Origin of the sequence: Acinetobacter sp. ANC 4805, from assembly GCF_022549495.1 — a bacterium.
Taxonomy (GTDB): domain Bacteria; phylum Pseudomonadota; class Gammaproteobacteria; order Pseudomonadales; family Moraxellaceae; genus Acinetobacter.
In genome coordinates, this window is the sequence record NZ_JAKZGD010000007.1 from 115344 (window position 1) to 173014 (window position 57671).

Annotated in this window: 55 protein-coding genes, 1 pseudogene and 1 riboswitch (2 of these 57 cut by a window edge); of the genes and pseudogenes, 38 read left to right on the top strand and 18 right to left on the bottom strand. The window is 38.1% G+C overall.

The window, feature by feature from the left end:
• Positions 1-626 carry the 5' portion of an iron-containing alcohol dehydrogenase gene (locus MMP60_RS11015; protein WP_241336302.1) on the bottom strand. The gene continues 535 nt to the left of window position 1, outside the view, so only the first 626 of its 1161 coding nucleotides appear in the window; the start codon lies at positions 624-626; its stop codon lies off the left edge, out of view.
• 117 nt (positions 627-743) lie between these two features.
• On the opposite strand from MMP60_RS11015, the gene MMP60_RS11020 reads away from it, so the two are divergent.
• The 9 genes and pseudogenes from MMP60_RS11020 to MMP60_RS11060 all read left to right on the top strand — a co-directional run bounded on the left by MMP60_RS11020 (position 744) and on the right by MMP60_RS11060 (position 9149).
• Positions 744-1256 (top strand): low molecular weight phosphotyrosine protein phosphatase, encoded by a 513-nt coding sequence (locus tag MMP60_RS11020; RefSeq protein WP_241336303.1) that lies wholly within the window; start codon positions 744-746, stop codon positions 1254-1256.
• A 16-nt stretch (positions 1257-1272) separates the two neighbouring features.
• Positions 1273-2307 carry a UDP-N-acetylmuramate dehydrogenase gene (gene murB / locus MMP60_RS11025; protein WP_241336304.1) on the top strand — a complete coding sequence of 345 codons (1035 nt, stop codon included), beginning with the start codon at positions 1273-1275 and terminating at the stop codon, positions 2305-2307.
• A gap of 8 nt (positions 2308-2315) precedes the next feature.
• Positions 2316-3449 carry a YdcF family protein gene (locus MMP60_RS11030; protein ID WP_241336305.1) on the top strand — a complete coding sequence of 378 codons (1134 nt, stop codon included), beginning with the start codon at positions 2316-2318 and terminating at the stop codon, positions 3447-3449.
• A gap of 1 nt (position 3450) precedes the next feature.
• On the top strand, positions 3451-4479 hold the full coding sequence (locus MMP60_RS11035; RefSeq protein ID WP_241336306.1) for an alpha/beta hydrolase: 1029 nt from the start codon (positions 3451-3453) through the stop codon (positions 4477-4479).
• A gap of 79 nt (positions 4480-4558) precedes the next feature.
• Positions 4559-5077, top strand: a complete 519-nt coding sequence (locus tag MMP60_RS11040) for a DUF4124 domain-containing protein (protein ID WP_241336307.1) — start codon at positions 4559-4561, stop codon at positions 5075-5077.
• A 114-nt stretch (positions 5078-5191) separates the two neighbouring features.
• Positions 5192-5473, top strand: a pseudogene (locus MMP60_RS11045) (hypothetical protein); the annotation flags it as partial.
• 136 nt (positions 5474-5609) lie between these two features.
• Positions 5610-5897 carry a hypothetical protein gene (locus MMP60_RS11050; protein WP_016660247.1) on the top strand — a complete coding sequence of 96 codons (288 nt, stop codon included), beginning with the start codon at positions 5610-5612 and terminating at the stop codon, positions 5895-5897.
• Positions 5898-7259: 1362 nt separating this feature from the next.
• Positions 7260-7715 carry a hypothetical protein gene (locus MMP60_RS11055; RefSeq protein WP_241336308.1) on the top strand — a complete coding sequence of 152 codons (456 nt, stop codon included), beginning with the start codon at positions 7260-7262 and terminating at the stop codon, positions 7713-7715.
• 264 nt (positions 7716-7979) lie between these two features.
• Positions 7980-9149, top strand: coding sequence for an MFS transporter (locus tag MMP60_RS11060; RefSeq protein WP_241336405.1), 1170 nt, complete (start codon positions 7980-7982; stop codon positions 9147-9149).
• Between the two features lies 1 nt (position 9150).
• On the opposite strand, the gene MMP60_RS11065 is transcribed toward MMP60_RS11060, so the two are convergent.
• Positions 9151-10641, bottom strand: a complete 1491-nt coding sequence (locus tag MMP60_RS11065) for an amidase family protein (protein ID WP_241336309.1) — start codon at positions 10639-10641, stop codon at positions 9151-9153.
• A 200-nt stretch (positions 10642-10841) separates the two neighbouring features.
• Between MMP60_RS11065 and MMP60_RS11070 the strand changes: the two genes are divergently transcribed.
• Complete coding sequence (locus tag MMP60_RS11070) at positions 10842-11318, top strand: hypothetical protein (RefSeq protein ID WP_241336310.1); 477 nt, start codon at positions 10842-10844, stop codon at positions 11316-11318.
• A 61-nt stretch (positions 11319-11379) separates the two neighbouring features.
• Here the strand turns inward: MMP60_RS11070 and accC are convergent, their stop codons facing one another.
• The 5 genes from accC to MMP60_RS11095 form a co-directional block, all read right to left on the bottom strand.
• Positions 11380-12744 carry an acetyl-CoA carboxylase biotin carboxylase subunit gene (gene accC / locus MMP60_RS11075; protein WP_241336311.1) on the bottom strand — a complete coding sequence of 455 codons (1365 nt, stop codon included), beginning with the start codon at positions 12742-12744 and terminating at the stop codon, positions 11380-11382.
• A gap of 17 nt (positions 12745-12761) precedes the next feature.
• Complete coding sequence (gene accB / locus MMP60_RS11080; protein WP_241336312.1) at positions 12762-13181, bottom strand: acetyl-CoA carboxylase biotin carboxyl carrier protein; 420 nt, start codon at positions 13179-13181, stop codon at positions 12762-12764.
• 26 nt (positions 13182-13207) lie between these two features.
• The gene (gene aroQ, locus MMP60_RS11085; RefSeq protein ID WP_241336313.1) at positions 13208-13657 is read right to left on the bottom strand and encodes a type II 3-dehydroquinate dehydratase; all 450 of its coding nucleotides are present in this window, start codon (positions 13655-13657) and stop codon (positions 13208-13210) included.
• A gap of 733 nt (positions 13658-14390) precedes the next feature.
• Positions 14391-15413: an ABC transporter substrate-binding protein gene (locus MMP60_RS11090; protein WP_241336314.1), complete on the bottom strand. Its 1023-nt coding sequence runs from the start codon at positions 15411-15413 to the stop codon at positions 14391-14393.
• Positions 15414-16004 carry an ANTAR domain-containing protein gene (locus tag MMP60_RS11095; RefSeq protein ID WP_018678182.1) on the bottom strand — a complete coding sequence of 197 codons (591 nt, stop codon included), beginning with the start codon at positions 16002-16004 and terminating at the stop codon, positions 15414-15416.
• A 517-nt stretch (positions 16005-16521) separates the two neighbouring features.
• Between MMP60_RS11095 and MMP60_RS11100 the strand changes: the two genes are divergently transcribed.
• The 5 genes from MMP60_RS11100 (at position 16522) to MMP60_RS11120 (ending at position 25703) form a co-directional block, all read left to right on the top strand.
• The gene (locus tag MMP60_RS11100) at positions 16522-17868 is read left to right on the top strand and encodes an MFS transporter (RefSeq protein ID WP_241336315.1); all 1347 of its coding nucleotides are present in this window, start codon (positions 16522-16524) and stop codon (positions 17866-17868) included.
• Between the two features lie 27 nt (positions 17869-17895).
• Positions 17896-20442 (top strand): nitrite reductase large subunit NirB, encoded by a 2547-nt coding sequence (nirB, locus tag MMP60_RS11105; RefSeq protein ID WP_241336316.1) that lies wholly within the window; start codon positions 17896-17898, stop codon positions 20440-20442.
• Positions 20443-20452: 10 nt separating this feature from the next.
• A complete protein-coding gene (nirD, locus tag MMP60_RS11110; RefSeq protein WP_241336317.1) occupies positions 20453-22072 on the top strand; it encodes a nitrite reductase small subunit NirD in 1620 nt (539 codons plus the stop codon).
• Positions 22073-22296: 224 nt separating this feature from the next.
• On the top strand, positions 22297-25077 hold the full coding sequence (locus tag MMP60_RS11115) for a nitrate reductase (protein WP_241336318.1): 2781 nt from the start codon (positions 22297-22299) through the stop codon (positions 25075-25077).
• Positions 25074-25703, top strand: a complete 630-nt coding sequence (locus MMP60_RS11120; protein WP_018678177.1) for an NTP transferase domain-containing protein — start codon at positions 25074-25076, stop codon at positions 25701-25703. Before MMP60_RS11115 ends, MMP60_RS11120 begins: the two co-directional genes overlap by 4 nt.
• A gap of 42 nt (positions 25704-25745) precedes the next feature.
• Here MMP60_RS11120 and MMP60_RS11125 read toward each other — a convergent pair whose 3' ends face one another.
• Complete coding sequence (locus MMP60_RS11125) at positions 25746-26225, bottom strand: helix-turn-helix domain-containing protein (protein ID WP_018678176.1); 480 nt, start codon at positions 26223-26225, stop codon at positions 25746-25748.
• A gap of 551 nt (positions 26226-26776) precedes the next feature.
• Here MMP60_RS11125 and fdxA point away from each other — a divergent pair.
• From fdxA to MMP60_RS11170, 9 genes are all read left to right on the top strand, one after another.
• A complete protein-coding gene (gene fdxA, locus MMP60_RS11130; RefSeq protein ID WP_018678175.1) occupies positions 26777-27115 on the top strand; it encodes a ferredoxin FdxA in 339 nt (112 codons plus the stop codon).
• 31 nt (positions 27116-27146) lie between these two features.
• On the top strand, positions 27147-27920 hold the full coding sequence (locus MMP60_RS11135; protein WP_241336319.1) for a ferredoxin--NADP reductase: 774 nt from the start codon (positions 27147-27149) through the stop codon (positions 27918-27920).
• A gap of 85 nt (positions 27921-28005) precedes the next feature.
• Positions 28006-30294: a molybdopterin-dependent oxidoreductase gene (locus tag MMP60_RS11140; RefSeq protein ID WP_241336320.1), complete on the top strand. Its 2289-nt coding sequence runs from the start codon at positions 28006-28008 to the stop codon at positions 30292-30294.
• A 279-nt stretch (positions 30295-30573) separates the two neighbouring features.
• On the top strand, positions 30574-31602 hold the full coding sequence (gene moaA, locus MMP60_RS11145; protein WP_241336321.1) for a GTP 3',8-cyclase MoaA: 1029 nt from the start codon (positions 30574-30576) through the stop codon (positions 31600-31602).
• A gap of 26 nt (positions 31603-31628) precedes the next feature.
• The gene (locus tag MMP60_RS11150; RefSeq protein WP_018678171.1) at positions 31629-31880 is read left to right on the top strand and encodes a MoaD/ThiS family protein; all 252 of its coding nucleotides are present in this window, start codon (positions 31629-31631) and stop codon (positions 31878-31880) included.
• Positions 31881-31882: 2 nt separating this feature from the next.
• Positions 31883-32428, top strand: coding sequence for a molybdenum cofactor biosynthesis protein MoaE (locus tag MMP60_RS11155; protein ID WP_241336322.1), 546 nt, complete (start codon positions 31883-31885; stop codon positions 32426-32428).
• A 17-nt stretch (positions 32429-32445) separates the two neighbouring features.
• Positions 32446-33369 carry a bifunctional molybdenum cofactor biosynthesis protein MoaC/MoaB gene (gene moaCB, locus MMP60_RS11160; protein ID WP_018678169.1) on the top strand — a complete coding sequence of 308 codons (924 nt, stop codon included), beginning with the start codon at positions 32446-32448 and terminating at the stop codon, positions 33367-33369.
• A complete protein-coding gene (locus MMP60_RS11165) occupies positions 33369-34601 on the top strand; it encodes a molybdopterin molybdotransferase MoeA (protein ID WP_241336323.1) in 1233 nt (410 codons plus the stop codon). Before moaCB ends, MMP60_RS11165 begins: the two co-directional genes overlap by 1 nt.
• 180 nt (positions 34602-34781) lie before the next feature.
• Positions 34782-35264 (top strand): helix-turn-helix domain-containing protein, encoded by a 483-nt coding sequence (locus tag MMP60_RS11170; protein ID WP_241336324.1) that lies wholly within the window; start codon positions 34782-34784, stop codon positions 35262-35264.
• Positions 35265-35317: 53 nt separating this feature from the next.
• Here MMP60_RS11170 and MMP60_RS11175 read toward each other — a convergent pair whose 3' ends face one another.
• Genes MMP60_RS11175 through tusD form a run of 4 tightly spaced genes read right to left on the bottom strand, consistent with a single transcriptional unit; the run spans position 35318 to position 36725 of the window.
• Positions 35318-35629 (bottom strand): TusE/DsrC/DsvC family sulfur relay protein, encoded by a 312-nt coding sequence (locus MMP60_RS11175; RefSeq protein ID WP_241336325.1) that lies wholly within the window; start codon positions 35627-35629, stop codon positions 35318-35320.
• A 37-nt stretch (positions 35630-35666) separates the two neighbouring features.
• On the bottom strand, positions 35667-35951 hold the full coding sequence (locus tag MMP60_RS11180) for a hypothetical protein (protein WP_241336326.1): 285 nt from the start codon (positions 35949-35951) through the stop codon (positions 35667-35669).
• Between the two features lie 11 nt (positions 35952-35962).
• Positions 35963-36313 carry a hypothetical protein gene (locus MMP60_RS11185; protein WP_241336327.1) on the bottom strand — a complete coding sequence of 117 codons (351 nt, stop codon included), beginning with the start codon at positions 36311-36313 and terminating at the stop codon, positions 35963-35965.
• A gap of 43 nt (positions 36314-36356) precedes the next feature.
• Positions 36357-36725, bottom strand: a complete 369-nt coding sequence (tusD, locus tag MMP60_RS11190) for a sulfurtransferase complex subunit TusD (RefSeq protein ID WP_241336328.1) — start codon at positions 36723-36725, stop codon at positions 36357-36359.
• 64 nt (positions 36726-36789) lie between these two features.
• Here tusD and MMP60_RS11195 point away from each other — a divergent pair, with 64 nt between their 5' ends.
• From MMP60_RS11195 to MMP60_RS11215, 5 genes are all read left to right on the top strand, one after another.
• Positions 36790-37797, top strand: coding sequence for an SDR family NAD(P)-dependent oxidoreductase (locus MMP60_RS11195; RefSeq protein ID WP_241336329.1), 1008 nt, complete (start codon positions 36790-36792; stop codon positions 37795-37797).
• A gap of 144 nt (positions 37798-37941) precedes the next feature.
• Positions 37942-39336, top strand: coding sequence for a class II fumarate hydratase (fumC, locus tag MMP60_RS11200; protein ID WP_241336330.1), 1395 nt, complete (start codon positions 37942-37944; stop codon positions 39334-39336).
• 115 nt (positions 39337-39451) lie between these two features.
• Positions 39452-39943, top strand: coding sequence for a hypothetical protein (locus MMP60_RS11205; protein ID WP_241336406.1), 492 nt, complete (start codon positions 39452-39454; stop codon positions 39941-39943).
• A 140-nt stretch (positions 39944-40083) separates the two neighbouring features.
• Positions 40084-40173: riboswitch (glycine riboswitch) on the top strand.
• 183 nt (positions 40174-40356) lie between these two features.
• Positions 40357-41601: a D-amino acid dehydrogenase gene (locus MMP60_RS11210; protein WP_241336331.1), complete on the top strand. Its 1245-nt coding sequence runs from the start codon at positions 40357-40359 to the stop codon at positions 41599-41601.
• Between the two features lie 147 nt (positions 41602-41748).
• A complete protein-coding gene (locus MMP60_RS11215) occupies positions 41749-42252 on the top strand; it encodes a hypothetical protein (protein WP_241336332.1) in 504 nt (167 codons plus the stop codon).
• Between the two features lie 100 nt (positions 42253-42352).
• Here MMP60_RS11215 and MMP60_RS11220 read toward each other — a convergent pair whose 3' ends face one another.
• Complete coding sequence (locus tag MMP60_RS11220; protein WP_241336333.1) at positions 42353-43000, bottom strand: hypothetical protein; 648 nt, start codon at positions 42998-43000, stop codon at positions 42353-42355.
• 98 nt (positions 43001-43098) lie between these two features.
• On the opposite strand from MMP60_RS11220, the gene ispF reads away from it, so the two are divergent.
• Positions 43099-43590: a 2-C-methyl-D-erythritol 2,4-cyclodiphosphate synthase gene (gene ispF, locus MMP60_RS11225; protein ID WP_241336334.1), complete on the top strand. Its 492-nt coding sequence runs from the start codon at positions 43099-43101 to the stop codon at positions 43588-43590.
• Here ispF and MMP60_RS11230 read toward each other — a convergent pair.
• The 5 genes from MMP60_RS11230 to glnL all read right to left on the bottom strand — a co-directional run bounded on the left by MMP60_RS11230 (position 43578) and on the right by glnL (position 48671).
• Positions 43578-44102, bottom strand: coding sequence for a protein tyrosine phosphatase family protein (locus MMP60_RS11230; protein ID WP_018679187.1), 525 nt, complete (start codon positions 44100-44102; stop codon positions 43578-43580). The genes ispF and MMP60_RS11230 overlap by 13 nt on opposite strands.
• 152 nt (positions 44103-44254) lie before the next feature.
• Positions 44255-45175, bottom strand: a complete 921-nt coding sequence (gene argF, locus MMP60_RS11235) for an ornithine carbamoyltransferase (RefSeq protein ID WP_241336335.1) — start codon at positions 45173-45175, stop codon at positions 44255-44257.
• Between the two features lie 112 nt (positions 45176-45287).
• Complete coding sequence (locus MMP60_RS11240; protein ID WP_241336336.1) at positions 45288-45929, bottom strand: TetR/AcrR family transcriptional regulator; 642 nt, start codon at positions 45927-45929, stop codon at positions 45288-45290.
• A gap of 146 nt (positions 45930-46075) precedes the next feature.
• On the bottom strand, positions 46076-47575 hold the full coding sequence (glnG, locus tag MMP60_RS11245) for a nitrogen regulation protein NR(I) (RefSeq protein WP_241336337.1): 1500 nt from the start codon (positions 47573-47575) through the stop codon (positions 46076-46078).
• Complete coding sequence (glnL, locus tag MMP60_RS11250) at positions 47562-48671, bottom strand: nitrogen regulation protein NR(II) (protein WP_241336338.1); 1110 nt, start codon at positions 48669-48671, stop codon at positions 47562-47564. Before glnL ends, glnG begins: the two co-directional genes overlap by 14 nt.
• A 328-nt stretch (positions 48672-48999) precedes the next feature.
• Between glnL and rimO the strand changes: the two genes are divergently transcribed.
• From rimO to bamA, 8 genes are all read left to right on the top strand, one after another.
• Positions 49000-50343 (top strand): 30S ribosomal protein S12 methylthiotransferase RimO, encoded by a 1344-nt coding sequence (gene rimO / locus MMP60_RS11255; protein WP_241336339.1) that lies wholly within the window; start codon positions 49000-49002, stop codon positions 50341-50343.
• A gap of 52 nt (positions 50344-50395) precedes the next feature.
• A complete protein-coding gene (gene pyrH / locus MMP60_RS11260) occupies positions 50396-51124 on the top strand; it encodes a UMP kinase (protein WP_241336340.1) in 729 nt (242 codons plus the stop codon).
• Between the two features lie 77 nt (positions 51125-51201).
• Complete coding sequence (gene frr, locus MMP60_RS11265; RefSeq protein WP_241336341.1) at positions 51202-51756, top strand: ribosome recycling factor; 555 nt, start codon at positions 51202-51204, stop codon at positions 51754-51756.
• A gap of 4 nt (positions 51757-51760) precedes the next feature.
• Positions 51761-52510, top strand: a complete 750-nt coding sequence (uppS, locus tag MMP60_RS11270; RefSeq protein ID WP_241336342.1) for a polyprenyl diphosphate synthase — start codon at positions 51761-51763, stop codon at positions 52508-52510.
• Positions 52511-52512: 2 nt separating this feature from the next.
• Positions 52513-53340 (top strand): phosphatidate cytidylyltransferase, encoded by an 828-nt coding sequence (locus MMP60_RS11275; protein WP_241336343.1) that lies wholly within the window; start codon positions 52513-52515, stop codon positions 53338-53340.
• Positions 53341-54537, top strand: a complete 1197-nt coding sequence (gene ispC / locus MMP60_RS11280; RefSeq protein WP_241336344.1) for a 1-deoxy-D-xylulose-5-phosphate reductoisomerase — start codon at positions 53341-53343, stop codon at positions 54535-54537. It abuts the gene before it with no gap.
• Between the two features lie 5 nt (positions 54538-54542).
• Entirely contained in the window at positions 54543-55898 is a 1356-nt protein-coding gene (gene rseP / locus MMP60_RS11285; protein WP_241336345.1) for an RIP metalloprotease RseP, read from the top strand.
• 36 nt (positions 55899-55934) lie between these two features.
• Positions 55935-57671 carry the 5' portion of an outer membrane protein assembly factor BamA gene (gene bamA / locus MMP60_RS11290; protein WP_241336346.1) on the top strand. 777 nt of this gene lie beyond the right edge of the window, so only the first 1737 of its 2514 coding nucleotides appear in the window; it begins with the start codon at positions 55935-55937; its stop codon lies beyond the right edge, outside the window.

Genomic DNA, 57671 nt, shown 5'->3' on the forward strand with positions numbered 1-57671 from the left:
TTGATATTGGAAGTATAGGCTTCTATGGCATGAACCATTGCATCAATACCTGTTGCCGCTGTGATATGAGCAGGTAAGCCTTGCGTAAATGTTGCATCTAAAATTGCCACATCTGCATATAGAATTGGAGAAACCACGCCCATTTTTGTGGTTGCGCCAGTGGTTACAATCGAGATCGGGGTGACTTCTGAGCCTGTTCCAGCAGTTGTTGGAATTAAAATGAGTGGCAAACGAGGTGCTTGGGCTTGATTAACACCATATATTTCACTCAGATGTTGCTGCTGTTCGGGATGAGCAAGCAAGGCGATGATCTTAGCAACATCCATCGAGCTGCCACCACCGAAACCAATGATGACATCAATTCTCTCTTGTTTTGCAAAATCAACAGCTTCTAACACAATGTGTTCAGGTGGGTCAGCTTGGATATCTGAATAAATAATATGTTTAAGATTGATTTGTTCTAAAATCTTTAAGATTGGTAGGTGTAGTTGATGTTGGATCATACCTGCATCAGTAACTAATAAGGCTTTATGATAGTCTTTCTGAGTTAAAACATTTTTAAGTTCTTGTATAGAACCTAGCCCTGCGATGATGTTGGGAACGGTTTGAAACTGAAATGGGTTCATACATACATCCTTATTTTTCATAATAAATACAACATTTTTATATCATGTGGCTATAGGTTTCATTGTCCAAATAAATTAACATAAGACACTCTTAAAAAGTGTAATTTTGAGGTGATTATGCCATCCAAAACGCCGTATAAGGTGTTATGTGTCTGTTTAGGAAATATTTGCCGTTCTCCAACAGCAGAAGCAATTCTCAGACATTATTGTGATGCGCATGGTCTTGATATTGTTGTCGATTCAGCAGGGACAAGTAATTACCACCCAAACAAAGCACCTGATTTACGTAGTCAGAAGCATGCTATAAAGCGTGGCTATGATTTATCTACTTTACGAGCAAGACAAATTAGCTTAAATGATTTTGTTGAGTTTGACCTGATTCTTGCGATGGATCATGAAAATTTTGAGAATATTCAGGTACTCATGTCTAAAGCTGTCCGTCAATTTGGTGTTGGGCAGATAAGAGCCAAAATTGCTTTGATGAGTGAACATGATCCTCGTTTTACACAGCAGGCAGTTCCAGACCCTTATTATGGTGAGGCAGATGGTTTTGATCGAGTGCTTGATCAATGTGAATCAAGTAGCCAAGCATGGGTCAATATTTTTAAAAAGCAGATGAAAGCAGGGTAATCGGGTTTAATTTAATATGCATGTACAAGAACAGGTTCAGCTTAAAAACTTAAATACCTTAAATCTAAATGCGATAGCTTCGCATTATGTGCAGATCAATCAGCCAAGTGAAGTAATCGATGCTTTAGCGTTTGCTGAACAACACCATTTGAATGTATTGATTTTATCTGGTGGCAGTAATGTGCTGTTGCCACAACATATTCAAGCTTTGGTTTTGCATTTAAACATTCAAGGCATTGATGTACTTGCTGAAGACGAAGACACGATTACAGTCAAAGTTGGTGCTGGTCAAGTTTGGCATGATTTTGTTTTGTATAGTACACAGCAGCAGTGGTTTGGTTTACAAAATCTTGCCTTGATTCCTGGTTTAGTCGGCGCATCTCCTGTACAAAATATTGGCGCTTATGGTGTTGAAGCGGGTGAGTTTATTGAATTTGTACAAGTCTATGATCGTGAACTGAAACAGTTTGACTCAATTTCAGCGCAGGATTGCCATTTTGCTTATCGACATAGTATTTTTAAGGATCATCCAAATCGCTATATCATCGTCAGTGTCACCTTCAAACTATTAAAAAAAGCGGATTTGAAGCTGAGTTATGGTGATCTTAAGCAAGCTGTTGGTGATGATCAAACGGCAGAAAATTTACAAAATCAAGTGATTCATATTCGTCAAAGTAAATTGCCAGATCCAAAAGAATACCCAAATGTTGGAAGCTTTTTTAAAAATCCAATTTTGACAGCTGCAGAATTTGGCAAAATTGCTCAACAATTTCCAAACATTCCCCATTATCTACAAGCAAATAGCAATGTTAAAGTGGCTGCAGGTTGGTTGATTGATCAAACAGGCTGGAAAGGTAAACAATTGGGGGCAGTTGGAATGTTTCATAAACAAGCATTGGTTTTAGTGAATTATGCAGATGCTACACTGGCGGATGTAAAAAATACCTACCAAACTGTACAAAGTGATGTAAAACAAAAGTTTAATGTTCAGTTAGAACCTGAACCTGTGTTATATAGTGAACAAGGTTTGATCCAAGCTCATCATGCATGAGGAATTTTATGGCTAAAGTACGTTGGATAGTTGGTTTGGTACGCATAATAACCATATTATTTGTACCAGTAGGCTGCTTTGTACTTTTTTTATATTCGCCATTTTACTCTCAATTGGTTGTTAAAGGTTTGAATCATTTTGTTCCAGTAGATGTGAATGAAGTTGCTGCTCAAAGTCAGAAACCAGCAGCATTGAGTGAACATGAAACTTTAGAGCCTGGCTCTAATTTGTGGATTGCTCGACAAGCATATCTAAAATTAATGGAAAAAACCTTTCAATCTGAAAAACCTGAAGATTTAAGGTTAATCCAAGCGCGTTATAAATTGCTACAGCAACTTATTATTGAAGAGCAAGAGCGTGAAAATACAGAGGAAAATAAGCCCACAAGTATTCCATTAATGACTGAGAAATCAGAACAAGATCAAGAAAGTTCTGCTGTAGCAGCAAGTACTCCGATGGAGTTCTTACAATGGAATACGCCTGATAATCAGGCATTAATGGGGAAGTATGTTGCTTTTTTAGAAACTTATCCTGTTGAATTGCCAGTTGATCAGGATGAAACATATGAAACCAATAAAGATTTGGTGGAGTTGAAAAAAAATAAAGATGGTGTGAATGAATCTCAAGGCGTTGCTCAGCCCTATGCAATTGTAGTTTTAGGTGGTGGTTTGACTCTTGGTGCAAATGGCAAAGATATTGTGGTGAATAACTACACACGCTTACGTTTGGAAAAAACTTTACAGGTTGAAAAGCAATATCCGCTACCTATTGTATTGAGCGGTGTAGAAGCGCCTTATATGCAAGCTTGGCTAAAAAAGCGAGGCATTGAAGCAAAACTTCTTGAAAATAGAAGTATGAACACCTGCGAAAATTCTCGGTTTAGTTCATTATTATTGCAAAAGAAAGGTGGGGCGCCAACAGTCATTCTGATCACGGATGAATATCATATGCCACGCACGAGACGTTTATTTGCACTAAATGGAATTGAAACAGTGCCTGTAAATGCGCCGATGCCAACAACCTTGACCGATTGGCAGCCAAGTGCGCAAAACTATGATCATAGTCGTCGTGCTAACTATGAAATGCTTGCAACGATTCGTGATACGCTGTTTGGTTCAAGTGATTGTCGAGAGATACCATAATATGTCTAATATTCCCTTTTTAAATCCGACAATTTTAAAACAACTTGATTTACCGATTCCAAATCGGGAAACAACACCTCAACTGTTAGAGCCACTTGATTTATCAAAACTAACAGAACCTTCAAAAGCCTTACAGGCATATCGAAAGCTTTACGGTTTACATTTACTTGATTGTGAGCATTGGCAAGGCTATGTAGAAATGCCTTTATTCCGTTTGCATGTACAAGTCTTTCGGCCGACACAAGCAAAAGTTCAAGGTACTGTGTGTTTGTTGCATGGATATTTGGAGCATAGTGGGATTTATCAGCCCATTATTAAAGAAATTCTTGAGCAAGGGTTTAGTGTTGTTACTTACGATCTTCCTGGACATGGTTTAAGTAATGGTTCTCCTGCCAGTATTCAGAATTTTGATCATTATCAGCAAGTGTTACATGCAGTTTATGATGTGGTTCGTAGTGCAAAACAATTACCAAGACCGTGGTTGGGGATAGGGCAAAGCACAGGCGGTGCGATTTGGATGCATCATTTACTTGAGTTTGCTGAACGTCGAGAAGATCCAATCGTAGATCGTGTATTGTTATTATCTCCCTTGATTCGTCCTGCAAAAACAGCTTGGTGGCACAACTCTGTTGGTTTGGGAATTATTCGCCGTATTAAAAGCCAAGTGCCACGACATTTCCGTCGGAACAATCATAATCCTGAATTTTTGAGATTTATTCGTTTAACTGATCCACTTCAACCTCGAATGATGGGAATGGATTGGATTCTTGCAATGTCAAAATGGATGTTGGAGATGGAGCAACGACCAGCATGTCGGATTCCTGTTTGGTTAGCTCAAGGCGCACTCGACCAAACGGTTGATTGGCGTTATAACATTGAATATATTCGCCGTAAATTTAGATTGCAGACGTTATTGATGTTAGAAGAAGGTTCACATCAATTGATTAATGAACGTGCAGATATTCGCGCTGCACTCACGGGTCTAATTCCAGCATTTCTGCATGCAAAACCTAATCACTATTACTATTAATGTGATGTGAAAACTGAAGTGAACACCTAAATTTTAATATCATAGAAAAATATCAATAAATTAAATATGTGGAGGGGATGTGAAAGAGATCATACTTAAGTTCTTTTATATTTTAGGCTTGTTAACTGTTTGTACACCTGTATTTTCAGAAGAATTATACAAGTGTGTAACGAGTCAGGGAACAACTTATCAAAGTCGACCATGTTCAGCAAAAGCAACCCAAAGAACAGCATGCACTGGCTCTGTGGCTGATGGCTTTGCGGGGAATTGTCGTTCAATAGAGCAGCAACGTGAACAGGCGAGAGTGTCTGAAAAAAATGCTTACACTCAAGATCTAATCAGTAATAAAACAACGGCTGTCGCACAAAAATCTGAGTACCAAAGAGCAACGATTGCCTTTGCAGAGTGTAAACAACGACTTGTGGCTTTACAAAGAATGGCGCGTTATGCTGATAGACCTACACAACTGGTTGAAAATAATGGTCAATTCTATGCAGCAAGAATTTGTGCAGAAGATGGAAGTATTTATTTGAGTTGTAATGCGGCTACAAATATGTTGCTTACTCAGACAAGTCCGACCTGTTCGTTAAAACGTTAAGTTAAAGATATGACATTTCATCCTATGATGTATCGGTTGTTAAATAGTCGGGAGTAGTTATTCATTGGATGCTGATTATATAACAGTCGGTGTTTTTTTTAATAAGATGAAAAAATGAAGCAATTTTTAAAGTTCAAACATCGAATGATGGTGATTGGTTTTGTATTTATTTCAGTTGTGGGTTTGTCAGCTTGTGGACAGTCAACGCATGAGCCACATATAGGGGAATATGGGGAAAACTTGGTTAATTCTGTTTTATTGACACCAACTGAGATTCAGGCATGAAACCAAGCCGTTATCACAAAACCAAAAGATATATTTGATCGACTGAATGTTGGCATTAGCTTTTCAGGAGATCATGCTAGAAATCCTTATCGCTTTGTGATTGTTGTAAAAAGTTGCAGATAAAGCTATAGATTTCTATAGAGGTGCTAAAGCAGCGAATTGAAATTCTTCCTACTCTTGGAACTTTTTTAACTCCTGAGCAATATATGTATTTGTATTCTCAAATGAAATGTGTGAGATGAAACTAATGGAAAATTATACTATTAATTCACCTGATGATTTTCAGGATTATGATTGGGAATATGAAGCTAAAGGATGCTTAGAAATTGATGTCACAATTTTTGAAGATTCTTATATTTTTAATTTTTATGATATGCGAAGAATCTATAGTGTGGAGAATGCTAACTATTTTGGAAGCAATTGTTTCTATGATAAAAATTTAGTTCTGTTGTCAAGCGTTAATTTGAATAATATTAAGGAGTTCTTGAATCAAATTGTGGAAAGAAATGAATTATCATATTTTATTAAAAATTAATGGGGCTGTAGTAGATAAGACTGTTGGATTTGGAATTGATGCTGTTGATGAATGTAATTAATCCGATTGGAAAAAACAGAATGTAAATAAGGCGCTAATGCTAATCAGTTAAGAATTTAAAGGCTGAATTTATTATCAATAATGCGTAAATTTAGATCCATTTGAATTCAAACATAAGGAAATTAAGGTTGAAAGTGATCTATATTTCCTTAATTGATGGATACAGTTTTTAATATGTTGGATTTTTATTATGTATTTAAAGTTGAAGGTTTTTTTTATTTTTGAATCGAAGGTAAAAAATATTTATTAATGATTTTAGGGTTGTTAATGCTAATATTTTTTCTTATCTTTTATATATTTAAAGGTTTGGAGTATGATTTTGTATTTCTATTGGTAATTTCTTATTTTGTAATATTTTTGTTGATTAAAAATAAGAGGTTTCCATTATTCCCATCTATAGTTGAAAGTAGTAGTAATGTGCTTGTTTTGTCAAGGTTTATAGTGCTAACTTTCTGTATTTTTACAATAATATTGTTGTCTATTCAAATAATAATTGAATGATATTAAGCGAGCTTTTTGATTAACTATTGTTTGGATTTTATGGTGGAAATATCGATTAATTATCCATCTATGAATAATTGGTTTTTTATTTTTCTTAATAAATAATGAGTACTCAATCGAATTAATGTATGTACTTATTTATATAGATGCACTTTTTCCGATAATCTTATGGTTTATAGGGGGGATTACCACAACTAATTTAGCTGAGTGTTCACAATCTCAGATAGATATCTCAATTTTTCCATCTAAAAAATTCTGCATACTATTGAAGTATACTACGTCTTCTTCGTAGCCACTTCGCATGATTATGCGTTACCCTTGTTGTATCTCTGTTAGTATGTGATAGTTGTTTTTTGATTTATCTGTCATCTTTGACAGTAAATAATTCATAAGATGCTAGTTAAGAGATAGTCAATAAATAATTTTTTTGGTTTAAATTTAAACATCTAGTTCAAAAAGGTTTAATAAATTTGTTTTCATTTTGAACTAGACCCAATAATAGTATTCAATTTCATTAAAAATAGCCTTATCAAGATAGGGCTTTTTTTATGGCAGATCAATTAGCAGGTGTTTAGGCAGCAAATGCCAATAGAACAACGTTACTCGTGAATTATAGTGCTGATCCATTTTTTGGGGATGTGTTTAAACATAAGTTTGCTGAATTTAATCTATGCAAAATGGAGCGTATTGATCATAAGTTGAATGAGAAGCGAATTACTTCATTTCTAGCTCATGCTTTAGGTAATTCACAATTGCCATTATTTATGACAGTGCAAGAACGCTATTTTTTAATGATTAAGTATGTTCAAAACCAGACTAATACTTTTTTTAACAAATACTGATTTTTCGAATTGCTTTAAAAAGCAGTCAAGTTGGATTCATGAAATATCAGAAGTCGGTGTAACTGTACGGCAATTGACTGGAAGTGAAGCAGAAGAAGCACACTGTATGAATGCAGCGGAGTGGATTGCCTGTTTATTAGAATTTCAGATTAAGTATGAAAATCATGAGCATTTGGGACAATGCCCAGACCGTAGTGTTATCGATCAAGCTTATAAGCAGCAATTTTCTCAAAAGCTTGGCTATTTAAAAATGCTCCCTCAGAGTGAATTTAACCTGATCTATCTTGATTACCTAAAGCTAAATAGCCAGCTTTTCACTCATATAGAGCTAAGCGTGAACAACGACGGTTTCGTAGTGCAAAGAGGTGCAGATGACGCACCTATCGCGAGACATAGACCATCTGCGGTTTGGTAGAAAGCAGAAAGCAGTACCAATTTTCTTTTCCCAAAATCTTTATTGAATTGCATCATAAGCCTTCTTAATTTTTTTGAACAAAATCGTGCAAGTTCAGCACAACACTAAATATATTATTTTCAATAAGATGTATGATACTTTCCAAGTAGTCTACAAAAAAATGCGAAAAATTTATTTCTTCAGCTTGTAGGCTTGTGAACTGCAAAGGGAACATTCCTAAGCAATTGTATGCAACTATTTGATAATGCAAGACAAAGCAAACCAATGCAACCATTAACAATCACAGTAAAACTATCAGGCTTTTACCTGTTCTACTATTCAATCGTTGGAACATTTATGCCTTATTGGAACTTGTATCTTCAAGATCAGGGTTTCAATTATCAAGAGATAGGTATTCTATCTTCTATTGCGATTATCACTCGTTTTTTTGCACCTTTGATTTGGGGTTGGATTGCAGATAAATCGGGTAAGCGAATGCTACTTGTCCGCATTGCCACATGGATGGAAGCTTGTATTTGGTTTGCAATTTTTGTAATTCCCAATAGCTTTCAATCTGTTGCCTTATTGATGCTCATTTTTAGTTTTTTTCAGAATGCGATCTTGGCACAGTTTGAAGGTGTGACTTTATTTTGGCTAGGTGAAAAACGTGCTGAGCACTATGGAAAAGTAAGAAAGTGGGGGTCGGTTGGTTTTATATTAGGCGTATTTATCATTGGTGCTTTGTTGGAAGTTATTCCAATTTCAATGCTTCCAATTCTACTTTTGGCAGTTTCTTTTTTAGCATTTTTGTGGTCATTCACAATTAAAGAACCTGAACATGCACCACGTTCACAGAAAAAATTAGAACCTTTGTTACCTATTCTAAAACGACCTGCTGTGGCAGCATTTTTTGCAATTGAATTTATTTTATTGTTTTCGCAAGCTCCATTTTATAGCTTTTATAGTAACTTTCTAAAAGACATTGGGTTTAGTACTACCCAAATAGGGAGTTTATGGGCGACAGGTGTCATTGCAGAAATTGTAATGTTTGCCATAGCACAAAAAGTTTTTTTTACACGTTTCTCTTGGCGAACTTTGGTTGCTGTTTGTTTGATACTCACGAGTTTACGTTGGTTCTTGGTCGGTATTTTAAATACACATCTTCTAGGGCAGTTGTTTGCTCAATGTTTACATGCTTTTAGCTTTGGCTTGTTTCATTTAATCGCAATGAAAGTGATTTTCCAGAATTTTTCTGCGGAACAACAAGGTCGGGGGCAAGCGCTTTATAGTACGATGTGGGGCTTGGGTGTTGCATCTGGTAGTTTGTTAGCAGGGCATTATTGGCAAGATTTGTCTGGCGCAACAATTTTTTTATGTGCAAGTGTGGTTGTTCTTTTAGGCTTAGTTTTAGTGGTGTGGCTGCCGAATCAAGTAGAAACGGCAGTTAGAAACTAGATTAGAGTTGGATATTTTTATATTGTGGCATCCATGGCTGAGCTTGTTCTAATTGTGCAGCAAGTTGTAGCAATCGATCTTCACGTCCAAATGGTGCAATAAACTGACTGCCTAAAGGTAAGCCATTTTTATTCCAGTATAAAGGTACAGACATGGCAGGCAAGCCTGTGATATTTGCTAATTGCGTAAAAGGCACCCAACTTAAATTTTCTTGTACCACTTTTTCAACCAATTTACCTTGTGTCAAATAGTGTGCTTTGCCGACTTTTAATAATCCTTTTAAGATTGGTTTTTGCCAAATAGGTGTGGCAATTTCACCATTTTGGGGGGCAACGGAAGCTGTGGTTGGTGTTAAATACAGATCATATTTTTCAAAGAAAATGTTCATTTGGGTATTATAAAGTCCCCAATTATTGAGTGTATGAATATATTCTGTTGCTGTTGTTTTAGCGCCAAAAGCAGCCAATGCGACTGAATCAAGTTCAAAATCACGATCTGTTGCACCTGACATTTGTTTGATTTGGGTCCGCATATACGAGAACTGACTAAACCAAGTTGTCACGAAATCTTTTGCCAATGCCAAACCGTTTATTTGTGGTTGGTCTTCAATCACAATATGTCCCAAGGACTCCAACAATTTAGCGGTTTGTTGAACAGCTTGAATGGCATCTTTTGAAACTTTTGTGCCAATTGGGGATTGGGTGTTAAATGCGATTCTTAGTTTTTTAGGGGCGTGTTGAATCACATCCAGATAATCTTGCTGAGGTGCTTCTATTCTAAAAAGCGAAGTTTGTTCAGGGCCTTGGACAGCATCAAGCATGGCAGCACTATCGCGAACTGTTTTAGATAGGACATGTTGCATTGCAGCGCCATGCATTGCTTCACTATATTGTGGACCCCATGGCGTACGCCCTCGACTTGGCTTTAATCCAAATAAACCGCAATATGAAGCGGGGATGCGAATAGATCCACCACCATCACTTGCGCCTGCAATTGGCACTAAACCGCCTGCAACAGCCGAGCCTGAACCACCCGAAGAACCTCCACTATTGTGCTTTAAATTCCAAGGGTTATGACATGAGCCCCAAGCATCGGGTTCGGTAATTCCTTTTATCCCAAATTCAGGGACATTGGTACGACCAAAAGTGATGATCCCTGTTTTTTCCCAACGATTAACAATTTCAGCATTAAAGTCAGGTATATAATTGATTTTTTTTAGCGCATTGCTTCCATAAGAGGTGGGTACACCTTGATATTCTTGGAATAAGTCTTTTACTAGAAAAGGAACGCCAGCAAACAAACCAGATGATTGTTGCTGTGTACGTTGTTTTGCTTGTTCATACATGGGAATAATGACGGCATTTAGTTTTGAATTGGTTTTGTCTGCTCGTTCTAATGCGACGTCTAATAACTCTGATGCATGAACCTCTTTGTTTTTGACTAGTTGTGCTAAACCTAAACCATCATATTGAATATATTCAGAAAATTTCATTGCTTTCATCCTTGAAGCTCAATTGTTATAAAGTAAACATAAGTATCAGTTGAAAAACAGAATACCTGAAAAAATGAAGAACTATCAAATAAATGATATGCTAAAAATATTGTGTTTATATGGTTATGAAAGCATGTTTTTATTAAAAAATATGCTAAGTTAAAGCCTTGCACCGTTTAGATTACGATTTAATTAAATCTATGAAAAATATTTATATTATTGGATTATTATGCGCTTGCTCAACATGGACTATGGCAGACACGGTCGTAAATGAAAAAGCAGTAACAGCACAGCAAGTGGCTAAGGCTAATACGATTAAGGTTGTGACTCGCCCTGAAGTCATGGGGTTGTGGGGGATGGAAATTGCTAATAATAAGAAGTGTGTTGAGTATTATAACTTTCGTGGAATGAATGAAGTTGTAATCAAGAGTGACCAAGAATGGTCTTATGGTCTATATGACTATCAGCCTTCAGAAGATCATAAAGAGCGTTTACCCGCATTGGTTTTACAAATTAAGTATGACAACAACAAGATAGACTGTTCAGGGCAAATTGTAGATCAAACGGGTGAGGTGTCTCAGTATTTTATTAAATGGGAAAATGATCATACTATTAATTTCTGTGCCAATGAAAAAGGCGATAAATGTTTCGCAACATTACGCCGTGTTTTGCCTTAAATTATTTAAAAATCTAAGATATAAAAAAACCCTCTTATTAATCCATAAGAGGGTTTTTTATTTAAGCCTTTTCAGCTTGCGCTTCTAATTGTTTAAGCAAATGTTTTTCAAGATAATGAATATCCATTGCTTGTTTGCAGAAATTTTTATCTTGCAAAATAAGATCTTTATGCAAAGGAATATTGGTTTTGATTCCAGTCAGAATCATTTCATCCAAAGCTTGGCGCATACGAGCCAAAGATGTCTCACGATCTTTACCATGTGCAATCAGTTTTGCAATCATTGAATCATAATAAGGTGGAATACTATAACCTTGATAAATATGTGAATCTAAGCGAATACCTGCACCACCTGGTGCATAGAAACTCTCAATTTTGCCTGGTGAAGGCAAAAAGGTGGTTGGATCTTCGGCATTAATACGACATTCAATCGCATGACCTTTGACTTCAACTTCATGCTGTTCGATATCTAGACCCAAACCCGCAGCAATCCGTAGTTGTTGTTCAATAATATCAATGCCTGTCACCATTTCGGTCACGGGATGTTCAACTTGAACACGAGTATTCATTTCAATAAAGAAGAATTCACCTTCTTCAAACAAAAACTCAAAAGTTCCTGCGCCACGATATTGCATGAGCTTACATGCATTGACACATGCTTCTAAAATATCAGCACGTGCTTGTTCTGGTAAGTTAGGTGCAGGTGCTTCTTCTAACACTTTTTGATGACGACGTTGTAAAGAACAATCACGGTCGTATAAATGAATCGCATGACCATTACCATCGCCAAGCACCTGTACTTCTACATGGCGGGGTTTCTGTAAGAAACGTTCCATATAAACAGTATCATCTCCAAACCACATTTCAGCGTCACGTTGTGCAGCTTGAACAGATTCGAGTAGTGTGTCAACGCGTTCCACAATACGCATACCGCGACCACCGCCACCAGATGCTGCTTTAACGATCAATGGAAAACCAATTTCCTTCGCTTCAGCAAGCGCATTATGAATCGTTACGGCGTGGTCACAACCAGGAACAGTTGGTACGCCTGCCTTTTTCATGGCAATAATGGCAGATACCTTATTTCCCATGAGGCGAATGTGTTCAGGGCGAGGACCAATGAAAATAAAACCTGAGCTTTCTACAATTTCGGCGAATTCAGCATTTTCAGACAAGAAGCCATAACCAGGATGGATTGCATCTGCACCTGTGATTTCTGCTGCAGTAATAATTGCAGGAATATTTAAATAGCTTTCACTTGTGGTACCAGGCCCAATACAAACTGCTTCATCAACGAAGCGTAAGTGCATCAAGTCTTTGTCAGCATCAGAATAAATACCAACTGTTTTAATGCCTAGAGTTTTACAAGCCCGAGTAATTCGTAAAGCGATTTCACCGCGGTTTGCAATTAATACTTTTTGCAACATTGGAATCCCCAAACTGATTAGGCGCGGTAGCGGAAAAGTGGTTGACCGAATTGGATCACTTCACCATTTTTCACTAAAATTTCTTCAATGACGCCGCTCTTGGTTGCTTCAATTGGGTTCATGATTTTCATTGCTTCGATGATACCCAGTGTTTCACCCGCAGAAACGGTTTGACCAACATTTACAAATGGTGCTTCACCAGGACTTTGCGCTGAGTAGAAAACACCAACCATTGGAGATGTTTCTACAGCACCACGAGGTGTTTTTGCTGCTGGTGCAGCAGGAGCAGACGTTGTTGGGGCTGCAATAGGAGCTGTTGCATAAACTGGCGTAGGGCGAGTTAATGAGATGGATTGATCACCTTCCTTAACTTCAATCGCTTGTAAGTCAGATTCAATCATCAAATCGATGAGTTTCTTGATTTTACGGATATCCATGAGTGAGCATTCCTGAAATGTATAAATTAATTAGAAGATTGAATTTTTTCGATTGCAAAATCGAGAGCAAAGGTATAACCCTTTGCGCCTAAGCCACAGATCACGCCGATGGCTTTGTCGGATAAATATGAATGATGGCGGAATGCTTCACGAGCGTGAACATTCGACAAATGAACTTCAATAAACGGAATAGCGACACCAAGAAGCGCGTCGCGTAAAGCAACAGAAGTATGGGTTAAAGCAGCAGGGTTGATGATGATAAATTTCACGCCCTCAGTTTGTGCTTGATGAATGCGATCAACAATCGCACCTTCCCAATTACTCTGAAAAGTATCTAATATGACTGACTCTTTTTGAGCTTGAGCGACGAGCTGTTGGTTAATATCATCTAAAGTGAGATAACCATATACTTCTGGTTCACGCTTTCCTAGCAAGTTTAAATTCGGTCCATGAATTACCAAAATGGTTGAGCTCATTCGGCTTGCTCCAATTCTAAAACTGCAAATGTTTTTTGCAAGATACTTGCAAAGTTTGCTTATTATGGCACAAAATTCTGCATTTTTTCTTATGATTTCTTTTAATGAATGAAGAAATTTGCATACCAAGCATGCTGCATATAATGAAAACTTTGCAAGGAATTGGCAATGTTAAAATATGACAAATTTTCCGATAATTTATTTTTTCACTATTCTAAACTGAATTGCCTTATTTCGTTCATGTAATTTGTGTAACTCTAAAGTCATCGACTAAAAATACTCAAATTTCTATAAAACGGATGCTTGGTAACTTTTTACAGGGGGTCGATGAGTATTATTCATTTTTATCTATTTTATATCCGTTATTAAATATCTAAGTTATTATTTTTTAAGGTCTTCGCTTTTATTTCGTATGAATGAAGGATTGTTGGCTAGGATTTCTAATCTATCAAATACGGACAATATGAAGAAAAATCTCAATTTTTGTGGAACGAGCTAAATCATAGTGAGCTTAGAATGATTGAAACATGTCTAATCCATTAAGTAAGCGATCGTATTGGCAAAAAATATGAATTGTGAAGTTTTGACTGGCAGCTAATGACATGAAAATGTCCGAAAAAGATAAATTGTATTTGGGTAAGATAATAATCACTTAAGAGATGACTTTTTGATTTTTGTGATCTCTTATGGGTCTTTTCAAAGCTGTCTTTTTATAAAGACAGCTTTTTTTTCTTCAAATTTTATTCTGTTGGGATGCAGCTAAATACGTTTCTAATAAAAGACAGCTTTGAGCTTCATTTGTATATTGTATTGAACTGATAGGGGAATTATTCCATTTTTGCATCTGTTGAAATAACCACTCAAAATCAGTGACTTTAGGTATTGCACTATTTTGTACAAAATTACGAATGATATTTTGAATGGTAAAGTATTTTTCAACATGAATGTTAGGTGAGCAATTAAATTGAATCACTTCAAATTCAACCAAAAGTTCCCACACTGGTGCAAAATCTTCGAGCATACGAAGCTCTTGTTGCGCTTTTATAATAGCACTCGTTAATGCGATCAGGGTATTAGGGTGTTGTTGTGCCCATTCTTGGGTCACAGCCAATACTTTGTCGGCAACATTGGGGATAATGTCTTGGCTAGAACAGACAATTTGGCTTAAACCTTGAAGTTCAGCGTGGGTGTTCCATGGCTCACCGACACAAAATCCATCAATAAGATGATTGTTGAGTGCTTCGACCATATATGGAGGAGGTAAAGTTTTGACATGAATTGAATGTGCCAACTCAGAGTTGGCTAATGCTAACCATTCCCTTAAACAATAATGATGAATCGAATGTTTAAAGACGTGCCCTAAAGAAACATGGTTGTCTAGTTTGATATATTCAATTAATTTCTTTGCTGATAGATCTACAGGGTCTTGTTGCTTTATATCTAATTGATAGCAGAGCTTTTGGCTTAAGCTAATAAAAGCACGATTTTCACTGAGAACTAAAGGTGTTTGTAGTTGAATGCCTATTTGATCAGCACCGATAGCGGCAGCAGGCAACATTGCGGATAAACAGTGTGCGGTATCTAAAAGACCGAAGGCAAGACGATCACGTAAACTCGCCCATGATGCTTCTTTCGTTAATGTAACGTTTAAACCAGCTTCATCAAAAAAGCCACGTTGTTTTGCCCATAATAAGGCGATGCAATCAAGCAATGGGATGTAGCCTAGTTGCAATTCGGTTTTTTCTAAACTGCTCATCTATTCATCCTTTAATTGATTATTTAAAAGCTGTTGTGCATCCAATAAACGGCGTGCCATTTCTCCAATGGTCATGCGATGACTCATGGCATTTTTTCGGAGTAATTGAAAAGCGGTATCTTCAGTTAATCCATGTAATTGCATAAGCAAAACTTTGGCCTTTTCGACATCTTTTCTGTCAGCGAGTTTGGTTTTGGCATCTTTTAGATCGCCTTCTAACTTTTTATGTTTTTTATACTGTTCAATAGAAATATCTAAAATCGTGTGTAAGCGAGTTGGGTCAATACCATCGACAATATATGCAGTGATCCCAGCGTCAATTGCCTGCTTAATAGTATCTCGGTCAGTATTTTTGGTAAAAAGAACGGTTGGTAGATCAAAGTTGCTGACACAACTTTCGATCACATCGCGATGAGGGTGATCCATATCAAGCAGAATCACATCTGCTTGAAGGTGTTCTAATTTAAAAATATTAAGATGATCGAGAGTGAAACAAGCTACTACATCAAAGTCATGTTCAATTAAACAGGTTTTTATGTATTCAGCCCGAGCCTGGTCGTCATCAATAAGTGCGATCTTGAGTTTCGGCATAGGTATAAAAGTCAAACTGTAGGTATATGCACATTTAGCATAACGTGCTGGGGGTATTTTTTGAAGCAAAATTAATGCCATGAGTAATTTCTTATTCGGTGCAAACGCTCCATAGGCGTATTATTTATGCGCTTTATTGTATCGTTGCTTATTTGATAGCGAAATAAAAATTTAGATTAAGTTAATTAAATATTGTGTGTGTTCTATTTTGGTGCGTAAAAGGAGTTGTTTTGAAGCACACTGAATTGTGCTTTAAAACAGGTCATACGTCTGTTCCGCCTATATATAGTGTGTGTATAGATGCTGTAATTATATGTTTTTTTGTTAAAAAATAATATAAAATAATAGCTAAGCTTATTTTTTTGATTTATTTTATTTATTTGGCACAGCATTTGCTTGTTAGGTGTTAAGTCAAAGAAGACTTTGAAAATTGTAAGACGGCCAACGATGTCCGATCTGATCGGTTTGTTTACACAACGATTCGTGTCAACAAAGCAGTATACGTTCAGTATAGGAGATGGCAATGTCTTTGAATCTATCGGCAAAAAAAGCCACATCAATAAAGTTGTTTAACTTTTCTGCACCAGCGATGCGGGCATTCCATATGAGTTGGCTTGCTTTCTTCGTTTGTTTCTTTGCTTGGTTTGCATGTGCACCTTTAATGCCAGTCATTGCAGGTGAGTTTCATTTAACTAAAGATCAAATCGCTAACATTAGTATCGCATCGGTTGCGGTCACTATTGTTGTGCGTCTCATTGTTGGGCCATTGTGTGACAAATACGGGCCAAGAAAAGCCTATATCACTTTATTGCTGATTGGTTGTATTCCAGTTTTTGGGGTCGCAACAGCACAGAACTATGAATCCTTTTTATTTTTTCGCTTTCTGATTGGTGCAATTGGGGCGAGTTTTGTCATTACTCAATATCATACCAGTGTGATGTTTGCTTCAAATGTTGTTGGAACAGCCAATGCGACTGCAGTGGGATGGGGCAATGCAGGCGGAGGAACAACTCAAGCTTTAATGCCATTGGTTCTCGCAGCGATCGTGATGTTCGGTGTTGAGCAATCTTTAGGCTGGCGCATCGCCTTATTGGTTCCAGGTTTCATGATGATTGGCGTTGCCTTCTTATACTGGAAATTCACTCAAGACAGTCCACAAGGTAATTTTAAGGAATTACGTGCTCAAGGCATTGATACCGATAGCGGCAAGAAAGGTGGTTGGGCTGTAATGGTACAAGCATCACGTAATTACCGCGTTTGGATTTTAGCGGGAACGTATGGTGCATGTTTTGGTGTTGAAATTTTCATGCACAACATTTTGGCAATGTATTACGTCGAAAAATTTGGTTTTGGTTTAAAAGAAGCTGGTTTAACCGCAGGTATTTTGGGTTTGTTGGCACTCTTTGCTCGCTCACTCGGTGGCATTCTTTCAGACAAAGTAGCCCTCAGAAAAGGCTTGGATGGTCGTACACGACTGCTCTTTATTATGATTTTAGGCGAAGGATTATTTCTAATCTTATTTTCACAAATGAATGTGGCGCATTGGGCAATCCTGAGCATGTTTGTCTTCGCGCTCTTCATCAACATGGCGTGTGGCGCAACCTATGCCATGGTGCCATTTATTGACCGCGAAGCATTGGGCGGTGTGTCTGGCATTATTGGTGCTGGCGGAAATGTTGGCGCGGTTATTGCAGGGTTTTTATTATTAAGTATGACAGATATTCAATCTTGCTTATTGGTATTGGGTGGATTTGTCATTGTCGCTGGATGTTTCGTGATGCTGGTTCGCTTCTCGGTAGAGCACAAGGCAAAAGAACAACGTCTATTTGAGCAAGCTATTTTAGATCGCAAGAACGCAGCTTAAACGCAACGTGATTTGAGGAGAAACACTATGAAATTGGTAATGATTGGTCATGGTATGGTGGGTCACAAATTCATCGAAGCCATCTTAGAGAAAGCAGATGATGAGTTAGAAATCACGATTTTGGCTGAAGAACCACGTATTGCATATGATCGTGTACATTTGACTGAATACTTCTCAGGAAAAACAGCAAAAGACTTATCACTTGCTCGTTTTGACTTTGCAGATGCGTATGGTATCGATTTAAGACTGAATACCAAAGCAATCGCAATTGATACCGCAGAAAAAACGGTGACAACAAGCTTTGGTGATGTGATTAGTTATGACAAACTGGTATTGGCAACAGGTTCATATGCCTTTGTTCCACCAATTTCAGGTAATGATCGTGAGAACTGTTTTGTTTATCGTACCATTGAAGATTTAGATGCGATTCGAGCAGCAAGCTTAAATTCAAAATCGGGTGTGGTGATTGGTGGTGGTTTATTAGGCCTAGAAGCTGCAAAAGCTTTACGTGATTTAAACCTAGAAACACACGTTGTTGAATTTGCACCACGCTTAATGGCAGTTCAAATTGATGACTTGGGTGGTAAAGTTTTACGCCGTAAAATCGAAAACCTTGGTGTAAAAGTACATACTCAAAAAGCAACTTCATCTATTGAAGCGGGTGAAAGTGCAACGCATGTGATGAAGTTTGCGGATGGTAGCGAGCTTGAAACAGATATTATCTTATTCTCAGCGGGTATTCGTCCACGTGATGAGCTTGCACGTACAAGTGGTTTAGCACTTGGTGAGCGTGGTGGTATTAAAATCAATGATTATTGCCAAACGTCAAATGAAGATATTTATGCGATTGGTGAATGTGCGCTTTGGGACAATAAGATCTATGGTCTAGTTGCTCCAGGCTATGACATGGCACGTATTGCGGCGAAACATATTTTGGTTGAAGAAACTCATAGTTTTGCTGGTGCAGATATGAGTACTAAACTCAAACTTATGGGCGTGGATGTTGCATCAGTTGGTGATGCACATGGTATGACACCAAACTCTCTCAGCTATTTCTATGCTGACGAAGATGCATTGGTTTATAAGAAAATTGTTGTTGATGCAGATAAAACCAAATTACTAGGTGCAGTTCTTGTTGGTGATGCGAAAGAGTATAGCGACCTTCTACAAATGATGTTGAATGGTATCGCATTACCTGAAGTGCCTGAAAGCTTGATCATGCCAGGTTTTGCAGATTCAGGTGCAAAAGCAGGCGGTAGCGGTGTTGATTTACTACCTGATAGTGCAACCATCTGTTCATGTAATAACGTGTCTAAAGCGGATATTTGCCAAGCAATCTGTGATGGTTCAACTTCACTTGGCGCATTGAAAAAATGTACGAAAGCTGCAACTGCTTGTGGTGGTTGTGCACCACTCGTCACTCAAGTCTTAAAGTCAGAGTTACAACGTCAAGGTGTTACGGTTAATAACCATGTATGTGAACACTTCCCATATTCACGCCAAGAGATTTATCACTTGGTACGTGTCAATGAAATCAAAACGTTTGATGATTTAATTCACCAACATGGTCATGGTTTAGGTTGTGATATTTGTAAACCGATGGCTGCGAATATTTTAGCATCTTGTTGGAATGATTTCGTTCTTGAACCAAGTCATGCAGGCTTACAAGATAGTAACGACTACTACTTGGGTAATATTCAAAAAGACGGTTCTTACTCAGTTGTACCTCGTATGGCAGGCGGTGAAGTTACACCAGATGGTTTGATCGCTGTTGGTCAAATTGCCAAGAAATATAATCTGTATACTAAAATCACAGGCGGTCAACGTGTAGATTTGTTTGGCGCGCAAATCCATGAACTTCCATTCATTTGGGAAGAGTTGAATGCGGCTGGTTTTGAATCGGGTCATGCTTACGGTAAATCATTACGTACAGTGAAATCATGTGTCGGTAGCACGTGGTGTCGTTATGGTGTTGATGATTCGGTTGGCTTATCGATTGTGCTTGAAAACCGTTATAAAGGTTTACGTTCACCACATAAACTTAAAATGGCAGTTTCAGGTTGTACGCGTGAGTGTGCTGAAGCACAAGGTAAAGACGTTGGTGTTATCGCGACAGAGAAAGGTTGGAACTTATATGTTTGTGGTAATGGCGGGATGAAACCTCGTCATGCTGAGCTACTTGCATCTGACTTAGATACACAAACATTGATTCGTTATATTGACCGATTCTTTATGTTCTACATCCAAACAGCTGATCGTTTACAACGTACTAGCGTATGGCGTGACAACATGGAAGGCGGTTTAGATTATCTGAAATCAGTGATTATTGATGACTCACTTGGTCTTGCTGAAGAACTTGAACGTCGTATGACACATGTCATTGGTACATACCAAGATGAATGGCGTACTGCGGTAGAAAATCCAGAAATCCGTAAACGTTTCCAAACTTACATCAACGCAAGTGCTGAAGAACAAGCTGATCCGTACATTCAATTTACTCAAGTACGTGATCAAATCCGTCCTTTGAACGATGCAGAACGTTCAGAAGATCGTATCCCAATGGTTGAAGCATAAGGAGAGAAAAATGACAAATTTAAAAGATGTGAATATGCTTCCAGAAAATCAATGGGTTGATGTATGTAATTTAGATGACATTACACCAAATACAGGTGTAGGTGCATTAGTTGATGGTCAATCAATTGCATTGTTTCGCGTGGGTCATGAAAAGCGTATTTATGCGTTAAGCAATAAAGACCCGTTCAGCCAAGCCAATGTCATGTGTCGTGGCATTATTGGTGACTTACAAGGCGAACGTGTTATTGCATCACCAATTTATAAACAGCATTTTAGTTTAGCGACTGGTCGTTGTTTAGAAGATAAAGATCAAAAGCTTCTTGTTTATCCAACTAAAATCGAAGATGGCCGTGTTTGGGTTGGTTCAGTTGCTCAGAAAACTTACATTACCAATAATGGTGTTTCACAAGAGAAGTTGAAACTTGTCTTGATTGGTAATGGTTTGGCTGGTATGCGTTGTTTGGAAGACTTGCTTGATATGGCGCCAGACCGTTACGAAGTGACAGTTATTGGTGAAGAGCCTTGGGGTAACTACAACCGTATTATGTTGTCACCAGTGCTTTCAGGTGAGAAAACGATTGATGACATTATGTTGCACCCACACGCATGGTATAGCGATAAAGGGATCAAATTTATTGCAGATGATCCTGCGGTAAAAATTGACCGTACTCGCAAAGTGGTGCATACCGAAAAAGGCGAAAGTGTTGATTATGATCGTTTAATCATTGCAACAGGTTCTAAACCATTTATTCCACCAGTTCAAGGCGTAGACTTGAAAGGTGTGATTAGTTTCCGCGATATTTATGATGTGAATACCATGATTAAATATTGTGAAACGAAGAAGAATGCTGTTGTGATTGGTGGCGGTTTGCTTGGTTTGGAAGCTGCTTATGGTCTTAAGCAACGTGGCATGAATGTAACGGTTCTTCATTTGATGGATCGCATCATGGAGCGTCAGCTTGATGGTCGTGCAAGCCGTATGCTACGCAATAGTATTGAAGAGAAAGGCATCAATATTATTACTGAAGCAAATACCGAAGCTTTGATTGGTAAAGATGGTCATGTGAACCAAGTCCGTTTAAAAGATGGTACTGTGCTTGATGCTGATTTAGTGATCTTTGCGGTGGGTATTCGTCCAAATATTGCTTTGGCACAAAGTGCAGGCTTACGTTGTAATCGCGGTATTTTGGTTAATGATACGATGCAAACTTTTGACCCAAGTATTTATGCTGTGGGTGAATGTATCGAACACCGTAGTCAAACTTTTGGTTTGGTTGAACCACTATGGGGACAAGCATTTATCTGTGCAACGCATTTAGCTGAACATGGTAGCTTGACTTTCAAATCACCAACTGTTCCAACTCAGTTAAAAGTTAGTGGTGTTGATGTATTCTCTGCGGGTAATTTCGAACCGAAAGAAGATTATGAAGACATCATCTTAAATGATGAAAAACGCCAAATTTATAAACGCATTATTATCCAAAAAGATAAAGTTATTGGTGCGGTTTTATTTGGTGATACTGAAGATGGTATGTGGTATGCCGAACTTATTGCTGATCAAACACCAGTATCAACATTTAGAAATAAATTGTTATTTGGTAAAGACTTTGCAATGAAGAAAGCAGGCTAACTGTATTTGGGTTTAGGGAAAATTTTTCCTAAACCCAAACATGAAAGAAATGTAGCAATACACTGAATATTTTACTACTTTGATAAAGTAGAACAGCGGTTCACAATAAAGATTAAGGTTTAATATTAGAGTCGTATGCTGTTGATCAATGGTCATCATACAGCGTCGTTAGGGTTAAACTTTGGTCAGGGCATAGATGAAATAGGTAGTAACAAGGGGCAGTCATGAACAGTATTCAAAATTTAGAAAACAGTCGCTCCGATCATGCACAAACAATTATTACAAAAACAACTTGTCCATATTGTGGAGTTGGATGTGGCGTTAATGTTGAAGTTCAACACAAAACACAAGGTGTAGCAGTTCAAGTTGCAGGGGATACTGAACATCCAGCAAATTTTGGACGACTTTGTATTAAGGGCAGTAACTTAGCGGATACTTTAGGTTTAGAGACGCGTGTTTTAAACCCAATGTTGGGACGTAAAAATCATCGTAGCGTAACGACATGGGACGTTGCAATTGAGAAAATTGCAGATCAATTTCAATCATGTATTGATCAATATGGGCCAGAAAGTGTTGCATTCTATGTTTCAGGACAATTGTTGACTGAAGACTATTATGTGGTCAATAAATTCGTTAAAGGTTATCTAGGTACAGCAAATATTGATACCAATTCACGCTTATGTATGTCGTCTGCCGTTGCAGCGCATAAACGTAGCTTTGGTGAAGATATTGTTCCTGCAAGTTATGAAGACTTTGAACATGCGGATATGGTTGTATTGGTTGGTTCGAATACAGCATGGTGTCATCCAGTTTTATACCAACGCATCATGCAAGCCAAGAGTCAAAACCCAGATTTATTTGTCGTGGTTGTTGACCCACGCTTTACCAGTACGTGTGAGCAAGCAGATTTACATTTACCCATTTTACCTGGTCAAGATGTCGCCTTGTTCAAAGGATTATTACAATATTTATATCAACATGGTTATGCGGATCACCAGTTTGTTGAATCTTATACAGAAGGTTTACAAGCGCTTTTAGAAGCGAACCGAACTGAACAAGATTTTAAAGCTGTCGTAAAACGTACAGGCATTTCAGCAGAAAAATTACAATTATTCTTTGATAAATTTGCGACTACTGAAAAGGTTGTTACTTTATTCTCGATGGGTGTAAACCAATCATCTCAAGGGGTGAATAAAGCCAATAGTATTATTAACTGTCATTTACTTACAGGTAAAATTGGTAAGTTAGGCGCTGCACCATTTTCAATGACAGGACAACCCAATGCAATGGGTGGACGTGAAGTGGGTGGACTTGCGAATATGTTGGCAGCACACTTGGATATTGATAACCCAACACATCAAAATTTGGTGCAAAGTTTTTGGAATAGTCCAGCTATTGCAACAAAAGTGGGTCTTAAAGCGGTTGATTTATTCCAAGCGGTTGAAAGTGGAAAAATTAAAGCGATTTGGATTATGGCAACCAATCCTGTCGTCAGCCTTCCTGATGCTGATCAAGTCAAACGTGCTTTAGAAAAATGTGAGTTTGTTGTAGTTTCAGATATTTGTGCTGATACGGATACGACAGCTTATGCCGATGTTTTGCTGCCAGCATTAGGTTGGGGTGAAAAGGATGGAACTGTAACCAATTCAGAACGCCGAATTTCACGCCAACGTGCATTTTTAGCACCACCAAAACAAGCTAAAGCCGATTGGTGGGCAATTGCTGAAGTTGCAAAAAAACTTGGTTTTTCTGGTTTTGATTTTAATAATGCATGTGACATTTTTAATGAGCATGCTGCATTATCAGCTTATCAAAATGCGAGTTTAGCTGAGCGTGATCAGGTTGAGAACTTTCGTTATTTCAATCTAAAAGGTTTAATGAATTTAAGTCTTGAAGAATATAATGAGTTAAAACCAACACAATGGCCTGTGTGGGAAAAAGGTCAAACCACATCGGTTAAGCAGCTTTTTGGTCAGGGTGAATTTAGCTATGCTTCTCGAAAAGCAAAACTGATTCCAACGATTGCAATTGATCCAGTGCATGCGATTTCTGAAGATTATCCTTTGATTTTGAATACAGGTCGTATTCGTGATCAATGGCATACGATGACACGTACTGGTCTATCAGCAAATCTCACTACACATCGCGCTGAACCATTCTGTGAGATTCATCCGAACGATGCGCTCAAATTTGGTATTCGTGATAAAGGGTTGGTTGAAATCCGTTCAGCATGGGGAAGTTGTGTATTACGCGTAACACTTGCCCAAGGCGTTCGTCGTGGACAAATTTTTGCACCAATTCATTGGACTGAACAGGTTGCTTCGGATGCGCGAATTGGTAAAGTCGTGAATCCTGTTGTGGATGCAATTTCAGGTGAGCCTGAATTTAAGCATACGCCAGTTTCGATTCAACCGTTCCATACCACTTGGCAAGGTGTTTTATATGTTCGAGAGGGTTTTGAATATCAAATCAAAACATCTTTACAAACATGTGCTTGGTGGACAAAGATTAAAACGGCTAAGGCAATGCGTTATGAGATTGCAGATCGACATAGTATTGACCAAACTCAGAAAAATCTAAAAAGCTTTTTACCATTTGTAGATGAAACTTATGAATGGTTAAGTATTGAAGATATTTCATCACAATTGAGCCATAGTATTGTACTCAAAGATGGAATTCTGATTGCAAGCCTATACATTGCGCCTGCTGATTTATTGCCTGACCGTGATTGGGTTGCAACTTTATTTAAACGTGAACGCTTAAGTGCCTTGCACCGTAAAGCATTGTTGGCAGGTATGCCAATGTCTGCTGCAAATAACGATGGTCCATTGGTGTGTAGCTGTTTTAAAGTCGGCAAGAACAAAATTATTGAAGCGATTAAAACGCAAAATATTACCCATGAAAAACAAGTGACAGCATGTTTAAAAGCAGGTGGTAATTGTGGTTCTTGTTTACCAGAAATTCGCGGTCTGATTAAAACGTGTCAGTTGGAGGCAGAAGCATGAATATAGAAATTCCCGCTACAGATCTTGTGATCTTGGCGGGAGGTCAAGCACGCCGCATGAACGGCATGAATAAGCTATTACAGCAGTTTGATGATCAAATTCAACTTTCTAAAATTTGCCAAAGATTTAAACCAGAAGTGCAAAATATTTGGGTAAATAGTCATCGTGATAGCTCGATCTATAAACAAATTGAACCAGATATTCAGTGTTATTCAGATGAACAAACAGGCTTTTTAGGACCATTAATGGGAATGAAAAGTGCTTGGTCATATTTACAATCGGATTATGCCTTGTTTATCCCTTGTGATGTGACCTATATTCCAAATCAGGTATTGGCGAAGTTGCATCGTGCACTACAAAAGAACCCACAAGCACAAGTTGCCTATGTTGCCATTAATGGAGATGCGCTATATCCATTTTGTTTGTTGAAGCGGGAAAGTTTGCCTATTTTACAACAGCAAATACAGGCAGATAAATTGAGTTTGCGTGAGTGTTTTAAGCAATTGTACGCACAAAGTGCTGCATTCCAAAAACAAAGCTTATTTTGTCATAGTATTAATTCTTTAGATGAATTACAGCAATATAAACAAATGAAAGCTTTTAGGCAGATGTTTGTTACCAATTAAAACACCAAATTCTAATTTACATTTAGGTAAATGATTTAACGATTAAACTGTTTTGGTTTGAGAGTGATAAGCATATAAGCCTTTTCCAACCTTTACATTCACTTGCTTAGGCGAAAGCGGTTCGGAACATTCAGAACAAACCATGACTGGATGGAATGCATGTCCGCAAGTTTCATGCACATAATCGAGTGGTGCGCCAAGTCCTTTATCCATAAAAGTATCCCCCCAGTGAACAATACTCATAATAATTGGATAAAGTGCTAAACCTTTCTCTGTTAAACGATATTCAAAGCGTTTTTGGGTCTCGGTATAAGGTACTTTATGTAAAATGCCTTCATTGACCAATGTATTCAATCGATCTGTCAAAACATGGCGAGTTACACCAAGATTTTTATGAAAATCATCAAATCGACGAATGCCTAAGAACGCATTACGAATAATCATCATTGACCAAGTATCACCGATCACTGATAAAGTTCGTGCAACAGAACAAGGTTGATTGCCAACATCAGAGATTTTCATGTAACTCGCAAGTCCTGTATCAAAATAGAATGAATATTATAAAAATATTAATTGAAAAGGGTATGAATGTATAGTTCTCGTCGTAAATTTTGTAACAATTTAGTTCTTAATTGGAATTTATATTTTATTTTTGTATGCACTAGCGTATTTTCTACTGATTTTAGATCAAGATGCGATTTACTCACTTTGAGCGTTGACCTTATTTCAAATTTTGGTTTTATTTAGGTAAATAGTATTAGGCAGTTCTTTAGAAATACATTAACGTTGACAATTGTGTTTCAATAGTTTGATTAATAAAATATTTTATATTTCTCTATATTTAAAATTTAACTGCTCGCATTTTTTGATTGACGCGTTTTTTTGTATCATCGATCAGAACTCAGTTCTACTGATATTTAAATCAGCAATAGTATCCTTGAATTTTGTTCATTTTTTGTCTGATGTAAACAAAGTAAAATGAATAATAAGTCATAAAATAAATTTTGTGATGCTATCCAAAAATTGAAAAATAAGTTCTAATTGGGAACTAATTTTTATTAAGGGGCCGGGTGATGACTTTTGTTGTACTTGAAGATTGTATCCAATGTAAGCACACAGATTGTGTTTCTGTTTGTCCTGTAGATTGTTTTTATGAAGGTCCTAATTTTTTAGTGATTAATCCAGATGAATGTATCGACTGTGCATTATGTGAACCTGAATGTCCTGTGGATGCAATTCGTGCTGAAGATGAAGTGCCTGTGGATCAAAAAGAATTCATTGAATTAAATGCAGAACTTGCAGCAAATGAAAATTGGAAAAGAATCACAGTCAAACAAGATGCCTTAGCAGACCATCAACAATGGCAAGGAATTAAAGGCAAAATTAGCCAATTAGACAGAAATGGCGCTTAAGCGAATAAGTGGAATTTAGGGGAGTTAGAACATGTCAGCATTTCAGGTTGAAACAGTTCAGAGTGTTCATCATTGGAATGATACTTTATTTAGTTTCAAGACGAGCAGATCTGATAGTTTACGGTTCAAATCAGGTCAATTTGTGATGATTGGCTTAGAAATAGAGGGCAAACCTCTAATGCGTGCTTATTCTGTGGTGAGTGCAAATTATGAAGACCACCTCGAATTTTATAGTATTAAAGTTCCTGACGGACCGCTGACTTCACATTTGCAGCATCTGAAAATTGGTGATCAGTTGTTAGTGAGCAAAAAGCCGACAGGATCATTGATCTTGGATAATTTAAAACCAGGTAAGAACTTATATTTGCTTTCAACGGGGACAGGCTTAGCACCTTTTATGAGTGTTATTCGAGATCCTGAGTTTTATGAACATTTTGAAAAGATTATTTTAACGCATGGTGTGCGTTGGGTGAGTGAGCTGGGCTATAAGGATTATATTGATCAAGGTTTACCATCACATGAATATTTAGGTGAGATGGTACAAAATCAGTTAATTTATTATCCAACCGTGACACGAGAAGAATTTCACCAAATGGGGCGATTGACGGATTTGATTCGGTCTAAAAAGATGTTTAGAGATATTGATTTGAAAGAATTAAATCCTGAGACAGACCGTGTGATGATTTGTGGTAGTCCGAGTATGCTCAAGGATTTAGTCGAAATTTTAAAAGAAAAAGGTTTTGTGGAAGGTACGAGCCATGCGCCCGGTGATTATGTGATTGAACGTGCCTTTGTGGAAAAATAGTACATTAATTGATTCATATTTAAACGGATTGAACCTCAGCGATAGACCGCTGGTAAAACGAACCTCGCTAAAAGGGTAAGAGAAAATGAGTAAACAAGAAATCTCTTTCAGTAATCGAAATGACGTCACAGCTTGTATTTTATGTTCACGGAATTGTGGCTTAAGTGTTGAAATTGAAGATAATCAATTCAAGAAAATTAAGGGGGATGATCAGCATCCATTTTCTCAAGGTTATATTTGCCAAAAAGCAGCACGTTTGCAACATTATCAAAAGCATGCAGATCGTTTGACTGCACCGTTAAAACGTCAGGCAGATGGTTCATTTAAAGAAATCAGTTGGGCGCAAGCCATTCAGGAAATTGCAGATCAACTGGTACATATTCGTGATACTTTTGGTGGAACGGCATTTGCTTCGGTAGGTGGCGGTGGTCAGGGGAATCATTTAGGCGCAGCCTATGGGCGTCAGCTCCTGTATGCCATGAAAAGTTTTTATGCTTATAACTCGCTGGCGCAAGAAAAAACGGGTGATTTTTGGGTCAATGGTCGCTTGTTTGGTAGTCAAGCCTGTCATACCACAGAAGATGTTGAGTATGCTGATTATGTCTTATTTATTGGAACTAACCCATTTCAAGCTCATGGTATTCCCAATGCACGAGATACGCTAAAACACATCAAAAAAGACCCAAATCGTACCATGGTGGTTTTTGATCCGCGTGTAACGGAAACGGCGAAACAGGCGGATATTCATGTGCAATTAAAACCTGGAACGGATGCTTACCTCATGTCGGCAATGATTGCGATCATGTTACGTGAGAACCTCTATGATCAGCAGTTTATCCAAAAGCATACACATGGTTTTGATGAGGTTAAGCAGGCTTTTCTCGCTATTCCTATAGAAGAATATATCCAAAAAGCAGACGTTTCGGTTGAACAAATCTATCAAATTGTACGTGACTTTGCTAAAGCAAAGCGGGGCTGTGTTCGTATTGATTTGGGCATTCAACATACTTTAAATACAACTTTAAATGGTTATTTAGAGAAGCTTTTATATTTATTGGCGGGGCACTTCGGTCAGCAAGGCACTAATAATTTACATACCATGTTTATTCCGATTTTGACTCATACGGATGAGCGCAATCCTAAATATCGCCGTACTGTTCATCATAAAATGTTCCCAATTTCAGGCTTCTTTCCACCTAATATTTTGCCCGATGAGATTCTCAAAGCTGGAGAAAAACGAGTTCGTGCCGTTTTTGTGGATAGTTGTAACCCTTTATTGACCTATCCAGACACGGCTGCGTATGAGCAAGCATTCAAATCATTGGATCTATTGGTCGTTGTTGATGTGGCAATGACCGAGACAGCTCGTTTTGCTGATTATATTTTGCCTGCGCATAGTCAGTTTGAAAAATGGGAATTTACGGGTTTCAATTTAGAGTTCCCTAAAAATGGTTTTCATTTACGTCACCCATTATTTAAAGCTCAGGGCAATACCTTGAGTGAAGCAGAAATTTATACGCGCTTGCTTGAAGCAATGAACGTGATACCTCAACAATTTCCTATTTTGAGTAAAATTGCAGAAAAAGATTCAGCTAAGACTGCTTATCTTGCTTATTTCGGTGCGCTTGGTGTCAGTTTTGCTAAAAATAAAAAGTTAATTCCTTTTGCTGCATCAATTGTATATCGCACATTAGGAAAGACTTTGCCGAATGATGCGGCTGCGACAGCCTTGTTATTACCATTATGTATGCAATATGCCGCTCAGCATTATCAGGCAGTTAAGCAAGCTGGATACCAAGGCAATCGTTTGAATCTAGGCGTTAAATTATTTCAAGCGATTTCGCAACAACGTTCAGGTGTGGTGTTATCGCAGCATGAATATGCGGATGTATGGCAGTTGATTGCATATAAAGATAAAAAAATCCGTTTGGCGATTCCAGAAATGTTTGTTGAATTGGCTCAACTCAAACAACAATCCTTAGTACCAACAGATGATTATCCATTTATATTATTTGCTGGTGAGCGCCGTAGCTATAATGCTAACCAAATTTATCGTGATCCTGCTTGGCGTAAAGTCGATGCAGAAGGGCGTTTAAGAATGAATCCAGAAGATGCATCTGAATTTGCTGTGGAAACGGGGCAGACCTTACAATGTATTTCTGAGCATGGGAAAATTTTGGTTGTCGTTGAGCTTGATGAAGGAATGCGTAAGGGGGTTGTATCATTGCCACATGGTTATGGCTTGCGTTATCGTGGTGGCGAACCGATTGGTCCAGAATTAAACCGATTAACGTCAACTCAGCATTGTGATCCTTTGTCTAAGACACCATATCATAAGTATGTACCTGTGCGTTTAGAACGCTTGGATGCTTAAATGATTTAATTGGGAAATGCACCGAATTGCACCATTTTTGATTAAATTGATTGAAAATGGTGCGTTGTTTGTTTGGTAAAAATAAGGGAGCTATACGGTATTCTAGTTTAATGGTTGAAATCATATCTTGTTTGAATAAATAATTCACATTGCAATCAAATATGGTCGAAGATTGGAATAGATATTGCTGTAGTAAAAATAATTCACGGTAGATTAGTTCAACAAGGATGCACAAAACTTGTGCTAAGTGCAGTGAGAAGTTTCACAATATGAGTGCAAATGATGAAGCATGATATATCTACGAACAGCCCGATCTTGCAAGATCAGTATGGTCGTATTAAACGTAAGTTACGGATTTCCGTAACAGATCGTTGCAATTTCAAATGCACGTATTGTATGCCTGAACATCCTGAATGGATGAAAAAGCAAGATTTGCTTAGTTTTGAAGCTTTGTTGATTTTTTGCCGTTATATGGTTCAACAAGGGATTGAAAACATTCGCATTACGGGGGGAGAACCTTTAATGCGTCAGGGCGTGGTTCATTTTATTAGAGATTTGCAAAGTCTACGTGCGATAGGATTAAAGCGGATTTCGATGACCACCAATGGACATTATTTGGCAAAGTATGCTGAAGAACTTAAACATGCAGGCTTGGATGATTTAAATATTAGCCTTGATAGTCTAGATGCTGATCAGTTCAAAAAGCTCACTAAAAAAGATCTTGCGCCTGTCTTAAAAGGCATCGAAGCAGCCCAAAAAGTTAGTCTTCCATTTAAAATTAATTGTGTGTTGATGAAAGATCAAAATGACGACCAAATTGTACCGATGGTGAAGTGGGCTAAGCAACAGCAGATCCCATTGCGTTTCATTGAGTTTATGCCTTTGGATGGTGATCAACATTGGACAGATCAGGCGGTTGTCAGTGAGGCTGAAATCTTGGCACAGCTAAAAGCGTATTATCAAATTCAGGTCTTACAACAACAGCATGAGCCTGCGCGGCAGTATCAGCTCGATGGGCAATATTGTATTGGTATTATTTCAACGATAACACATTCATTTTGTGGGGATTGTGATCGAATTCGGTTAACTGCACAGGGTGAGTTATATAATTGTCTATTTGCACAACAAGGTTTGAATATAAAGCCTTATTTGCACGCTGTGGTCAAACAAAAAGCAGAATGTGGGCAGTTTGAATTTCAACAGCTTGAACAACACATTAAACCGTATATTTGGCATAAAGCTAAAGGTTATCATGCAATACAACATCAGCAAGCACGTAAAATCAGTATGCATATGTTGGGTGGTTAGTTTTGGAAAAGTGGTCTGGAGAAGATATGCAAACCCTTGAAATAAAAATAGAAGCTTTTGGTGCTATAGAAAGATTGTTACCCAAAGGGCTTACTTTTGAGTTTGCAGAAGATCGAGTAGTTGCAGATGTACTGACACATATTGTGGCACTGTATCCCGAGGCAACAAAAGCCATGGAAAAATGTGCTTGTGCCATTGGTGAGGACATTGTGACGCGTCAAAGCCCCTTAAATTGTTCATGTACTTTGGTACTGCTATCACCTGTCGCTGGAGGATAAGTATGCGTGAATTTGCGAGAGTTCAAGATCAAGCTTTAAGCCTAGATTGTTTTGATCCGATACAATCTTTTCCTGAATGCGGTGGTATTGATATTTTTATTGGTACAGTCCGTAATCATCATGAAGGCAAAGCGGTGAAGGCTTTAAAATACACCTCGTATACGCCTGTTGCTGAAAAAATGATTCGTGAAATCGAACAGCAAATTAAAGATAAGTATCAAGTCTCTTATGTGCGTGTGATGCATCGAATTGGATATTTAGATGTCAGCGAAACAGCGATTATTGCAATTGCGTATGCTGCTCACCGCCGTGAAGCTTTTCAAGCCTGTGAAGAAGCCGTTGAGCGTGTAAAACATGAAGTGCCGATTTGGAAAGAAGAGTTCTTTATGGATGGTACTAGTCAATATGTGGAAGGTTGCTGTATTCGCAAAGATGCTGCTGAACATGTTCAAACGAAAATCCCCCTAAGTCCCCCTTTGTCAAAGGGGGATGCATCAGGGCATCACCATCATCACGAACATTGTGCACATGAGCATACACACGAATAAAGTCTTAGGAAGTTAAAATGAAAAATGTTGGGATGAAACCCGAAAGTTATCGTGTTGCAGAAGCACAAGCAATTTTGTATGCACCACCACATTGTATTCAGTTACTTCGTGATGGAAATACCGAAAAAGGTGATGCCTTAAAAACGGCACGTATTGCAGGTATTTTGGCAGCAAAACGCACAGATGAACTGATTCCACTTTGCCATCCTTTACCCATTTACCGTGCTGATGTTGAATATGATTTACAGCATGATCATGTTGTGATCCTGACGACTGTTGAAACTATTGGGCCAACGGGCGTAGAAATGGAAGCCTTAACGGCTGCAAGTCTTGCAGGTCTAACCATTTACGATATGTTGAAGCCACATTGTGAACCTGATGAATTGTGCTTAGACCAATGTAAATTGCTCAAGAAAAAGGGCGGTAAGTCACATTTCAAACGGACTTTACGTCAGCCTGTTTCTGCGGCAGTGATTGTACTCTCGGATACCGTTGCAGCAGGACGTAAACCTGATACTGCAGGGAAATCAGTGGTTGAGACTTTAACTGAAGCAGGTTTTGATCCAATTCATTATCAAATTTTGCCAGATGAATCTGATCAGTTGAAAGATTTGGTTTTAGAGTTAACTAAATCCTATGCATGTATCATGACGGTTGGGGGTACAGGTATTGGTAAGCGCGATATTACGGTAGATACGCTTGAACCACTTCTAGAACGAAAACTCGATGGTTTAATGGAAGCAGCACGTGCTTTTGGTCAAAAACGCACACCGTATGCTGCGATGTCTCGTGGCGTAGCTGGTTTTATTGATCGTTCCTTGGTGGTCACACTGCCGGGTAGTCGTGGTGGTGCGAGTGAATCAATGGCGGCTCTTTTGCCCGCTTTAGTCCATATTTTTGATGTGTGCCGTGACTTACCTCATCCAGGAGGATATGAATAATGTCAGGATGTGGTGCTGAAAAAGGCTTAATGAGTATTGATGAGGCACTTCAACTCATTCGAACTCAGCCCAAAACATTGACGACTGAAGTCTTGGCTTTAGCTCAAGGTTTGAATCGTTATCTAGCCAAAGCGATCTACTCAGAGGTCAATCTACCGAGCTTTTCTCAAAGTGCGGTGGATGGTTATGCGATCAATAGCTCACTTACACAGCTTCAAGATACTTATTTTGAGGTGATTGGTGAGATTAAAGCAGGCAGCGAACTCGATTATCAATTGGCTGATGGGCAAGCGATTCGTATTTTTACGGGGGGCAAAATTCCTGAAGGCACCACACATGTCGCTCGACAAGAGATCGTTCAGGTTGAGTCTGACAAAATTCGATTGCTTGAACAGATCAAGCCACATGCTGATATTCGATTTACAGGCGAAGAAGTACAACAAGGTCAACAGCTTGCTGAGGTCGGTCAGAGCATCAATATTGGTGCACTTGCTGCTTTAAGCATGGCTGGTGTACAACGTATAGAGGTGTTTCAACAACCCAAAGTTGCAGTTGTGATTACGGGTGATGAGGTTGCTGAAAGCCCAGAAGATTTGCAAGCAGGTAAAGTATTTGATGCCAATGGACCCTTGTTAAAAGCATGGTTCAAAGATTATGGCATAGATGTTGAAATTCTACATATTGCAGATGAAGCTGAACAGGTCACGGCATGCTTTGAGCGATTAAAGCATACATATGATGTGATTATTACCACAGGTGGTGTTTCAGTGGGTGATTATGACTTTGTTCGCCCATGTGCCTTTGAAACTGGTTTTGAGCAAGTTTTCTGGAAAGTGAAACAAAAACCGGGTAAGCCATTATTCTTTGCAGCATATCAATCACCAGAGCAAGATCATCACTGTTATTTACTCGGTTTGCCAGGAAATCCTGCTGCTGTTTATGTATCTATGCAGATTTATGGCAAAGTTTTATTGGATGCTTTGCAAAACCAACGTCAAGCGGTGCAATGGTTTAGCGCTATACTCACACATGAACTTAAATCCGATGCACGCGAACGTTTTTTAAGAATGCATGCTTATTTTGAGCAAGGTCAGCTCAAGTTACAAAGTCTAGCAAAGCAACAGTCGCATATGTTGAGCAATTTAATGCAAGCTAACTGCTTAGTTCGTATTCCTGCGAATATTCCGCTAAATGCAGGACAAGAAGTTTCAGGTATCTTTATTAACAACTAAATTATTGATTAAATTTATGCAAAATTAATTGTTTTTGTGGCATTTAGCCAAGTGCCAATATTGCATCTTATTGATCAGGTAGTTTAGTGTATATTTTATATTGTTTAGTTTCTAAACATAACGGTTCAAGGCATGGAAGACATGCCTTTTTAAGTTCTAAAAAATGATCAGGTGATAATAATGAAATGGGAAGAAATTGGCGATCAGCCATGTTCAGTTGCGAGAACACTTTCTGTACTTGGTGATCGTTGGACAATGCTAATTTTACGTAATGCTTTTATGGGGATACGCCGTTTTGATGATTTCCAGCGTAGCTTAGGGCTGACACGCCATGTACTTTCAGAACGTTTAAAACGATTGGTTGAACATGGCGTTTTAATTAAAGTGCCTTATGTGGAACGTCAAGAACGGTTTGAATACCAACTCACTGATAAAGGTTTAGATCTTTATCCACTTATTTTGGCTATGGTGCAGTGGGCTGATAAATGGATGGATAAGGGGCTTGGAAAACCGCTTGAATTTACCCATAAAACCTGTGGTAATAAATTGAGTCCTAAAGTTGTTTGTTCAGCATGTGATGAGCCGATCAAAGCAAAAGATGTTCGTGTAACAGCAGGCATTGGTTATTTTGCATTCATTGAGCAAAAACAAAAAAGTGCATGATTTTAGATATTGCTTCTCTGAATGAAAATTTACTTCATCTAATAGAATAGAAACTATAAACAATTTGCAGGTTTAGGAACGCCAGCCAAACGACTAAGATGTCGGGCGACTAAACCTGTGTTAAATCTTTGCTGTAATACGGCATTATTGATCTCAGGACTGATGGTTTTCATTAAGAATTTAATCAATGGACGTGTGGCAGGTGAATGTCCAAATTGTTGATAAAATTGACGTACAGCGTGGAGAACTTCAAAATGCCAATCTGTTAATTCTAAATCAAGAGATAGGGCAAGTTGCTGAGCAACCTCATGGTTCCAAATTGTATAATCGACTAAATGACCGTCTTGATCTAACTCTAATTGCATGAAATAGCCTAAATAGGATTTAAATTAACTGAAAAATTTATTTTAAAGTCACACAGCGTCTAAATTGTAAAACTAAATCAGCAAGTTCTGTATATTCAATCACGCTGATATGTTCTTTAACGTCATCATTGAGTAGGGTTTGTTCATTACTTAGACAATAAAGGTTGGAATAGTCCTTTACGATGTTAAGTGTTATTTGTAATACAGCATCACCTAGCACAACGATGGAATCATCTGTTTGTGCCATTTCTGCCAAATCACTCCAAACTTTCTCAGTATTGCTATAAGCTGCTTGAATTAAAAATAAAGTTGTATTTGCCATAGTTGACTGCTCTACCAATACAAAATGTGATCAAAGGACTGAATAAATTCAGGTTTGATTTCAATAAACTCAATTTCCTGCTTTGTATTTTGAATGATAGGAAGTTGTTGATTTTTTATTTCAACCCAAATCGGGGTTAAATCGTAAAACTCAAAACTTTCCACCATATTGGCGGCAATTTTAAAAGCTTGTTTGAATTGGTCAAATTCTAATTGATTGTTCAATAAGCTCAATGCAGCGTCTTTTAATAATACTTTGACAGAAATACCAAAGGTTGCTAAAACCATAGTTGCAGACAAGCTTTCATTGACCTGCAAACTGGTTAGATTAGGCTGCGTTAGGATGACGAGTACAGATTTCACACAATTTACCTTTTAAAAGCAACACTCTATTAATGAACTTAAACTAAAATTGAATTAAACGAGAACAGCTTTGCACAGCATCAGCTAACTCCCCAAGTCCAACCAGCTCAAAACCTTGTGCCAAGTTGTGATGTTGAAGTGAGTGGCGTTGTGCATTGCTCGCATCAGTGATTCCCCGAGCAAGGGCAGCACTGACACAGACAGGGAGTCGAATGCCAAGCTTTTGCCATTCTTGTTTTAGGTTGCGTTGATCATCAGGAAACCACTGTAGATCATTTGCCACCTGAACACCATCTTGGTAAAAGAAGACACGAAAATCTTCACACTTATTTCTTAGCGCTTGAGCTAAACCAAAAGCATGCCAAGCCATTGTGGAAGTGGGTGCAGAAGTAATTAGAAGTAGTGTACTCATTGAACATTCACTAGGGTCATGTAAGCAAAATGATGGACAAATTAGAAAAGAAGGTAAGTATACAATGATTTTGGTGACAGGTGGTTTAGGCTTTATCGGTTCACATATCGCATTGAGTTTATTAGCACGTGGACAAGAAATTGTCATTGTTGATAATCTAGCCAATTCGACTTTGCAAACTTTAGAACGCTTAGAATACATTTCAGGAATGTACATTCCTTTTGTGAAAGTGGATGTTCGGAATACACCCGCTTTAAATAAAGTATTTGAACAATATTCAATTGATACGGTTATTCATACAGCAAGTTTTAAATCGCTTGAGGAATCAGCGCTAAAACCACTTGAATATTATAATGATAATGTCAGTAGCATCATGAGCTTATTAAGGGCCATGCAACGTATGGGTGTAAGAGAGTTAATCAATATCTCTAGTTTGGCTGTGTATGGTCAATCCAGCCCAAATTTTAGTGAAGAAACAGAATTTAACTATCGGTACCCGAATCCGTACATTCGCTCTCAGCAAATGGTTGAAGACATTATTGCAGATACCTATAAAGTTGATCATGAATGGAAAATCGTGAATTTGCGCTTATCCAATATCGTTGGTGCATTTGAACATGGGGTATTAGGGGAATATGTTACTCAATTACCCAAAAATATCGTGCCTTTAGCATTACAAGTTGCAGCAATGCAGCGAGATTGTATAGAGCTTCAGAACCAAGCACAGACAGCAGATGGAACGGTAGAGCGAAGCTTTTTACATGTGCTAGATGCCTGTGATGCGGTATTAATCGCTTTAAGTTGGTTAAAAGCACAAAGTAGTTGTTTGGAAGCATTTAATATTGCACACCCTCAACTGACATCTATTCAGACTTTACTTGATGAGGTTGCAAAGGTGACTCAGGCGGAAATTCGAGTTCAACCTGCCGTATATCAAAACCAAGAGTTAGCACAACTTGGGGCAAATATTGATAAGGCTAAAAAAATACTGAATTGGATACCTAAACGCGCTTTATCGCAGATGATTGAAGATGAATGGCGCTTTTACCGAAATACGCTAAACGGTAAATAAGATAATGATTCTTATTTACAATAATGATTGCTTTGTTTAGGATTAACGCGATTTATCGGATATAGATCGTTAAGTCCTCGCTAGCCAAAGCATCTATTTGCTTCAGCCCGTGAAAATTTTAACCAAATAGAGCAGAGGTTGTTTATGCAAATGCGAATTGAACACGACACAATGGGTGAAATTGAAGTTCCCAATGAAGCCTTATGGGGTGCGCAAACGCAACGAAGTTTACAGAACTTTAAGATTGGTCAAGAGCGCTTACCACGAGCAATGATCCGAGCAATGGGTTTGGTGAAAAAAGCCGCTGCAATGACCAATGCCGAATTACAACAGCTTCCTGAGGATTTAAGTCAATATATCGTCGGTGCGGCAGAAGAGGTGATTGCTGGGCAATGGGATTCGCAATTTCCATTAGTGGTTTGGCAAACAGGTTCAGGTACGCAAAGTAACATGAACTGCAATGAAGTCATTGCAAATATTGCCAATCAAAAATTAGGACAGGTACTCGGTGCGCAAAAACCTGTTCACCCCAATGATCATGTGAATCGCGCGCAATCGACCAATGATTCATTTCCAACTGCAATTCATGTTGCTGCAAGTATTCAGATCAATGAATTGCTTATTCCTGCTGTTGAAAAGTTAAAAGCGACCCTACAACGCAAGTCTGAAGAATTTGACAGTATTGTTAAAATTGGTCGTACGCATTTACAAGATGCAACGCCTTTGACTTTGGGACAAGAGTTTAGTGGTTATGTGTCACAACTTGAGCATGGCTTGAAACGTTTATACCAAGCGCTTGAGGGTTTGTATGAGTTACCATTAGGTGGTACGGCAGTGGGCACGGGATTAAATGCACATCCTGATTATGCTGTGAAAGCAGCTGAACAATTGGCTAGACTTACAGATTTACCATTCGTGACGGCACCTAATAAGTTTGAAGCTTTGGCAGGGCGAGACGCAGCAGTATTTGCTTCAGGCGCTTTAAAAACATTGGCTGCAAGCTTAAATAAGATTGCCAATGATATTCGATGGTTAGCGAGTGGTCCTCGTTGTGGTTTTGGTGAGATTCGTATTCCAGAAAATGAACCTGGTTCAAGTATCATGCCGGGTAAAGTCAATCCAACACAAAGTGAAGCCATGACTATGGTGGTTGCTCAAGTCTTAGGGAATGACACAACGATTAATGTTGCAGGTGCATCTGGTAACTTTGAACTCAACGTATTTATGCCTGTCATTGCGTATAACTTATTGCAATCTATTCAGCTTTTAGGTGATGCATGTAATAGTTTTAATGATCATTGTGCAGTAGGAATTGAGCCAAATCGTGACAAGATTGATCACTTTTTACATAATTCATTGATGTTGGTAACAGCACTAAATCCAGTAATTGGTTATGAGAACTCAGCCAAAGTTGCCAAAACAGCTTATAAAGAAAATAAAACCTTAAAACAAGTTGCTATTGAATTAGGTCTAGTTACAGCAGAGCAGTTCGATGAAGTGGTCAGACCTGAAAATATGGTTTCTCCAAATAGTAAGTAAGCCGTATCTGTGAAATAAAAAATCCTTCTTTTATTTAGAGGGATTTTTTATGAGTAGTTTTTATAAAGTGAACTGCGTACAATACACTTTTGATTTACCTGATTGTTGCTTCATTATGCTCAATATTTATTTGACAGACACCAAAACCCATATCCAGTTTGCTGATCTTCCAAATGAAAATCCTGTTAAATTTGTATTGAATTTAAAGAAAATTTTTCCAAGTACGGCTGATTTGTTGTTGCCTGTATTACCAGAAGACAATGATTTAGAGAATGTGACTTGGGAAGCCACCTCAAAAGATTTTGAAATTTTTAAGAAATTATTAGAAGGCTGGGGCATTATTGAATTGCGGTTAAGTGCGCTTACTACTTATAAAGATAAGAACTTTTCCAACGAGTTGGTCAAAAAAGCTCAAATTAAACGTAAACAAGTTTCACAAAAACAATCACAACTTTCCTTAATTGCATTGGACTATGTGTTAATGCATGAGATTCATGCTTTGATTGATGCTGAGTTGGTAATGATAGGAGAAAAATTCTATTTGCCTACTTTGCGAGAATTGTGGAAAGGAAAATTCTCAGAACAGATTTTACAATGTAAATTTTAATTTTCAAAAGCAGACGTTAAAGTCTGCTTTTTTATTGATTTATTTTGATTAGCGCTGAAAGAGATACTTGATCTACAAAGAATTACAAGAATTTAGTGTTGGTATTTTTGGTCGGCATATATATTGCTTATAGGGATATAAATATTATTGCGGGAGAGAAGTTCTTCCAAGAACTCGCCGAAGGAGCAACGACCCCGGAAACTCTCAGGCAGAAGGACTGTAATAATAGAAATACAATCTGGAGAGTAGTGCTTAAAGTGTAGAAAATTAGTCGTAAAATAACTTCTTTACACGAACGCACTCACCGAAGGGGAAGGCTTAATGATTAATTGGTAATCATCTGCCGAAACTCTCAGGTACCGTGACAGATGGGGCTATGCTTATGAAATGTATTGCATTTCTAGGAGTTTTCTATGCCACATGTAGTAGTCATTGGTGCGGGGATTACAGGTGTAACATCTGCCTATGAATTAATTAAATTGGGTTATGAAGTGACGGTGATTGATCGTCATCTATTTCCTGCAATGGAAACCTCTTTTGCGAATGGCGGGCAGTTATCTGCGTGTAATGCAGAAGTCTGGAATCAGAAGTCAACTGTGCTTAAAGGCATCAAGTGGATGAGTAAGAAAGATGCACCATTATTGCTCAATCCGTCTTTTAGTGTGCATAAATATCGCTGGCTGGTCGAGTTTTTGACCCATATTAAGGATTATAAAGTAAATACGATTGAAACAGTGCGTTTAGCACTGTTAGCAAGACAGCGATTGTTTGAAGTTGCAGAAAAAGAGAATATTTCTTTTGATTTGGAGAAACGTGGTATTTTGCACATGTACCACAGCAAGGAAGACTTTGACATCGCAAAAAAAGTGAATGATGTTTTAGTGGAAGGTAAACTTGAACGTCATGCGATTACACCTGAAGAAATGAAGGCAATTGAGCCAAATTTAACAGGTAATTATTATGGTGGATATTACACAGCAGGCGATGCAACAGGTGATATTCATAAGTATTCTGTTGGTTTAGCGGAAAGAACACAAGCATATGGTGTGAAATATCGCTTTGGTTTGGATGTTGTTGATGTTAAATGTTTGCAAGATAAAGTGATTGTTAGCTGTAAAAATAGTTCTGAGAATATGAACTCAACAGCAGATGAGCAGACCATAATAGAAGCAGATTTAATCGTTGTGTGTGGTGGCGTTGGAAGTTACCAATTAGCCGATATGCTCGGTGATACTGTAAATGTTTATCCAGTAAAAGGTTACTCTATTACAGTGCAACTTAAAGATGAGCGAAGTGTACAAAATGCACCGTGGGTGAGTCTGCTTGATGAAAGTGCAAAAATTGTTACTTCTCGTTTAGGTGCTGATCGCTTCCGTGTCGCAGGCACAGCCGAGTTTAATGGCTATAATCGTGATATTCGTGCAGATCGAATACAACCTTTAATTAACTGGGTTAACCAGAACTTTGATATTTCAACTGAGCATTCTGTGCCGTGGGCAGGTCTACGTCCGATGATGCCAAATATGTTGCCTGTTGTGAAGCAAGGTAAGCAGCCCCGTGTTTTCTATAATACTGGACATGGGCATTTGGGATGGACATTATCTGCTGCAACAGCAGTACTTATTAGCGAGGAAATTGCGCAAAAATTCCCTAGCTAAATCTAAAAAGCCGATGTGAAAACATCGGCTTTTTATCATATTTTAGATAGTTTTGAAATTAAGGCTTTAATCAATTTGGTATAGCATTGGCTTTACAGTGATTTGCTTAGGTTTTTAAATAAAGATTATAGGGGAGAAAATAAAATTATGATGAAAGTTGATATTAATGCTCTCATTGAACCACAAAAGTCTGCAGCAGGTTTTAGTTTGGGGCTAACATTATCAGAATTCTATAATGGGCTAAATTTGACTGATGTAAAAAAATGGTTAATAACGGATGGAATCCCACTGCATGATGCTATTCAGAAGAATGATAAATGGCTATGTGTGCCTGCTAGAGAAATTAGTGAAGGGCGGATTGTGGGGGAGATTTGGTTTTATTCAAAAGGAATGGTTGAGTTGCATTTTAATCATTTAGGATTTTTATTTAATATATCCATATTTAATGGTTATAAGGGGAAACTAATAAATTGCATCTATATAGGTATGCCTTTTTTAGAGTTGAAGAATTTATGTAATCCTATTTTTAATGAGCATGAAGATATCTACATTGTTGAAGATAATGACACCTTTTCTGGTATTGGTTTTTGTATTGATGAATCAGCAGATATATCTTATCTAAGTGGTATTTTTGTATTTCGAATAGTATAAGATATACACATTAGGTAAGATTCTCCTTAATGGTTTCCCATTATTCCTAATGCTGGCTGGAGATCTTTTGATGGTTTTAGTCATCCAGAAGTTACTAAGTTTAATCATACAAACGATAAATCCCAGTAAATCGTTCACAACCCTTTTGTTCACTTTTTATAATTAATAGTGCTTTTTGAAAGTCAAACTGATATTGGCATTTCTTTTCATTATCAATAATTTGATTCTTTTGCTCAGGTGTACTGTAAGCAAGTAAAGAGAATGTCTGAGTTTCTATCCGATTATTTGGATTGCGATAGGCGATTCCTTCGATTTTCAGCTTATCTTTATCAAGTTGATGAATTTGTAAGTGAACGGGCTGTTTTGATAATTGACCCTGTTCAAATTTTAAATAATGCTGTGTTAAGGTTTGATTCATAGATGTATAAAAATTCAAGTCATCTAAACGAGCATCAAATTGTTGTTGATAGCAGTTTTTTGATTTGCACTGTTGTATTTGATTGAGCCAAAGCTTTTGTGTGTCATGTAAGAGTTGTAATGGGGCATCAGTGACCAAATAAGCAGTTAAAAACTTATTATTGAGTTTAGAGCGTTGTTCATCGTATTGTTTGGAGCAGATTCTTTTGAGTTGAGAACTATTGGTTGTACAGTCAATTGTGTCTGCAAATACAAATGATGAGCAAAAACAACTCAATGTGATGATATAACCAGATTTCTTTAATTGATTTCTTAAGGCGTTCAACAGCATAATCACTTATATGTTCAGTCTAATTTGCTCACCGTACTATAGCGAAATAGAAAGCCTGAATACAAGATTTGTTCGGTATATTGTAAAAGGAAAATCATATGGTTGCTCAAATTCGTATTGGACAAGGGATTGATGTACATGCTTTTGAAGCAGGTGATTTTGTTACTTTGGCAGGAATTAAAATCCCGCATACGCATGGTTTAAAAGCACATTCAGATGGTGATGTTGTTTTACATGCCTTGAGTGATGCTTTATTAGGTGCATTGGCATTGGGTGATATTGGTCAACATTTTCCAGATACCGATCCTGAATATAAGGGGGCGGATAGTCGTGTGCTGCTTAAACATGTGTATCAATTGATTTTAGATCGTGGTTATCATTTAAATAATGCAGATATTACGGTTGCGTGTGAACGCCCAAAACTTGCAAAACATAATTTAGAAATGCGCCAAAGCATTGCGGATGTGCTTGATGTTGATGTCACTCAAATTAGTATCAAAGCAACAACGACTGAACAACTGGGTTTTACAGGTCGTCAAGAAGGTATTTTAGCAACAGCGACAGTTTTGGTTTCACATCAAGCAAGATGATCGATGTTGTTTAATGATTGCTCAAGTTCTAGTGTTGCTTTACGACCTTGTAGCTGTAAAGTAATGCTGTGCATTAAACCAGTCCATGTTTCATTAGGTTCCCAGATTTCATGTAATAATGCCTGAGCAGTGGGCATATCCATATCCATATAAAATTGACGATATAGATACATTAAGCTACTCACGCGCATGTTTTTAGCACAATGTAGCCAAATAATTTCATTTTGGACAAGATGGGCAATGAGATCTAAAACCAATAAACACTGTTCTGCGCAAGGGATGTCCCAGTCAATCGGAATGTGAATGTAGTTTAATCCTAAGTCTAAACAGATTTGGTCTTGTTTGGCTAAATGATTTTCTGATTTGCTCGTTGCAAGATTGATCACTGTACTACAGCCATATTCTTTAATCTGCTGTAGTTGTTCAGCAGTTGGCTGAGCAGAACTAAATAGATGCTCGTGCACCAAAGAAAAACTAGGTATTTCAGACAGTGCTTGTTCGAGTGAGGTCATAACGTCCGCTGTATAGTGATCAAAATTCCCCAAATAGGCGGAACTTCTTCTAATAAAGGATTCACTTACTATAAGTGTTTTTATTTAAGTGTTCAATTTAGATCGTAGAAATAAAAACAGCATCATCGTGATGCTGTTTTTTTTTTTGATATTTAATCTTTCTTCAGATTCTCATTCAATAAGAATTCCATTAATGCTTTTTGAGCATGTAAGCGGTTCTCTGCTTCATCCCAAACGACTGCATTTTTGTGGTCTAGCATATTTTCAGAAATTTCCTCACCGCGATGTGCAGGTAAGCAATGCATAAATAAGCAATCTGGGTGTGCCAAGTCCATCAATTTTTCGTTAACCTGAAAATCAGCAAATGCTTTTTCACGTAACTTTTGCTCTTCTTCTTGCCCCATGCTTGCCCATACGTCTGTTACGATCAGGTCAGCATTTACAGCAGCATCTTCTGCTTTATTAAAGACTTCTACGCAGTCGGCAAATTCGGCTAAAAACTCAGGTTTTGGTTCATAGCCTTCAGGTGCGGCAACTTTGAGTTTAAAGCCCATCATGTGTGCTGCTTCAATATATGAATTACACATATTGTTGCCATCGCCAATCCATGCAACTGTTTTACCTTTAATGCTGCCGCGATGTTCTTGAAAAGTTTGTAAGTCTGCAAGTAACTGACACGGATGATGGTCATCCGTTAATCCATTAATGACAGGAACTTTCGAATAAGAAGCAAAACGTTCAACAATATCGTGGCCAAAAGTACGAATCATCACGATATCAAGCATGCTTGAAATGACACGTGCTGAATCTTCAATTGGCTCACCGCGACCTAATTGAGTATCTCGTGGAGAAAGGAAAATCGCACTACCACCAAATTGGCAAATACCAGCTTCAAAAGAAATACGTGTACGTGTACTCGATTTCTCAAAAATCATTCCTAAGACTTTACCCACAAACGGCTGAAATACCGTATTTGTATGCTGCATACGCTTCAATTCTTGTGCGCGGTCTAAAATGCGTTGCAACTCTAAAGTTGAAAGGTCTCGTAAAGTTAGGAAATGCCGAAGCGCCATAGTTACTCCCACAATAATTATTGAATAAAAACAATAATTAATTGTTATTTAATGGGTGGTGAATAAAAAAGAATTGACTACTATACTATATGGCTCAAAAAATGCAAAAGAATTAGACTATTTGATGGGCTTTTAAGAATATATCTACACAATAGTTAATATAATCAAATATTTCTGCATCATCAGCTTGAACATTTAAGCCCATCAAATTGCGCCATTCGACATCGCGTAAAATACCAAAATACATGGTGGCTGAGAAATGGGGATTGGAGCAGGATATTTCATCCATGCTGTGTGCCTGTTCCAGTGCAAAGGCAATGGTATTTTGAATATTTAAAGCACATCGGTCATAAAAATAATGTGCGAGCTGAACGTCTTTTTGGGATTGTTCTGTGAACATGCGCATAAAGGCAATGTTCTCGGGTTGTACGATATGCTGATAAAAACGTTGTAATGTTTGAATTAAATAGATTCTTAAATTGTTTTTTTCAGGTGTATATGGAAAGCAAACGCCTTTGAAAAAAACTTCTCTACGATAGTCGCAAATCGCCGTAAACAAACCTTCTTTATTACCAAAATATTTATAAATAGATGTTTTTGAACCACCTGCATGATTGACGATATCATCCAGTGAAACCGCATCATAACCTTTCTCAAGAAATAAATCGGTTGCACAAAGCAATAAGGCGAGACGACGTTCTTGACCGCGACGGGTTTGGGGTTGTTCACAGCTTGGGTAACAAATATCAGCCATTATCGTCAATGCGTGCTATGGGGGTATGTTCATTATAGCAAAAACCATATGCCTTGTATGGCTATAGATATAGAGTATGTTTCAAAACGTCTCGGTATAAAAAAGCGAGTAAATAAATTACTCGCTTTTTTGCAATGTATATGGGATTAAGCTGAGCGAACTTCTTCGTCATCATCTTCATCAGAAGATTCCATGCCGAGTTCTTTTAATTTACGGGTCAGCGTATTGCGTCCCCAACCTAAAAGTTCAGCAGCATGACGCTTGCGTCCACGAGTCTGTTGTAGAGCCGCATTAATGAGCGTGCGTTCAAACATTGGGGTGGCGATATCTAAAATTTTCATTTCGCCATTTTTTAGTTTCTGGATTGCCCATTGACCTAATAATTCATCCCAATGATGTACGGTGACTCTTTCAACTAAAGCTGGGCTTGTTGTTGAAGAAGCTAGTGTCGTATCACTCGTCGATTTTTGTATAGAGACTTGTTTAAGTTCGGCAGGTAGGTCTTCTGGATAAACTTCTCTGCCCGTAATCATTACAGTTAACCAACGGCAGGTATTTTCTAATTGACGAACATTACCTGGCCAAGGAAGCTGTTGCATGTAGTCTGTCGTTTCTGTGCGTAAGATTTTAGGGCTTACACCTAATTCTTTTCCTGCGCGAGCCAAAAAGTGTTGGGCAAGCATTGGAATATCTTCACTACGATGAGCAAGTTTTGGAATATGAATACGAATCACGTTGAGACGATGATACAAGTCTTCACGGAAACGTCCTTCATTCACTAACTTTTCTAAGTCTTGGTGTGTTGCTGCGACAATACGAACATCCACTTTGACAGGAATATGTCCACCTACACGGTAAAATTCACCATCTGCAAGTACGCGGAGTAAACGTGTTTGCGTTTCAAAAGGCATATCACCAATTTCATCAAGGAATAATGTACCGCCATTGGCTTGTTCAAAACGCCCTTGATGTTGAGTGTTGGCACCAGTAAAAGCACCTTTTTCATGCCCGAATAACTCGGTTTCGATTAAATCTTTTGGAATTGCAGCCATATTGAGTGCAATAAAAGGTTTGGCACGACGTGGTGAGTGCTTATGTAGTGCATGTGCAACAAGTTCTTTACCTGTACCAGATTCACCATTAATCAATACCGTGATATGGGATTGAGATAAACGTCCAATTGCACGGAATACTTCCTGCATTGCAGGAGATTCACCGATAATTTCGGTTGATTGTAGCGGTGTCGTTGCTTTGGTTGCTTCTTGTTGTTGTAATTTATTGAGATGCAAAATCGCACGATTAACGAGGGCTAGTGCTTCATCAATATCAAATGGTTTTGGTAAATATTCAAAAGCACCTGTTTGATAACTCGATACAGCCGATTCTAGATCTGAATGTGCTGTCATAATAATTACAGGAAGGTCTGGATGGGTATTCTTAACTTTAGACAAGAAAGTTAAACCATCAATTCCGGGCATGCGAATATCTGTCAAAATGACATCTGGTGCGCCATCGTGTAAGCGTTCAAGTGCTGTTTGTGCTTCTTCAAAGTTGGTAACGTCAAAACCTTCTTCTTTAAAAGTTTTTTCGAGTACCCAACGCATGGCACGATCATCATCTATTACCCAAATTTTATTTCGTGACACGGTCTAACTCCCAAGGTAAATATAAGCTAAATATGGTTTTTCCTGGAACGGACTGACACTCGATCATTCCGTTGTGTTGATGCATAATGTTTTGTGCAATGCTTAGCCCAAGCCCTGTACCTTTTGCTCGTCCAGTGACAAGGGGATAAAATACGGATTCTAAGATGCTTTCTGGAACACCAGGTCCATTGTCTTCAATATCAATACGTACCGTAGAACGGTTTAGAACACCATTAATTGTGACTAAGCGTTGGATACGGGTTCTTAAAACAAGTTCAGGTTCTGAATCTGTAAAGAAGTCTTTATTTTCAGTCATCGCTTGAACTGCATTTACGCTGATATTGAGCATGACTTGAATGAGTTGATCACGATCAGCCATTACATCCGGCAAAGAAAGGTCATAATCACGTGTGATCTTAATTTTTTTCTTGGTTTGGTTCGCGATCAGTGAACGAACACGTTCCAAAGGTTCATGAACATTTACCAGTTCATAGCTTGGTAGTTGACGTGAACCAAGCATGGTATCTGCGAGGTTGGTTAATCTATCGACTTCACTAATAATAATATCGGTAAATTCACGATAGCTATCATCGCCTAAACTACGTGCTAGCAACTGAGTTGCGCCGCGAATACCTGCCAGCGGATTTTTAATTTCATGTGCAACGCCACGCACGAGTTGACGCGCGACTTGATGCTGTTGAACGAGATTTTCTTCTTTAGAAATTTTTAGCATACGATCAATTGGATTTAACTCAATTAATAGTAGCGAGTGATGGCTTTTACCAGCATTTAATTGGGATACAGTGTAGTCAACATGTATTGGTTTGAAATTCACATTGATTACAGCTTCACGGCGAGTATAATGCTGCCCGCTTTGTAATGTGTTGATTAATGCTTCATGTGTGCTAAATGAGTCATCATGTGCATGAAGTAAGTTAAGCACAGGTTGACCTGATGCGCGAAATGAACTGATGTCAAATAATGCTTCACAAGCAGAATTTAAATAAAAAATATTCAGCTTACTATCGACCAATAAAATGGCAGTGGTCAGATTATCTACGAGTAGTCGATAGTCGATAGTGTTATGTTGATCCATTTGTGAATCGTCCTGTTTTAAAATGGCGCAATAAATATCAATATAGATGAATAGCCATTAACTTCTTAAATGTAGCTAATGCAAAATACAAGCCAACTTTGTATTGGCTAATTTTCAACAACTTAATTCATAAGTAATTCGTTTATGCTGTATTTTTCACATAGATTGAGTTATTTCAATATTTTATCATGCTTTAAAATAGTGCGTTACTGAAGTTTTATTTAGTTTTTGGTTGTATTTTGGTGCATTACACAAAGAGATGGCTTTGCAGCTATGCGGCAGCAAAGAAAAGTCATACAATACGCCGATTCAAGTGGAGCGCAGATTCATGAAGACCCCCAAAGTCGGTTTTGTATCTTTAGGTTGTCCTAAGGCATTGGTAGATTCTGAACGAATTTTAACTCAGTTAAAGACTGAAGGTTATCAAGTTGCATCAGATTATGACGGTGCAGATTTGGTTGTTGTTAATACTTGTGGTTTTATTGAATCTGCAGTGCAAGAGTCTTTAGATGCGATTGGCGAAGCCATGAGCGAAAATGGTCGCGTCATCGTCACTGGCTGCCTAGGTAAAGATGAAGATAAAATTCGCCAGATGCACCCAAATGTTCTTAAAGTAACAGGCGCAGCAGCATATCAAGATGTGATGGAAGCTGTGCATGAGTATGTACCAGCACCGCCAAAGCATAACCCATTTATTGATTTAGTGCCTGAGCAAGGTGTTCGTTTAACACCAAAACATTACGCTTATTTAAAAATATCAGAAGGTTGTAACCACCGCTGTACATTCTGCATTATCCCAAGCATGCGTGGTGACTTAGTGTCTCGCCCTGTAGGTAAAGTGTTGGATGAAGCAGCTGCACTGAAACGTGCGGGTGTAAAAGAAATTCTAGTGATTTCTCAAGATACTTCTGCATATGGTTTAGATACCAAATACAAGTTGGACTTTTGGAATGGACAGCCTGTAAAAACCAAGTTTTATGATATGTGTGAAGCACTTGGTCAGCTTGGTATTTGGGTGCGTTTACATTATGTATACCCATACCCACATGTGGACGCTGCAATTGATCTTATGGCACAAGGTAAAATCTTGCCATATTTAGATATTCCTTTTCAGCACGCCAGTCCGCGCATCTTAAAATTGATGAAGCGACCAGCTCATAGCGAAAATACCTTAGAACGCCTTAAATTGTGGCGTGAAAAATGCCCTGAATTGGTGATTCGTTCAACTTTCGTGGTTGGTTTTCCTGGTGAAACAGAAGAAGACTTCCAAATTTTATTGGAATGGCTGAAAGAAGCTCAACTTGATCGTGTGGGTTGCTTTACTTATTCGCCTGTAGAAGGTGCAACAGCCAATGATCTTCCAGATCATGTAGCAGAAGAAATTAAACAAGAACGCTATGAGCGTTTTATGGAAGTTCAGCAAGCGATTTCTGCGGCAAAATTGCAAAAACGTATTGGTCAGACAATGACAGTATTAGTTGATAGCTTGGAAGAAGAATTCCCAGTTGCTGTTGCGCGTTCATATGCAGATGCACCAGAAATCGATGGCAACGTTTTTGTTGAAGATATTGATAAAACTGTGATTAAAGCAGGTGATTTACTTGAAGTCGAAATTACCGATGCGGATGAATATGATTTGTTTGCAAAGTTGATTCAAATTAAATCTGCTTGATATTGAATTAAATTTAAGAGAATTTTGAGATTGGTCGGTTTGGAGTAAAGGTATGTCAGCTTCTAAAAATCCACGTTATGCACGAATTTTGCTCAAGCTTTCAGGTGAAGCTTTAGCAGGCAATAAAGATATGGGTATTGATGCTCAAGTATTAGATCAAATGTCGCTTTCAATTGCACATTTGGTTGGGTTGGGCGTACAAGTTGGTATCGTTGTTGGTGGTGGTAATTTATACCGTGGTAGCCAGCTACAAAAAGACGGTTTGGTCGGACGTGTAACAGGCGACCAAATGGGAATGTTAGCAACGGTGATGAATGGTTTAGCAATGCGTGATGCATTGGTTCGCCGTAATATCAAAACACGTTTGATGTCTGCTCTTCAGATTGGAACGGTTGTAGAATCATATTCTAGTCGTGATGCGATTCGCCACTTAAGTCAAGGTGAAGTCTGCGTATTTGTTGCAGGTACAGGTAATCCTTTCTTTACCACAGATACTGCTGCTTGTTTACGTGGTATTGAAATTGAAGCAAACTTGATTTTAAAAGCAACCAAAGTAGATGGTGTCTATAACAAAGACCCAAGTAAATATGATGATGCTGTTAAATATGATAATTTAACTTTTGATCAAGTGCTTGATGAAAAGCTAGGTGTGATGGATCTGACCGCAATTTGCTTATGTCGTGATCATAATGTTCCATTGCAAGTCTTCGATATGAACAAATCGGGTGCACTACTTTCTGTAGTAATGGGTGAAAAAGAGGGTACTCACGTTACGAATTAATGTACGTGAGCCATAAAGCTCTTTATACTAATGTCTAAATATTTTGTAATACCTAATGAATAAGTAAGGAAGATCATATGATTAACGATCTCAAAAAAGATAGCGAACAGCGTATGAATAAAACACTTGACTCTTTGGAGCAAGGTTTTGCAAAAGTTCGTACTGGACGTGCGCACCCATCTATTTTAAATGGTGTGATGGTTCCTTACTATGGTTCTGATGTTCCATTAAACCAAGTTGCAAACGTGGGACTTGAAGATTCACGTACACTGTTAGTACAGCCATTTGAACGTTCAATGGTGTCTGCGATTGATAAAGCAATTCGTGAAGCTGGTTTGGGACTAAACCCTATTACAGCGGACGCAATTCGTGTACCAATGGCTGCATTGACTGAAGAAACGCGTCGTGATATGCAAAAAGTTGCACGTACTGAAGCTGAGAATGCCAAAGTTGCAATTCGAAATATTCGTCGTGATGTATTAGGTGATATCAAAGCATTATTGAAAGAGAAAGAAATTTCTGAAGATGATGACCGCCGTGCATCAGATGATATTCAGAAAATTACGGATAAATTCGTTGCTGAAGTAGAAAAGCGCTTAGCTGCGAAAGAAGCTGAATTAATGAAGGTCTAATTTTATGACCTTGCAAGAAGATCAGCTTCTTCCTCAGCATGTTGCCATCATCATGGATGGCAACAATCGCTTTGCCAAAAAAATGCAAATGCAAAAAGGTGATGGGCATCGTGAAGGCAAAAATGTCTTAGATCCAATTGTTGAGCATTGTAAAAGCGTCGGTGTGAAAGCCTTAACTATTTTTGCATTTTCAAGTGAAAACTGGAATCGACCGCAGTATGAAGTTGATTTACTCATGAAATTGTTGGAAGAAACAATTCATGAACAACTTCCACGTATGGAAAAGTTCAATATTGCACTACGTTTTATCGGAGATCGTTCACGACTTTCTGATCATTTGAGTGCTTTGATGCATTATGCAGAACAAAAAACAGCTGCTTTTGACTCCATGACCTTAACTATTGCGATTAGTTATGGTGGTATGTGGGATATGGCGCATGCGGCAAAGTCTATAGCTGAGGATGTTCTTGCTGGAAAAGTTCAAACAAATCAGATAAATGTTGATTTATTTGATAAATATGTCAGTTTAAATGATCTACCTGCTGTGGATTTGTTAATCCGTACAGGAGGTGATTATCGTTTGTCTAATTTCTTACTGTGGCAAGCTGCTTACGCAGAACTGTATTTTACAGAAACATTATGGCCAGAGTTTACCGTAGAAGAGTTAGATCACGCATTTCGTGTTTTTTCAGGGCGTGAGCGACGTTTTGGTAAGACGACAGAACAAATTCAACAAGCGAAAATAGAGAATTAATAATGTTAGAGCGGATTATTACCGCATTGGTGTTAGTTGCTGTTGTTTTAAGTTGCATGTTTGCAACGCAATCACATTATCCAATGTTTATGCTTATGATTTTAGCGGCTGGAGTTGCAGGCTATGAGTGGTTTAAGCTTATGCCTCGTCAAGCAGCGATTGTTTCAAAACCTAAAGCTTGGATATATGGGGGATGTGTAGCACTTGTTTCAACACTCGCATTATTTTTTGATGATGTTGCATTACTACTTTGGGCAGCATCTATTCTTACATGGTTAGGTAGTATTTACTGGGTTAAAAGCTTCCCAGAGTCGGATAATTGGTACAATGTTTCGTTGTATATCATTGGATTTATCTTAATTTCTGCTGCTGTGACCGCACTTTATGCTGTTTGGCATAGTTCTCCGTGGTGGTTGATGTATTTGTTCCTCTTGGTTTGGGGGGCAGATAGTGGTGCTTATTTTGTAGGTCGTAAATTTGGGAAGAAAAAGCTTGCGCCAAGTGTTAGCCCAAATAAATCAGTTGAAGGATTATATGGAGGAATTGCAACAACTGTGATAATCATGTTTGTTGTGCAATATTTCTATTTAAATTTAACGACAATCCAGCTCATTTTATTCTTAATTCTTTCAATTATTACCGTATTTGCATCAGTATTAGGTGACTTATTTGAGTCGATGATCAAACGCCGTGCTGGAATCAAAGATTCTGGTCGTGTACTTCCAGGTCATGGTGGGGTATTAGATCGAATTGATTCACTTCTTGCAGCAGCACCTATTTTTGCAACTGGTATGTATGTATTGGTAAAACTTATTGGTGTAGATCTTTAAATGACACAAGCTGTTTGTATATTGGGTGTTACGGGTTCAATTGGGCAAAGTACCTTAAAAGTATTGGAGCGGCACCCAGACCAATACTCTGTCTATGCAGTTTCTGCATATAGTCGTTTAGATGAATTACTCGAAATATGTAAAAAATATCATCCAAAAGTTGTTGTTGTTCCTCAAGTCAAAGCATTTGAACTTCAGCAACGTTTGCATCAAGAAAATCTAAAAAATATTGAAATATTAACAGATGAAGCAGGCTTAATTGCGATTGCTGAACATACCGATGTTGATATTGTCATGGCTGCGATCGTAGGTGCTGCTGGCTTATTACCAACACTTGCGGCAGTTAAAGCAGGCAAACGTGTGTTACTTGCAAATAAGGAAGCATTGGTGATGTCGGGTGACATTATGATGCAGGCAGCACGCGATCATAATGCATTATTACTTCCTGTCGATTCTGAGCATAATGCGATTTTTCAGTCCTTACCTCATAATTATTTACAAATTGAAAGGACGGGGCAGCCCCAATTAGGTGTTTCTGGAATTTTATTAACAGCTTCTGGTGGTCCGTTTTTGAATCACTCACTAGAACAATTGCATGATGTAACGCCACAACAGGCTTGTAAGCACCCGAATTGGTCAATGGGGCAAAAAATCTCGGTAGATTCAGCGACTTTGATGAATAAAGGTTTGGAATTGATCGAAGCGTGTCATTTGTTTTCAATATCAGAACATTTTGTTACAGTTGTTGTTCATCCACAAAGTATTATTCATTCCATGGTGCAATATGTGGATGGATCAACTTTGGCACAAATGGGTAACCCAGACATGTGTACGCCAATTGCGCACGCATTAGCATGGCCGCAACGTTTAATGACGGATGTTCCTGCTTTAAATCTGTTCGAAACAGCTCAATTAAATTTTCAGGCACCTGATAATATTAAATTCCCAGCTTTAAATTTAGCTCGTCAAGCCATGCGTGCTGGTGGGTTAGCCCCTACAATTTTGAATGCTGCCAATGAGATCGCGGTTGCTGCATTTTTAAAAGGACAAATTCGATTTACTGAAATTACGCAAGTGGTCGAGCATACTTTACAAGTTGTACAAAATGCTAAAGCAGAAAGCATAGACATCATCTTGCAGACTGATATGATCGCAAGACGTATTGCAGAGAAGTACATCGTGGGTATAGGGGGTTAAATCGTATGAGTGCACTATTTATGATTGTTGCAGCGATTTTATTATTAGGCCCACTGATTGCGATTCATGAGTTTGGTCATTATTGGGTTGCACGCAAATTAGGCGTTAAGGTATTGGTCTATTCCATCGGTTTTGGACCAACTTTGCTGAAATGGCAATCGAAAAAATCTGGTATCCAATATCAACTTTCTGCATTACCACTTGGTGGTTATGTCAAAATGTTGGATGAGCGAGAAGGTAATGTTGCTGAGCAAGATTTACCTTATGCATTCAATCGAAAATCTCCATGGAAGCGTATCGCAATTGTTGCAGCTGGACCGCTGATTAATCTTATTTTTGCTGTTTTATTGTTTTGGATTTTGTTTTTACCGGCCCAAGAACAGCTCAATACCCGTATTGGCAAAATTATGCCAAATACACCTGCTGCCCAAGTTGATTTACATGTTGGCGATAAAGTGGTGATGGTGGATGGTCAAACAACTGCAACATGGGAAAAACTGAATTACGCTTTGGTTAATCGCGTTGGAGAGACTGGTCAAGTTTCGATTGTTGTTGATCGTGCGGGAACTGAAAAACAATACAACTTGCCAATTAAAGACTTTTTAAAAGATCAAAGCCAATCTCCATTAGATGTATTGGGTTTCTTACCTTACCGTCCATTTATTTCAGCGACTGTAAAGGAATTGAGCCCAGATGGCGCTGCAATACGCCAAGGCATGAAAGTGGGTGATCGCATTGTCGCAATTGATAATGTTGCAATGAAAGATTGGTTTGATGTTGTGAATGTTGTGCAAGATTCACCTGAAAAACTTTTGAATATTGATGTAATGCGTCAAGGTCAACTTGTACATTTACAGGTGATGCCGCAAGGTCAGCGCGATAATATGGGAAATATAAGTGGTGTACTTGGGGTGAAAAGTGATGCGGGTAAAATCACGATTCCCAATGAATACAAACAAACCATTCAGTATTCACCTATAGAAGCATTAGGCGTTGCTGTTGAAAAAACGACACAATTGTCGGGTATGATTTTTAGCTCCATCACCAAAATGGTACGTGGATTGATTGGATTAGATAATTTATCGGGTCCAATCACCATTGCAAAAGTTGCTGGTCAAAGTGCTGAAATGGGATGGCAAACTTTCATTTCATTCATGGCGTTGATGAGTGTAAGTTTGGGCATCCTAAATTTATTACCAATTCCGATGCTTGATGGTGGTCATTTAGTTTATTACTTTATCGAAGCAATTCGTGGTAAACCTGTTTCTGAACAAATACAAATGTTTGGTCTAAAAGTTGGTATGGTACTGCTCGGTAGCATGATGCTTTTGGCTTTATTTAACGACTTCATGCGTTTATAAAAAAACGCAAACGGAATTTAACTTACTGGAAAATATATGGGCATGCGTCACACACATTTATTAATGCCTTTGGCACTGGTTAGTGCGATGGCAGTGGTACAACAAGCATACGCAGCAGATGAGTTTCTTGCACAAGATATACGAATTGATGGCCTCGTGCGTTTAACACCTGCAAGTATCTATTCTATGTTACCAATAAATAGTGGCGATAGAGTAAGTGATCCTGTGATTGCTGAGGCAATCCGTACTTTATATGCTTCAGGTTTATTTGATGACATTAAAGCCTATAAAGAAAAAGATGTACTGGTCTTTAAAGTTGTTGAGCGTCCAATTATTTCTAAATTGGAATTTAAAGGTAATAAGCTGATTCCTAAAGAAGCCTTAGAGCAAGGTTTAAAGAAAATGGGGATCGCAGAGGGTGAAGTCTTTAAAAAGTCGGCATTACAGATTATTGAGACTGAACTTGAGCAGCAATATACTCAACAAGGTCGTTATGATGCTGATGTAACGGTTGATACCATTGCTCGTCCAAATAACCGTGTCGAATTAAAACTTAATTTTAATGAAGGTACGGCAGCAAAAGTTTTTGATATTAATATCATTGGTAATACTGTATTTAATGATAGTGATATTAAACAAGCATTTGCTGTAAAAGAAAGTGGTTGGGCATCAATTGTTACACGTAATGATCGTTATGCACGTGAAAAAATGGCTGCAAGTTTAGAAGCATTGCGTGCATTGTATCTAAATAAAGGTTATATCAACTTTAATATTATTAACTCTCAATTGAATATTAGTGAAGATAAAAAGCATATTTTTATTGAAGTTTCAGTTGATGAAGGCAGTCAGTTTAAGTTTGGTGAAACGAAATTTTTAGGTGATGCACTTTATAAGCCTGAAGAATTAAAGGCACTTAAACTGTATAAAGATGGTGAAACTTATTCACAAGAAAAAGTAAATGCGGTGAAGCAATTACTACTTCGTAAATATGGTAATGCAGGTTATTACTATGCTGAAGTGAATGTTGTACCTGAAATTAACAATCAAACTGGTATCGTAAACCTCAATTATTACATTAATCCTGGTCAGCAAGTAACGGTTCGCCGGATTAACTTTGCTGGTAATACCAAAACTGCTGATGAAGTATTACGTCGTGAAATGCGCCAAATGGAAGGTGCATTAGCAAGTAATGAAAAAATTGATTTGTCTAAAGTACGTTTAGAGCGTACAGGCTTCTTTAAAACAGTTGATGTCAAGCCAGTTCGTGTCCCTAACTCACCAGATCAAGTTGATTTAACGGTGAATGTTGAAGAACAGCATTCAGGTACAACGACGCTTGCTGTTGGTTATTCTCAAAATGGTGGTGTGACATTCCAAGCTGGTTTGAGTCAAACCAACTTTATGGGAACAGGCAATCGTGTTGCGATTGACTTATCTCGTTCTGAGACGCAAGACTATTATAACCTAAGTGTGACTGACCCGTATTTCACCATTGATGGTGTGAGCCGTGGTTATAATATGTATTATCGTAAAACCAAGTTAAGTGAAAGCTATAACGTTAATAACTACGTGACGGATAGTGTTGGTGGTAGTTTGAGCTTTGGCTATCCGATTGATGAAAACCAAAGTGTGAGTGCATCTTTAGGTATTGATCAAACTAAAGTAAGAACTGGTCCAAGTGTTTCTACTTATATTCGTGATTATTTATTGGCGAATGGTGGTAAAGCAACTGCGCAAAATACTTATTGTCCTGAAGATCAATTAGATAAAGAT

Coding starts and splice junctions, on each gene's coding strand:
- MMP60_RS11180 (WP_241336326.1), bottom strand. CDS start 35,951: ATGGCAAATACAACTTTATTTTTAATTCAAGCAGCTTATAGCAATACT.
- MMP60_RS11165 (WP_241336323.1), top strand. CDS start 33,369: ATGTCAGGATGTGGTGCTGAAAAAGGCTTAATGAGTATTGATGAGGCA.
- MMP60_RS11050 (WP_016660247.1), top strand. CDS start 5,610: ATGGAAAATTATACTATTAATTCACCTGATGATTTTCAGGATTATGAT.
- frr (WP_241336341.1), top strand. CDS start 51,202: ATGATTAACGATCTCAAAAAAGATAGCGAACAGCGTATGAATAAAACA.
- MMP60_RS11205 (WP_241336406.1), top strand. CDS start 39,452: ATGCTCAATATTTATTTGACAGACACCAAAACCCATATCCAGTTTGCT.
- accB (WP_241336312.1), bottom strand. CDS start 13,181: ATGGATATCCGTAAAATCAAGAAACTCATCGATTTGATGATTGAATCT.
- fumC (WP_241336330.1), top strand. CDS start 37,942: ATGCAAATGCGAATTGAACACGACACAATGGGTGAAATTGAAGTTCCC.
- MMP60_RS11035 (WP_241336306.1), top strand. CDS start 3,451: ATGTCTAATATTCCCTTTTTAAATCCGACAATTTTAAAACAACTTGAT.
- MMP60_RS11275 (WP_241336343.1), top strand. CDS start 52,513: ATGTTAGAGCGGATTATTACCGCATTGGTGTTAGTTGCTGTTGTTTTA.
- rimO (WP_241336339.1), top strand. CDS start 49,000: ATGAAGACCCCCAAAGTCGGTTTTGTATCTTTAGGTTGTCCTAAGGCA.
- MMP60_RS11125 (WP_018678176.1), bottom strand. CDS start 26,225: ATGAAAATCTCTGATGTTGGCAATCAACCTTGTTCTGTTGCACGAACT.
- MMP60_RS11195 (WP_241336329.1), top strand. CDS start 36,790: ATGATTTTGGTGACAGGTGGTTTAGGCTTTATCGGTTCACATATCGCA.
- MMP60_RS11100 (WP_241336315.1), top strand. CDS start 16,522: ATGGCAATGTCTTTGAATCTATCGGCAAAAAAAGCCACATCAATAAAG.
- MMP60_RS11155 (WP_241336322.1), top strand. CDS start 31,883: ATGCGTGAATTTGCGAGAGTTCAAGATCAAGCTTTAAGCCTAGATTGT.
- MMP60_RS11115 (WP_241336318.1), top strand. CDS start 22,297: ATGAACAGTATTCAAAATTTAGAAAACAGTCGCTCCGATCATGCACAA.
- nirB (WP_241336316.1), top strand. CDS start 17,896: ATGAAATTGGTAATGATTGGTCATGGTATGGTGGGTCACAAATTCATC.
- MMP60_RS11060 (WP_241336405.1), top strand. CDS start 7,980: ATGCAACCATTAACAATCACAGTAAAACTATCAGGCTTTTACCTGTTC.
- moaCB (WP_018678169.1), top strand. CDS start 32,446: ATGAAAAATGTTGGGATGAAACCCGAAAGTTATCGTGTTGCAGAAGCA.
- MMP60_RS11135 (WP_241336319.1), top strand. CDS start 27,147: ATGTCAGCATTTCAGGTTGAAACAGTTCAGAGTGTTCATCATTGGAAT.
- aroQ (WP_241336313.1), bottom strand. CDS start 13,657: ATGAGCTCAACCATTTTGGTAATTCATGGACCGAATTTAAACTTGCTA.
- moaA (WP_241336321.1), top strand. CDS start 30,574: ATGATGAAGCATGATATATCTACGAACAGCCCGATCTTGCAAGATCAG.
- accC (WP_241336311.1), bottom strand. CDS start 12,744: ATGTTGCAAAAAGTATTAATTGCAAACCGCGGTGAAATCGCTTTACGA.
- MMP60_RS11055 (WP_241336308.1), top strand. CDS start 7,260: ATGTTCAAAACCAGACTAATACTTTTTTTAACAAATACTGATTTTTCG.
- MMP60_RS11220 (WP_241336333.1), bottom strand. CDS start 43,000: ATGCTGTTGAACGCCTTAAGAAATCAATTAAAGAAATCTGGTTATATC.
- ispC (WP_241336344.1), top strand. CDS start 53,341: ATGACACAAGCTGTTTGTATATTGGGTGTTACGGGTTCAATTGGGCAA.
- MMP60_RS11070 (WP_241336310.1), top strand. CDS start 10,842: ATGAAAAATATTTATATTATTGGATTATTATGCGCTTGCTCAACATGG.
- MMP60_RS11030 (WP_241336305.1), top strand. CDS start 2,316: ATGGCTAAAGTACGTTGGATAGTTGGTTTGGTACGCATAATAACCATA.
- MMP60_RS11230 (WP_018679187.1), bottom strand. CDS start 44,102: ATGACCTCACTCGAACAAGCACTGTCTGAAATACCTAGTTTTTCTTTG.
- rseP (WP_241336345.1), top strand. CDS start 54,543: ATGAGTGCACTATTTATGATTGTTGCAGCGATTTTATTATTAGGCCCA.
- murB (WP_241336304.1), top strand. CDS start 1,273: ATGCATGTACAAGAACAGGTTCAGCTTAAAAACTTAAATACCTTAAAT.
- argF (WP_241336335.1), bottom strand. CDS start 45,175: ATGGCGCTTCGGCATTTCCTAACTTTACGAGACCTTTCAACTTTAGAG.
- MMP60_RS11090 (WP_241336314.1), bottom strand. CDS start 15,413: ATGAGCAGTTTAGAAAAAACCGAATTGCAACTAGGCTACATCCCATTG.
- fdxA (WP_018678175.1), top strand. CDS start 26,777: ATGACTTTTGTTGTACTTGAAGATTGTATCCAATGTAAGCACACAGAT.
- MMP60_RS11020 (WP_241336303.1), top strand. CDS start 744: ATGCCATCCAAAACGCCGTATAAGGTGTTATGTGTCTGTTTAGGAAAT.
- glnL (WP_241336338.1), bottom strand. CDS start 48,671: ATGGATCAACATAACACTATCGACTATCGACTACTCGTAGATAATCTG.
- MMP60_RS11170 (WP_241336324.1), top strand. CDS start 34,782: ATGAAATGGGAAGAAATTGGCGATCAGCCATGTTCAGTTGCGAGAACA.
- MMP60_RS11240 (WP_241336336.1), bottom strand. CDS start 45,929: ATGGCTGATATTTGTTACCCAAGCTGTGAACAACCCCAAACCCGTCGC.
- pyrH (WP_241336340.1), top strand. CDS start 50,396: ATGTCAGCTTCTAAAAATCCACGTTATGCACGAATTTTGCTCAAGCTT.
- MMP60_RS11120 (WP_018678177.1), top strand. CDS start 25,074: ATGAATATAGAAATTCCCGCTACAGATCTTGTGATCTTGGCGGGAGGT.
- uppS (WP_241336342.1), top strand. CDS start 51,761: ATGACCTTGCAAGAAGATCAGCTTCTTCCTCAGCATGTTGCCATCATC.
- tusD (WP_241336328.1), bottom strand. CDS start 36,725: ATGAGTACACTACTTCTAATTACTTCTGCACCCACTTCCACAATGGCT.
- MMP60_RS11210 (WP_241336331.1), top strand. CDS start 40,357: ATGCCACATGTAGTAGTCATTGGTGCGGGGATTACAGGTGTAACATCT.
- MMP60_RS11065 (WP_241336309.1), bottom strand. CDS start 10,641: ATGAAATTTTCTGAATATATTCAATATGATGGTTTAGGTTTAGCACAA.
- MMP60_RS11215 (WP_241336332.1), top strand. CDS start 41,749: ATGATGAAAGTTGATATTAATGCTCTCATTGAACCACAAAAGTCTGCA.
- MMP60_RS11175 (WP_241336325.1), bottom strand. CDS start 35,629: ATGCAATTAGAGTTAGATCAAGACGGTCATTTAGTCGATTATACAATT.
- ispF (WP_241336334.1), top strand. CDS start 43,099: ATGGTTGCTCAAATTCGTATTGGACAAGGGATTGATGTACATGCTTTT.
- MMP60_RS11095 (WP_018678182.1), bottom strand. CDS start 16,004: ATGCCGAAACTCAAGATCGCACTTATTGATGACGACCAGGCTCGGGCT.
- nirD (WP_241336317.1), top strand. CDS start 20,453: ATGACAAATTTAAAAGATGTGAATATGCTTCCAGAAAATCAATGGGTT.
- MMP60_RS11150 (WP_018678171.1), top strand. CDS start 31,629: ATGCAAACCCTTGAAATAAAAATAGAAGCTTTTGGTGCTATAGAAAGA.
- MMP60_RS11140 (WP_241336320.1), top strand. CDS start 28,006: ATGAGTAAACAAGAAATCTCTTTCAGTAATCGAAATGACGTCACAGCT.